Annotated in this window: 52 protein-coding genes; 10 read left to right on the plus strand and 42 right to left on the minus strand. The window is 60.5% G+C overall.

What is annotated here, in order from left to right:
* Positions 1-248 precede the first annotated feature (248 nt).
* Positions 249-473: a hypothetical protein gene (locus IDH44_RS22290; RefSeq protein WP_190921038.1), complete on the plus strand. Its 225-nt coding sequence runs from the start codon at positions 249-251 to the stop codon at positions 471-473.
* Between the two features lie 540 nt (positions 474-1,013).
* On the opposite strand, the gene IDH44_RS22295 is transcribed toward IDH44_RS22290, so the two are convergent.
* Positions 1,014-1,355 (minus strand): four-helix bundle copper-binding protein, encoded by a 342-nt coding sequence (locus IDH44_RS22295; protein ID WP_190921039.1) that lies wholly within the window; start codon positions 1,353-1,355, stop codon positions 1,014-1,016.
* Between the two features lie 159 nt (positions 1,356-1,514).
* Between IDH44_RS22295 and IDH44_RS22300 the strand changes: the two genes are divergently transcribed.
* Positions 1,515-2,270, plus strand: a complete 756-nt coding sequence (locus IDH44_RS22300; RefSeq protein WP_397326829.1) for an HAD family hydrolase — start codon at positions 1,515-1,517, stop codon at positions 2,268-2,270.
* On the opposite strand, the gene IDH44_RS22305 is transcribed toward IDH44_RS22300, so the two are convergent.
* The 11 genes from IDH44_RS22305 to pdhA form a co-directional block, all read right to left on the minus strand.
* On the minus strand, positions 2,255-4,576 hold the full coding sequence (locus tag IDH44_RS22305) for a type IA DNA topoisomerase (RefSeq protein WP_190921041.1): 2,322 nt from the start codon (positions 4,574-4,576) through the stop codon (positions 2,255-2,257). The two genes, IDH44_RS22300 and IDH44_RS22305, sit on opposite strands and share 16 nt — an antisense overlap.
* A 29-nt stretch (positions 4,577-4,605) precedes the next feature.
* Positions 4,606-5,787: a flagellar basal body L-ring protein FlgH gene (locus tag IDH44_RS22310; RefSeq protein ID WP_190921042.1), complete on the minus strand. Its 1,182-nt coding sequence runs from the start codon at positions 5,785-5,787 to the stop codon at positions 4,606-4,608.
* A gap of 38 nt (positions 5,788-5,825) precedes the next feature.
* Positions 5,826-6,134, minus strand: coding sequence for a hypothetical protein (locus tag IDH44_RS22315; RefSeq protein ID WP_190921043.1), 309 nt, complete (start codon positions 6,132-6,134; stop codon positions 5,826-5,828).
* Between the two features lie 112 nt (positions 6,135-6,246).
* On the minus strand, positions 6,247-7,734 hold the full coding sequence (locus tag IDH44_RS22320) for a glutamate synthase subunit beta (RefSeq protein WP_190921044.1): 1,488 nt from the start codon (positions 7,732-7,734) through the stop codon (positions 6,247-6,249).
* Positions 7,735-7,858: 124 nt separating this feature from the next.
* Positions 7,859-8,347, minus strand: coding sequence for a dihydrofolate reductase (locus tag IDH44_RS22325; protein ID WP_190921045.1), 489 nt, complete (start codon positions 8,345-8,347; stop codon positions 7,859-7,861).
* 30 nt (positions 8,348-8,377) lie between these two features.
* Positions 8,378-9,172: a thymidylate synthase gene (locus tag IDH44_RS22330; RefSeq protein WP_190921046.1), complete on the minus strand. Its 795-nt coding sequence runs from the start codon at positions 9,170-9,172 to the stop codon at positions 8,378-8,380.
* A gap of 28 nt (positions 9,173-9,200) precedes the next feature.
* The gene (locus IDH44_RS22335) at positions 9,201-9,704 is read right to left on the minus strand and encodes an acyl-CoA thioesterase (RefSeq protein ID WP_190921047.1); all 504 of its coding nucleotides are present in this window, start codon (positions 9,702-9,704) and stop codon (positions 9,201-9,203) included.
* A gap of 87 nt (positions 9,705-9,791) precedes the next feature.
* Positions 9,792-11,210 carry a dihydrolipoyl dehydrogenase gene (gene lpdA, locus IDH44_RS22340; RefSeq protein WP_190921048.1) on the minus strand — a complete coding sequence of 473 codons (1,419 nt, stop codon included), beginning with the start codon at positions 11,208-11,210 and terminating at the stop codon, positions 9,792-9,794.
* 4 nt (positions 11,211-11,214) lie between these two features.
* Positions 11,215-12,510, minus strand: coding sequence for a dihydrolipoamide acetyltransferase family protein (locus IDH44_RS22345; protein ID WP_190921049.1), 1,296 nt, complete (start codon positions 12,508-12,510; stop codon positions 11,215-11,217).
* A 33-nt stretch (positions 12,511-12,543) separates the two neighbouring features.
* Complete coding sequence (locus IDH44_RS22350) at positions 12,544-13,524, minus strand: alpha-ketoacid dehydrogenase subunit beta (protein ID WP_190921050.1); 981 nt, start codon at positions 13,522-13,524, stop codon at positions 12,544-12,546.
* Positions 13,525-13,539: 15 nt separating this feature from the next.
* Entirely contained in the window at positions 13,540-14,607 is a 1,068-nt protein-coding gene (gene pdhA, locus IDH44_RS22355) for a pyruvate dehydrogenase (acetyl-transferring) E1 component subunit alpha (RefSeq protein WP_190921051.1), read from the minus strand.
* A gap of 277 nt (positions 14,608-14,884) precedes the next feature.
* Between pdhA and IDH44_RS22360 the strand changes: the two genes are divergently transcribed.
* The gene (locus IDH44_RS22360) at positions 14,885-15,631 is read left to right on the plus strand and encodes an alpha/beta hydrolase (protein ID WP_190921052.1); all 747 of its coding nucleotides are present in this window, start codon (positions 14,885-14,887) and stop codon (positions 15,629-15,631) included.
* A gap of 110 nt (positions 15,632-15,741) precedes the next feature.
* Here the strand turns inward: IDH44_RS22360 and IDH44_RS22365 are convergent, their stop codons facing one another.
* Both IDH44_RS22365 and IDH44_RS22370 read right to left on the minus strand, forming a co-directional pair.
* Positions 15,742-16,242: a low molecular weight protein-tyrosine-phosphatase gene (locus tag IDH44_RS22365; protein ID WP_190921053.1), complete on the minus strand. Its 501-nt coding sequence runs from the start codon at positions 16,240-16,242 to the stop codon at positions 15,742-15,744.
* Between the two features lie 21 nt (positions 16,243-16,263).
* Entirely contained in the window at positions 16,264-16,935 is a 672-nt protein-coding gene (locus IDH44_RS22370; RefSeq protein WP_190921054.1) for a trimeric intracellular cation channel family protein, read from the minus strand.
* Between the two features lie 252 nt (positions 16,936-17,187).
* Between IDH44_RS22370 and IDH44_RS22375 the strand changes: the two genes are divergently transcribed.
* Genes IDH44_RS22375 through IDH44_RS22385 form a run of 3 tightly spaced genes read left to right on the plus strand, consistent with a single transcriptional unit; the run spans position 17,188 to position 19,869 of the window.
* On the plus strand, positions 17,188-17,826 hold the full coding sequence (locus IDH44_RS22375) for a thiamine diphosphokinase (protein WP_190921055.1): 639 nt from the start codon (positions 17,188-17,190) through the stop codon (positions 17,824-17,826).
* 52 nt (positions 17,827-17,878) lie between these two features.
* Entirely contained in the window at positions 17,879-18,355 is a 477-nt protein-coding gene (locus IDH44_RS22380; protein ID WP_190921088.1) for a PH domain-containing protein, read from the plus strand.
* Positions 18,355-19,869 (plus strand): PH domain-containing protein, encoded by a 1,515-nt coding sequence (locus tag IDH44_RS22385; RefSeq protein WP_190921056.1) that lies wholly within the window; start codon positions 18,355-18,357, stop codon positions 19,867-19,869. Before IDH44_RS22380 ends, IDH44_RS22385 begins: the two co-directional genes overlap by 1 nt.
* Before the next feature lie 115 nt (positions 19,870-19,984).
* On the opposite strand, the gene IDH44_RS22390 is transcribed toward IDH44_RS22385, so the two are convergent.
* From IDH44_RS22390 to IDH44_RS22405, 4 genes are read right to left on the minus strand one after another with little or no spacing between them, the layout of a single operon-like run.
* On the minus strand, positions 19,985-20,773 hold the full coding sequence (locus IDH44_RS22390) for an MBL fold metallo-hydrolase (protein ID WP_190921057.1): 789 nt from the start codon (positions 20,771-20,773) through the stop codon (positions 19,985-19,987).
* A complete protein-coding gene (locus tag IDH44_RS22395) occupies positions 20,770-21,438 on the minus strand; it encodes a GNAT family N-acetyltransferase (protein ID WP_190921058.1) in 669 nt (222 codons plus the stop codon). Before IDH44_RS22395 ends, IDH44_RS22390 begins: the two co-directional genes overlap by 4 nt.
* A 21-nt stretch (positions 21,439-21,459) precedes the next feature.
* The gene (locus IDH44_RS22400) at positions 21,460-22,122 is read right to left on the minus strand and encodes a GNAT family N-acetyltransferase (protein WP_190921059.1); all 663 of its coding nucleotides are present in this window, start codon (positions 22,120-22,122) and stop codon (positions 21,460-21,462) included.
* A gap of 6 nt (positions 22,123-22,128) precedes the next feature.
* A complete protein-coding gene (locus tag IDH44_RS22405) occupies positions 22,129-23,013 on the minus strand; it encodes a carbon-nitrogen hydrolase family protein (protein WP_190921060.1) in 885 nt (294 codons plus the stop codon).
* A 180-nt stretch (positions 23,014-23,193) separates the two neighbouring features.
* On the opposite strand from IDH44_RS22405, the gene IDH44_RS22410 reads away from it, so the two are divergent.
* On the plus strand, positions 23,194-23,691 hold the full coding sequence (locus IDH44_RS22410) for a C40 family peptidase (protein ID WP_190921061.1): 498 nt from the start codon (positions 23,194-23,196) through the stop codon (positions 23,689-23,691).
* Positions 23,692-23,764: 73 nt separating this feature from the next.
* Here IDH44_RS22410 and IDH44_RS22415 read toward each other — a convergent pair whose 3' ends face one another.
* The 11 genes from IDH44_RS22415 to IDH44_RS22465 form a co-directional block, all read right to left on the minus strand.
* Positions 23,765-25,141: a HAMP domain-containing sensor histidine kinase gene (locus IDH44_RS22415; RefSeq protein ID WP_190921062.1), complete on the minus strand. Its 1,377-nt coding sequence runs from the start codon at positions 25,139-25,141 to the stop codon at positions 23,765-23,767.
* Positions 25,141-25,851: a response regulator transcription factor gene (locus tag IDH44_RS22420; protein WP_190921063.1), complete on the minus strand. Its 711-nt coding sequence runs from the start codon at positions 25,849-25,851 to the stop codon at positions 25,141-25,143. Before IDH44_RS22420 ends, IDH44_RS22415 begins: the two co-directional genes overlap by 1 nt.
* Before the next feature lie 706 nt (positions 25,852-26,557).
* Positions 26,558-28,120 carry an ABC-F family ATP-binding cassette domain-containing protein gene (locus tag IDH44_RS22425; RefSeq protein WP_190921064.1) on the minus strand — a complete coding sequence of 521 codons (1,563 nt, stop codon included), beginning with the start codon at positions 28,118-28,120 and terminating at the stop codon, positions 26,558-26,560.
* Positions 28,121-28,254: 134 nt separating this feature from the next.
* Positions 28,255-29,889: a serine/threonine-protein kinase gene (locus IDH44_RS22430; RefSeq protein ID WP_190921065.1), complete on the minus strand. Its 1,635-nt coding sequence runs from the start codon at positions 29,887-29,889 to the stop codon at positions 28,255-28,257.
* Between the two features lie 216 nt (positions 29,890-30,105).
* Complete coding sequence (locus IDH44_RS22435) at positions 30,106-31,125, minus strand: SAM-dependent methyltransferase (RefSeq protein WP_190921066.1); 1,020 nt, start codon at positions 31,123-31,125, stop codon at positions 30,106-30,108.
* Positions 31,122-31,904 (minus strand): ABC transporter ATP-binding protein, encoded by a 783-nt coding sequence (locus IDH44_RS22440; protein ID WP_190921067.1) that lies wholly within the window; start codon positions 31,902-31,904, stop codon positions 31,122-31,124. Before IDH44_RS22440 ends, IDH44_RS22435 begins: the two co-directional genes overlap by 4 nt.
* Positions 31,905-31,930: 26 nt before the next feature.
* Positions 31,931-32,770 carry a deoxyribonuclease IV gene (locus IDH44_RS22445; RefSeq protein WP_190921068.1) on the minus strand — a complete coding sequence of 280 codons (840 nt, stop codon included), beginning with the start codon at positions 32,768-32,770 and terminating at the stop codon, positions 31,931-31,933.
* The gene (locus IDH44_RS22450; RefSeq protein ID WP_190921069.1) at positions 32,767-33,591 is read right to left on the minus strand and encodes an Fpg/Nei family DNA glycosylase; all 825 of its coding nucleotides are present in this window, start codon (positions 33,589-33,591) and stop codon (positions 32,767-32,769) included. The genes IDH44_RS22445 and IDH44_RS22450 overlap by 4 nt, the downstream gene beginning before the upstream one ends.
* A 40-nt stretch (positions 33,592-33,631) precedes the next feature.
* A complete protein-coding gene (locus tag IDH44_RS22455) occupies positions 33,632-34,447 on the minus strand; it encodes an HAD-IIA family hydrolase (protein WP_190921070.1) in 816 nt (271 codons plus the stop codon).
* On the minus strand, positions 34,398-35,813 hold the full coding sequence (locus IDH44_RS22460) for a ribonuclease H-like domain-containing protein (RefSeq protein WP_190921071.1): 1,416 nt from the start codon (positions 35,811-35,813) through the stop codon (positions 34,398-34,400). Before IDH44_RS22460 ends, IDH44_RS22455 begins: the two co-directional genes overlap by 50 nt.
* The gene (locus tag IDH44_RS22465) at positions 35,810-38,095 is read right to left on the minus strand and encodes a DEAD/DEAH box helicase (RefSeq protein ID WP_190921072.1); all 2,286 of its coding nucleotides are present in this window, start codon (positions 38,093-38,095) and stop codon (positions 35,810-35,812) included. The genes IDH44_RS22460 and IDH44_RS22465 overlap by 4 nt, the downstream gene beginning before the upstream one ends.
* Before the next feature lie 314 nt (positions 38,096-38,409).
* Here IDH44_RS22465 and IDH44_RS22470 point away from each other — a divergent pair, with 314 nt between their 5' ends.
* Positions 38,410-39,018 carry a nitroreductase family protein gene (locus IDH44_RS22470; protein ID WP_190921073.1) on the plus strand — a complete coding sequence of 203 codons (609 nt, stop codon included), beginning with the start codon at positions 38,410-38,412 and terminating at the stop codon, positions 39,016-39,018.
* A 205-nt stretch (positions 39,019-39,223) separates the two neighbouring features.
* Here IDH44_RS22470 and metH read toward each other — a convergent pair whose 3' ends face one another.
* Positions 39,224-42,664: a methionine synthase gene (gene metH / locus IDH44_RS22475; protein WP_190921074.1), complete on the minus strand. Its 3,441-nt coding sequence runs from the start codon at positions 42,662-42,664 to the stop codon at positions 39,224-39,226.
* A gap of 145 nt (positions 42,665-42,809) precedes the next feature.
* On the opposite strand from metH, the gene IDH44_RS22480 reads away from it, so the two are divergent.
* Positions 42,810-43,352 (plus strand): 1,2-dihydroxy-3-keto-5-methylthiopentene dioxygenase, encoded by a 543-nt coding sequence (locus IDH44_RS22480; RefSeq protein ID WP_190921075.1) that lies wholly within the window; start codon positions 42,810-42,812, stop codon positions 43,350-43,352.
* A 100-nt stretch (positions 43,353-43,452) separates the two neighbouring features.
* Here the strand turns inward: IDH44_RS22480 and IDH44_RS22485 are convergent, their stop codons facing one another.
* The 5 genes from IDH44_RS22485 to IDH44_RS22505 form a co-directional block, all read right to left on the minus strand.
* Positions 43,453-44,244, minus strand: a complete 792-nt coding sequence (locus IDH44_RS22485) for an HAD family hydrolase (protein WP_190921076.1) — start codon at positions 44,242-44,244, stop codon at positions 43,453-43,455.
* Between the two features lie 39 nt (positions 44,245-44,283).
* On the minus strand, positions 44,284-44,793 hold the full coding sequence (locus IDH44_RS22490) for a hypothetical protein (protein ID WP_190921077.1): 510 nt from the start codon (positions 44,791-44,793) through the stop codon (positions 44,284-44,286).
* Positions 44,794-44,805: 12 nt separating this feature from the next.
* The gene (locus tag IDH44_RS22495; protein ID WP_190921078.1) at positions 44,806-45,819 is read right to left on the minus strand and encodes an aldo/keto reductase; all 1,014 of its coding nucleotides are present in this window, start codon (positions 45,817-45,819) and stop codon (positions 44,806-44,808) included.
* Positions 45,820-45,848: 29 nt separating this feature from the next.
* A complete protein-coding gene (locus IDH44_RS22500) occupies positions 45,849-46,040 on the minus strand; it encodes a DUF896 domain-containing protein (RefSeq protein WP_190921079.1) in 192 nt (63 codons plus the stop codon).
* A 156-nt stretch (positions 46,041-46,196) separates the two neighbouring features.
* On the minus strand, positions 46,197-46,619 hold the full coding sequence (locus tag IDH44_RS22505; protein WP_190921080.1) for a LysM peptidoglycan-binding domain-containing protein: 423 nt from the start codon (positions 46,617-46,619) through the stop codon (positions 46,197-46,199).
* A gap of 185 nt (positions 46,620-46,804) precedes the next feature.
* Between IDH44_RS22505 and lexA the strand changes: the two genes are divergently transcribed.
* Positions 46,805-47,425, plus strand: a complete 621-nt coding sequence (gene lexA / locus IDH44_RS22510) for a transcriptional repressor LexA (RefSeq protein ID WP_190921081.1) — start codon at positions 46,805-46,807, stop codon at positions 47,423-47,425.
* A gap of 788 nt (positions 47,426-48,213) precedes the next feature.
* Here the strand turns inward: lexA and glnA are convergent.
* The 7 genes from glnA to IDH44_RS22545 form a co-directional block, all read right to left on the minus strand.
* A complete protein-coding gene (gene glnA, locus IDH44_RS22515; RefSeq protein ID WP_190921082.1) occupies positions 48,214-49,542 on the minus strand; it encodes a type I glutamate--ammonia ligase in 1,329 nt (442 codons plus the stop codon).
* 25 nt (positions 49,543-49,567) lie between these two features.
* Positions 49,568-49,981, minus strand: a complete 414-nt coding sequence (locus IDH44_RS22520) for a MerR family transcriptional regulator (protein WP_190921083.1) — start codon at positions 49,979-49,981, stop codon at positions 49,568-49,570.
* A gap of 62 nt (positions 49,982-50,043) precedes the next feature.
* Complete coding sequence (locus IDH44_RS22525; protein ID WP_397326830.1) at positions 50,044-51,276, minus strand: aminotransferase class I/II-fold pyridoxal phosphate-dependent enzyme; 1,233 nt, start codon at positions 51,274-51,276, stop codon at positions 50,044-50,046.
* A 96-nt stretch (positions 51,277-51,372) separates the two neighbouring features.
* The gene (gene hflX, locus IDH44_RS22530) at positions 51,373-52,674 is read right to left on the minus strand and encodes a GTPase HflX (RefSeq protein WP_190921084.1); all 1,302 of its coding nucleotides are present in this window, start codon (positions 52,672-52,674) and stop codon (positions 51,373-51,375) included.
* A 13-nt stretch (positions 52,675-52,687) separates the two neighbouring features.
* Positions 52,688-53,680 (minus strand): AAA family ATPase, encoded by a 993-nt coding sequence (locus IDH44_RS22535; protein WP_190921085.1) that lies wholly within the window; start codon positions 53,678-53,680, stop codon positions 52,688-52,690.
* Between the two features lie 111 nt (positions 53,681-53,791).
* Positions 53,792-54,592: a YdcF family protein gene (locus IDH44_RS22540; RefSeq protein ID WP_190921086.1), complete on the minus strand. Its 801-nt coding sequence runs from the start codon at positions 54,590-54,592 to the stop codon at positions 53,792-53,794.
* Positions 54,589-55,146, minus strand: a complete 558-nt coding sequence (locus IDH44_RS22545) for a DUF402 domain-containing protein (protein ID WP_190921087.1) — start codon at positions 55,144-55,146, stop codon at positions 54,589-54,591. The genes IDH44_RS22540 and IDH44_RS22545 overlap by 4 nt, the downstream gene beginning before the upstream one ends.
* Positions 55,147-55,461 lie beyond the last annotated feature (315 nt).

Genomic DNA, 55,461 nt, shown 5'->3' on the forward strand with positions numbered 1-55,461 from the left:
ATAGGATCAGCTTTATGCATTCTATGATTTCAAGGCGAAACGAGCAAGCCGTCTTTGCGGCGCGTGAAGTTTCATTCCGAGAAATCTAGATATGCATAGGATCAGCTTTATGCATTCTATGATTTCAAGGCGAAACGAGCAAGCCGTCTTTGCGGCTGGGCGAATTTCAAAAAAAAACCTTTTCATGCGAACAATTGTTTGGTATAATCCAAATAAGAACAAATGTTCCTCAAAGGAGGCGGATCATCATGAGCAGCTGCGAAAATTTTCGGTTTATCGAGAACTACCGACCTTGGAGAGATTTAACGTTTAAATTTTATGCCGACGGAAAATTAACGATTATCGACAATCGCACCGGCCTGGTGGTTGCGCCGCGCGATCTCAAGGGCGAGAGTCGCGATTTCTATGTACGCAAGCGCATTGCATTTATAAAAAACGACCTCGTGGCCAAGCGACTGCGGCAGGCCAATTAAAGATACGTAAAGCACAATCCCGCCGCATCCATCTTGTCTGCCACGCACTTAAAACGAAAAAGGGCTGTCCGGCTCGACATCCACGATGTCGCCGGACAGCCCTTGCTGTCATATGTCAAATACCTGTGCTGCCGTCGAAGCCCCTTTTTTTCGCATCGGGTTCAAACGGCAACGGAACAAGTCGCATGCGCGACCTATACGGTTTGCCCGCCTTAGTGTCCATTACAGAATAACTTGGTGCGATTGAAACCGTCATTATCCCTTCACCATCCGCCAACGAACCTAACGGTTGCCACAGCGGCTATTGCGCCCAAAAAAGCGCCGCTTGAATTGTAACGGTTGCCATAGGTCTTATTTTCTTGAAATCCATCGAAAAGACGCGATTGTGACCAAATAAGCGCTGTGGCAACCGCTAGCCTGGAAATCCCCTGAAATCGATCGAAATAAGCGCGCTGGCAACCGTTAGCTGAGGTGAGTCCCTTTGCCCGCGTGATGGATTACGTGATGGATTAGCTGTCTTTGGTTATTTCGTGAAGATCCTTATACGGCTTGCGCGACCATCCGGCGGCACGCCTCCGCGCAGCGGAAGCAAGCTTCCGCGCATCGTTTGCAATGTGCATGCGCGTGCTTCTCGCATTCACGACCGCAGGCCTCGCACGCTTCGGCGCAGATCCGGCAGATGTCCGCCGCATAAGCGCTGTTGGTCGACATGGCTTGCGCCGCAAAGAAGCAGAGATCCGCGCATTCGCGATCAGTGCGAATGCAATCGCGCATCATTGCCACATCCTCTTCGTTCAGACACGCGTCATAGCACTGGTTGCAGGCTTGCGCGCATTTGAGGCATTCCTCGATACATTCCGCGTAGTGCTGCGTATTCCCCATCGGTGACACCCTCCCAATTGGCAAGTTAGGGGCATATTAACCGAAGACGCGAGCATCCATTCAGCATCGTTTCAGATTAAGCCTTTCGTCGCATGCTTGTCCGACTGACGGAGCGTTTGACTCCATGTGAGCTTTCGGTTAGATTGGTAGCAAGGGGGGATGACAGAGATGAAACAGACCCTGTTTTTCGATCTCGACGATACACTGATTCATTGCAATAAATATTTTTATCTGACGATCGACCGCTTCGTCGCGGATATGCTCGTCTGGTTCGGAGCCGACCGGATCGACGAAGAAGAAGTGCGCGCCAAGCATATGGAGCTCGATATCGCGGGCATTCACGCGCTCGGCTTTCAGAGCGACCGCTTTCCGCAATCGTTTATCGAGACGTATCGACACTATGCCGAGCTGACGGGACGGCGCACCTCCGCTCGGGAGGAGGACCGGCTCTGGAGGCTCGGACGCAGCGTCTACGATCACGAAGCCGAGCCGTACCCGCATATGGCCGAGACGCTGGACGCGCTTGCCCGCGCGGGACATGAGCTGCATCTCTATACCGGCGGCGAGCCGCTCATCCAGCATCGCAAAATTGCCAGGCTGGGGCTCGAGCGCTACTTTGAATCGCGCATCTACGTACGCCAGCACAAAAACGTCGACGCCCTCGAGCATATTTTGACGGCCGGCGGGCAAGACCGCGACCACACGTGGATGATCGGCAATTCGATCCGCACCGATGTCGTCCCTGCGCTTACCGCCGGCATTCACGCCATTCATATGAAAACAGACGCCGAATGGATCTACAACCTGATCGACATTGAAATCGAGCCCCGGGGCGCCTTTCTGACGCTGCGACAGCTCGCAGAGGTGCCGGATGCGATCACCGGCTATGTCAGCGGCGCTCAGCGCTCCAGTTGAACGCCGACCTTGCCGTCGTTGCGGCTTTGCAGCACGAGCCTCCCCTTCTGCGACGAGCCGTCGGGCTGCTTGAAGCTGAGGCGGCTCGTCTCGCCCTTTTGCGCGAGTGCCTTGGCCATCGTGGCCGACACCGTCTTGGGACCGGCATTTTTCCAGATGACGAAGCCGCAGCCTTGCTTGTAATGCGTGCAGCCAAAGCCCCGCCTGCCCTCGATCAGCTGCCCGCCGCAGCCCGGACGGGGGCAGGGCGCCAGCGTCTGGCGAACGGAGTCGGAGCGCTGCGGCGCAGCAGTCGCAGGCCGGATCCCCGACTTGCCCGAGCGAGCTGCGACCTTGGCGTCGCCGCCCGCCCTGGCGGCTCGCGTCGCTTCACCGGCGGCACGCTTGCCGCCGGTCAAGGCGCGGGCTTTGCCCTTGCCGCCCTTCCCCGCACGCGCGCCTTCCGATTCGCCAAAAACCGCCGCAGCCGCCGGCCGCTGGGCCGCTGCCTTGTCCACAATAAACGCCGCAAACTGCTTGACCTTCGCGATGAACGGCTCGTCGGACGCCTCGCCCTTGGAAATCTGATGCAGCCGCTGCTCCCACCGTCCCGTCATCTCGGGCGAAGTGAGCAGCTCCACGCCCGCCTCCCGGATGAGCGTGACCGCCGCGCTGCCCTTTGCGGTAATCGCCAACCGCTTGCCGCTCAGCTCGATATAGCCTACCTGCTTGAGCCGCTCGATCGTCGCGGCGCGCGTCGCCGGTGTCCCGAGCCCGGTATCCTTCATCGCTTCCTTCAGCTCGTCGTCCTCGATCGCTTTGCCAGCCGTCTCCATCGCTTTGAGCAGCGTGCCTTCGGTATACGGCTTCGGCGGCTGCGTCTTTTTCTCCAGCAGCTCCGCCTCCCGGCAGGAGACCGGCTCGTCCTTGCGCACCTGGAAGGGCGCCGTCACGAGCTCCTCCTCCGTCTCCTCGGGCTCCGTCTCGCCCGGCTTGGGCTTGCGTTGCGGCTTCGCGGCTTCCATGCCGCTCTGGACGACCTTCCAGCCGGGATCGAGCTGCTGCTTGACCTTTGTTTTGAAGCGTTCGCCCGCCACCTCGGTCAGCACCTCGTGATTGTCGTACAGCGCCGGCGGATAATAATGCGCGAGGAAGCGTCTGACAATCATATCATAGAGTTTTTGCTCTTCGGGCGGCAGCGCGGGCGGCTTTTTCGGCGTCGGCAGGATCGCATGATGATCCTCGACCTTGGCCGGGTTGCAGACCGCTTTGTTGCCCTTGTGCACACGCGCGGGATCGGCTCCATTTGCCAGCTCGGCATAGTCCGTATGCTGCAGCATGCGGAGCGTCTTGGCCATGTCCGGCACATTTTCTTCGGTGACATAGTTTGAATTCGTGCGGGGGTAGCTGATCACCTTGTGCTTTTCGTACAGGCGCTGCGCGAGGTCGAGCGTTTTTTTTGCGGAATAGCCGTATTTGCCGTTGGCCTCGCGCTGCAGCAGCGTCAGATCGTAGAGCCGATACGGGTATTCGCGCGACGGTGCAACCTTGTACGAGACGATCTCTCCCGACTGGCCCTTCACCTTGTCCACGATCGCCTGCGCCTTGTCCGGGTCGGTCAGCCGGTCCCCTTGCCACGTGCCGCCGTAGCCGTCCGTCTCCGCCTGCTCGAATCTGGCCCGCACGACATAATACGTCTCCGATCGGAAGGCCTCGATCTCCCGATGCCGCTCATGGAGCAGCGCCAGCACAGGCGTCTGCACCCGGCCGACCGAGAGCAGCGCCCGATGCTTGATGGTGAACGCGCGCGAGGCATTCATGCCGATCAGCCAATCCGCTTCGCTACGCGCCCGTGCGGCCCGGGTGAGCGGATCGTAGGCGGTATCGCTGCGCAGCGAATCGAAGCCGCGGCGGATCGTCTCCGGCGTCAGATCGGAGATCCAGAGACGATCCGCAGGCTGCTTGAGCTTCAGGTACCGGCAGATCAGATGGAAGATGAGCTGTCCCTCTCTCCCCGCGTCGCACGCATTGACGAGACGGTCGCAGCGCCCGGCCAGCTCGCCGATCGTTTTCAGCTGCTCCTTCGTACGCGGATTGGGCCATAGCTTGAAGCGCTCCGGGATGATCGGCAGATCCTCGGCACGCCATTTTTTGTAGCGAGCGTCATAGCGATCAGGCTCGGCGAGGCCGACCAGGTGGCCGATGGCCCACGTGATGATGTAGCGTTCGCCCTCGAGATAGGCGCGGCTGCCCCGCGCTCCGGGCTCCACCACGGCTGCGATCGTACGTCCCATGTCCGGCTTCTCGGCGATGATCAATGTTTTCATGACGTTCATCCTCCGCTTCTACAGCTTGGTCATTGTGCGATTGCCGCGGCTTCCGCAGGGCCCTGCTGCGGCACGTCGTGCGCGGCTCGGGCCAATAGTGTCTGCAGGATGGCGCTGACCCCGACATGCCAATTCGGGTCTTCGGCGTATTTGCGATTAATCCAGGCAATCGGGTCCGTGCCCTCGGGGCGGTCGGCGCTCCAGCGCAGCACGGTCCGCGCGGCGATCTCGGTCGAATCCGCGATCGACGTGTTGTAATCCTGCCAGCTGTAATGGACGTTGAACGGGTTGTTGGCTATCGCCTCCGCCTGCTCGTGACTGCGTGGCACGAAGCCCTGCTCCTGACCGGCAATCGCGAACATCAGCAGCGGATGAATATTGTAACGGTCGGACACGTCGACGATCGCCTCGAAGTAAGGGGAATCCGCCAGCAACGCGTCGCGCTCGTCCAGATACGCACGCAGCGCACGTTCGTCGAATGACGAATAGCGTAGCTCCGGCGGGAGCGCATTGGCCTGACGGATCGGATCGGCGGCGTCAGCGGACACGGTCTGTCGCACCGGTTCCCCGGCAGGCGCCTCGAGTGGCGCCGCTTTGTCTCCCCCATAGAGCAATGCGCAGCCTGCGACAATGACGCAGCTCGCGAGATAGCGAAGCGTCCGAGGCGCGCCTTGCCGATCAGGAGCTGCGCTCCCGCCTTCGCCGGCAGCAGGCGTCTTCTCTGCCGCGTGTAGCTCTGGTGCCGTGACGAGGTCGGCGGCGCGCCGGTCCGGCTCGGGAGGACGCTCGTTCGCCGGCGCCCGCCACAAGCGGGGATCGCCGACTCGTCCGTTCTTGCGCGCGGCGTCCGCGTCGACGCGCAGCGCCTGCAGCGTCGCGGCGCCCACGCCGCGCGCCCTCGTCCAGGCCAGCAGCGCCGCCGCCTGGCGTTCGTCATCGAGCGCCAGGCGGCGCAAGCATAGGCCATACATATCCGATGCCTGGACAGGTCGGCGTTGCGCCAGCACGACGGTGCGGACGAGCTCGCCCGCCAGTCGCCCGCGCAGGCTCGGCTCCAGCTCCGGCAGTTGACAGAGCAGCATGCGTTGCATGGCATCGGCTACGATCCGGGCGCGCTGCTCGCGGGTCATGGCGGCATGCTTGCGAGCCACGTAGCTGCGCAGCTTGTCCAGTTCGTGCGCGCCCAATACTTGCGTGCCTTCCATCGTCATCGCTGCCCCCTCCGGATCTGATCCATACAAGACGCTGCCTACTGCGCCTCTGCAATTCGAGCCTGCATCGCAGTGGACATGATGTAGGCCTCCAGCTGCGCTTTTTCCCCGGCCGTGAATTGATATTCGCAGTCCAGGCCCCCGTCCTGCGGCACAATCTGGGCGATCTGACCGCCTGTCGTGCAGATGATCAGTGCACTCAGACGTTCCAGCTCCGGATACAGCCGCTCCGCTTCCGAGCGGAATCGCGCCTCCACATCGACCCACTGGGCATCGCGCCGCTCTACGCGCGCCGTCAGTTGTTCGAATCGCAGCTCCGTCACGCGGTCCGATCCATATTGAATCATTTGGACGTCCTCCTTCTTGTACCCTGATATCAAAAAGACCGAAGCGGCCCATCTCGGCTATGGCGCCGGGCGGCTCGCTTCGGTCTATGAGCGGTGATGAGGCAGAAAAAGGTCAAGGCAATACCGAAGCGCCCATCAAATACTTGTCGACCTCGCGCGCCGCTTCACGCCCTTCGTTGATGGCCCATACGACGAGGCTTTGGCCGCGCCGCATGTCGCCGGCTGCAAATACTTTATCGACATTCGTCTTGTACTGGCCGTACGACGCTTTGACATTGGAACGACGGTCCTGCTCCAGCCCGATTTGATCGATCATTGTGCTTTCCGGTCCTTCAAAACCGACGGCAATCAGCACCAGGTCGGCCTTCCACACTTTTTCAGTGCCCGGAATTTCTTTGTAAATTTTGCGGCCCGTCTCGTCGACATAGCGCTCGATCTGCACCGTATGCAACTCCTTGAGGTTGCCCTCCGCGTCGCCGACGAATTTTTTCGTCAGGACGGAGAATGCGCGCGGATCGGAGCCGAACAGCGCCTTGGCTTCTTCCTGCGCATAGTCCAGTGTATAGACGTTCGGGAATTCGGGCCACGGATTTTTGATCGGATCGCGCTCCAGCGGCGCCTTGGCGACCGTACCGAATTGCGTAATCGAGCGGCAGCCGTGCCGCAGCGCCGTGGCGACGCAGTCGGTGCCGGTATCGCCGCCGCCGATGACGATGACGTCCTTGTCCTTGGCGGAGATGTAGTTGCCGTCCTCGAGATTGGATTCGAGATAGCTCTTGATCGTGCCGTTCAGATAGTCCATCGCCAGATGGACGCCCTTGAGCTCGCGGCCCTCCATCTCCAGCTCGCGTGGCTTCGTCGCGCCGCCGCACAGGACGACGGCATCGTAGTCCTCGACGAGTTGCTTCGTCGAGATATCCTTGCCGATTTCGGTGTTGACGACGAATTCGACGCCCTCTTCGGCCAGCAGATCGACGCGGCGCTGCACGACATGCTTCTCCAGCTTCATCGTCGGGATGCCATAGACGAGCAGTCCCCCGATCCGGTCGGCACGCTCGTACACTGTGACGAGGTGGCCCGCTTTGTTCAGCTGGGCGGCTGCGGCCAGGCCGGCCGGTCCGGAGCCGACGACCGCTACTCGCTTGCCGGTGCGGACTTTGGGCGGCTGCGCCACGACCCAGCCTTCCTCGAAGCCTTTCTCGATGATCGCTTCCTCGATCGCCTTGATCGTGACCGGCTCGCCGATCAGACCGACGGTGCACGAACCTTCGCATGGCGCCGGGCAGATCCGTCCGGTGAATTCGGGGAAGTTGTTCGTCTTGTGCAGACGATCCAGCGCCTCCCGCCACAGCCCGCGATAGATCAGATTGTTCCACTCGGGTATGAGATTGTTCACCGGACAACCGGACGTCGAGCCCGCCAGCTCGATGCCGGTATGACAATAGGGCGTGCCGCAATCCATGCAGCGTGCGCCCTGCGTGCGCAGCTGCTCCTCCGACATCACCTTGTGGAATTCTTCCCAATCCTTGAGGCGCTCCAGCGGATCGCGATCGACAGCCAGCTCGCGTTTATATTCCATAAATCCCGTAGGTGTAGACATTTATCGCTCTCCCCTATCTATAATTACTTCCCACGCGCTATTTCTTTCATCTATCATACAATATCCTAGCATTCGCGCGCATCTGCGTCCAATGGATTTTCCGTACACGAATTTGTACTTATCCTCATCTTGGTCGGATGTAGGTGCAAAAGGCGTAGGCGTACGGATTTTTTTCGTTGGTCTCGCCCGGCGTCTTCTCCTGCAGCTCCCATTGATCCGGCGGCAGCTCGGGAAAAAACGCGTCCCCGTCAAACTCCGCCTCGATCTCCGTCAGCAATACCTTGTCCGCATGCGGCAAGAACAGACGGTAAATCTGCTCGCCCCCGATAATCATGACATCCCGGTCCGGGTAAAGATCCAGCGCTTCTTCGGCGGAGTACACAACCCGGCACCCGTCGCACGCATAATCGCGATTCCGGGTAATGACGACGTTCGCTTCGCGATTTTTGAGCGCTCCGCCGAACGACTCCAGCGTACTGCGTCCCATCACCACGATTTGCCCCGTCGTCATACGCTTGAAATAAGCCATGTCCTCGGGCAGCTTCCACGGCAGCTTGTTGTCCTTGCCGATCGTGCGGTTGCGGCCCATGGCGGCGATCATCGTAATCGACACGTCTGCATCACACTCCCCGTATGGCGATCGTCACACCGACACATCCGCCTTAATCGTCGGATGGTGCCGGTAGTTCTCGAATTCGAAATCCTCGTAGCGGTAATCGAAGATGGAAGCAGGCTTGCGCTTGATGACCAGCTTCGGCAGCGGGTAAGGCTCCCGGACGAGCTGCAGCTTGACCTGCTCCACATGATTGCGATAAATGTGGACGTCTCCGCCCGAATAAATGAATGTTCCCGGCTCCAGCTCGCATTGCTGCGCAATCATATGCGTGAGCAGCGCGTACTGGGCAATGTTGAACGGCAGCCCGAGGAATGTGTCCGAGGAACGCATCGTCAGCATGCAAGACAGCCTGCCCTCGGCCACATGAAATTGAAACGCAAAATGGCAGGGCGGCAGTTTCATGTCTTCAATCTGGGCGACATTCCATGCGCTGACCAAATGACGGCGCGAGTCGGGATTGCGGCGAATGCTCTCCACCACCTGCGCGATCTGATCGACAGTCCCGCCCCCCGGCGTCGGCCAGGCTCGCCACTGCGAGCCGTAGACCGGCCCGAGCTCGCCATCCTCGTCCGCCCACTCGTTCCAGATGCGGACGCCGTTCTCCTGCAAATAGCGCACGTTCGTATCGCCGCTCAAAAACCACAGCAGCTCGTGTATGACCGATTTGACATGCATGCGCTTCGTCGTCACAAGCGGAAAGCCCTCGTTCAAATCAAACCGCAGCTGGCGCCCGAATACCGAGCATGTTCCCGTCCCCGTGCGGTCCTGCTTTTGCACGCCGTGCTCCAACACATCGCGCAGCAGCTCCAAGTATTGCTTCACCAGTCAGCCACCTCGCTTTATCTGTCTATCATACCATTTTCGACGGATTTTGTCGCTCCTGTTTTCGCTTGAGCCGGAGCGCATGACGCTCGGCCGCGCTCTCGTGCCAGCGCCGCTCCGTCTCCGTCTGTGGCATGACGGACGGGACGGTGTCGGGCTTGCCGTCCTCGCCGAGCGCGACCAGCGTGAGAAAAGCCGTCGCCGTCAATCGGCGTTCACCCGTATACAGATTCTCTGAATGCACGTTGACGATCACTTCCATCGAGCTGCGGTGTGTCCACGTCACATACGCCTCCAGCTCGATCACCTCGCCGAGCTTGATCGGCGCGAGGAAGTCGAGGCTGTCGCTGGAGGCGGTGACGACCGGCTTTCGGGCATGACGCATGCTGGCGATTGCGGCGATCTTGTCGATATACTCCATCACCTTCCCGCCGAACATCGTCCCGTGGTGATTGGTGTCGGAAGGAAATATAAGCTGCGTCATGACCGAACGGGAGGCCCCGCACGTTTTGGCTTCCTTATTCTGGTTCATCGGTTCGCCTCCTCACACGTTTAACGAAAGCGGCCTGCCGGTCGGATGGACGCGGCAGGCCACTGGTGCAATCAAAGACGCGTGCGATTACTTCTTCAGAAACGTATGAATCGGATGGCCAAGCGCGACTTCGGCCGCTTCCATCGGAATCTCGCCCAGCGTCGGATGCGCATGGATCGTCAACGCGATATCCTCGACGGTCGCGCCCATCTCAATCGCGAGACCCAGCTCGGCGATCATGTTGGACGCTTCGAGACCGGCGATCTGCGCGCCGAGCACGAGGCCGGAATCGGCGTCGGAGACGATCTTCACGAAGCCGTCGGTCGCATTGAGCGACAGCGCGCGGCCGTTGATGTTGAACGGGAAGCGGCCGACGGTGACCTTGTGGCCCTTGTCCTTCGCTTCCTGCTCGCTGTAGCCCACGCTCGCGCATTCCGGATCGGAGAAGACGACGAGCGGGATGCACTTGTAGTCGACCTTGCTTGGCTGGCCGGCGATCGCTTCGGCGGCTACCTTCGCCTCGTAGGTCGCCTTGTGGGCAAGCGCCGGCCCCGGCACGATGTCGCCGATCGCGTAGATGTTCGGAATGCTCGTGCGGCATTGGTCGTCGACCTCGATCAGGCCGCGGTCGGTCATCTTCAGATCGATCAGGTCCAGCCCCAGATCGCCGTCCGTGTTCGGCTTGCGACCGACCGTGACGAGCAGGTAGTCGGCGGTGATTTGCTTCTCTTCGCCGTCCACACTGTACGTGATCGTGACCTCGTCATCCGTCTGCTCGGCGCTCTTCGCTTGCGCCCCGGTGACGATGTCTACGCCTTGGCCGCGCAGCTTTTTGTCGACGAGCTTGGTCAGCTCCGGATCGAAGCCGGCCAGGATGGAATCCAGCCCTTCGATGACCGTCACCTTGGCGCCGAACTTGGCGTACATCTGGCCCAGCTCGATGCCGATGTAGCCGCCGCCGATGACGACCAGGCTCTTCGGCACCTCTTGCAGCGCCAGCGCGCCCGTCGAGGACAGGATGCGTCCGCCGTACGGGAACGGCTTGAGCTCGATCGGACGCGAGCCGGTGGCGATGATGCAATTTTTGAAGCGGTAGCGCGGCGACTCCTGATCGTTGAACACCCGCGCCTCGGTATCGCTGATGAACATCACTTCGCCGTTGAAGTATTCGACCTTGTTCGCCTTGAGCAGCGCGGCTACGCCGCCGGTCAGCTTCTTCACGACGCCGTCCTTGAAGCTCTGCACCTTGCCGAAATCAAGCTTCACGCCTTCGGCCTCGATCCCGATGTCCGCGCCGTGCGACACGGATTCGTATTGATGGGCAGCCGAGATGAGCGCCTTGGAAGGAATGCAGCCGACGTTCAGGCAGACGCCGCCGACGTTGCCTTTGTCCACGCACAGCACCTTCTGGCCGAGCTGCGCGGCGCGGATGGCCGCGGCGTATCCGCCGGGCCCCGCTCCAATCACCAATGTGTCAATATCCAGAGAAGCATCTCCTACGACCATGATGTTACACCTCCATCACGAGCAGCTCGGGATCGGCGAGCAGCCGTTTGATATAGTTCATGAAATTCTGTGCCGTCGCACCGTCGATCAGACGGTGATCAAAGCTGAGCGAGAGCGCCATGACCGGAGCCGCTACGACCTGGCCGTCCTTGACGACCGCCTTCTCGGAGATGCGTCCGGTTCCGAGGATTGCGACTTCGGGGAAGTTGATGACCGGGGTGAAGAACATGCCGCCTGCCGAGCCGATATTGGTAATCGTCATCGTGCCGCCCTTCATCTCGGCGGCGCTCAGCTTGCCGTCGCGCGCTTTCGTCGCCAGATCCTTGATCTCGGCGCCGATCATCCAGATGCTCTTGCGGTCGGCGTCCTGTACGACCGGCACGACCAGCCCGTTGTCCGTATCGGCGGCGATGCCGACGTTGTAGTACTTCTTGTAGACGATCTCTTGCTTCTCCTCGTCCAGCGTCGCATTGAGGATCGGGAATTCGCGCAGACCCGCTACGAGCGCCTTGACGATAAACGGCAGATACGTCAGCTTGACGCCCTTCTGCTCGCCGAGCGGCTTGGACTTCGTGCGCAGCGCTACGAGCTGCGTCACCTCGACTTCGTCCATCAGCGTGACATGCGGCGCCGTATAGACGGACTTGGACATCGCGCTTGCGATCGCCTTGCGAATGCCCTTGAACGGCACGCGCTCTTCGGCGCGGTCGCCTGCAGCGACCGTCTTGGCCGGCGCAGCTGCGTCCGATTTCGCTTCGGCTGCCGGCTCTTCGGCCTTGGAAGGCGTCTCGCCGCTGGCGATGCCGTCGACGTCCTCGCGCGTGACGCGGCCGTTTTTGCCCGTTCCGCTCACACCCGCCAGCTCGACGCCTTTTTCACGCGCATAGCGGCGCACGCTCGGCGTCGCCAGCACGAGGCCGCCCGCCTTGCCGTCCGCTTGCTCCTTGCCGCCGGATTCGGCTGCCGGCTGCTGCTCGCCCGATTCGGCCTTTTCGTCGGCTTTGGCCTCTTCCTTCGCCTCTTCTTCATGCGGCGCGTCCGGCTGCTCCGGAATTTCGCCCTCGGCGTCGATGACCGCGACGACCTCGCCGACGGTGCAGACCTGGCCGTCCTTGACGAGGACCTCCAGCACCTTGCCGTTCACCGGGCAAGGGACCTCCACGATCGCCTTGTCGTTCTGTACTTCCATGATGATATCGTCATCGGTGACCGTATCGCCGGCCTTGATATGCATTTTGACAATTTCGCCTTCATGCAAACCTTCGCCGAGCTCAGGGAAGCGGTAGTCGAATTTTGCCATCTGGTCAACCTCCTGTCTATTTAGAAGTGTAGTTTAAAAGTCCAGTACTTTGTTCAGCGCCGCGACGATGCGCGCCGGCGTAGGCAGCCAGGCGTCCTCGATCTTGGCGAACGGGTACACCGTGTCCGGACCGGCGACGCGCAGGACGGGCGATTCCAGATGCAGGATCGCTTTTTCATTGATTTGGGCAATGATTTCAGCGGCCGCGCCGGACGTTTTTTGCGCTTCCTGCACGACAATCGCCCGGTTCGTCTTCTGAATCGATGCCACGATCGTATCGATATCCAGCGGCATCAGGGTGCGCAGGTCGATGACCTCGGCCTTGACACCGCGCGTTTTTTCAATTTCGTCGGCGGCCTTCTGCGCCGTATGCACCATCATGCCGTAGGCGAGGATCGTCACGTCCGCGCCTTCGCGCACGACCTTCGCCTTGCCGATCGGCACCGTGTAGTCATCCTCCGGCACCTCGTCGCGGAAGGCATGGTACAGATTGAGATGCTCCATGAAGAACACCGGGTCGTTGTCGCGAATCGCCGAGATCATCAGGCCTTTCGCGTCGTATGGATTGGACGGAATGACAACCTTCATGCCCGGCGTCTGCAGCGCCAGCCCTTCGAGCGAATCGGTGTGCAGCTCGGCCGCCTTGACGCCGCCGCCGAACGGCGTGCGGAACACGACCGGCGCGTTGTAGCGTCCGCCCGAGCGGAACCGCATGCGCGCCGCCTGCACGAACATCTGGTCGAGCGCTTCATAGATGAAGCCGACGAATTGAATTTCCGCTACGGAGCGGAAGCCCTGAGTGCCCATGCCGACAGCGAGGCCGGCGATGGCGGATTCGGCGAGCGGCGTATCGAAGACGCGCTCCTCGCCGAATTCGGCCTGCAAGCCTTCGGTGGCGCGGAATACGCCGCCGACCTTGCCCACGTCTTCCCCGAACACGAGCACGCTCGGGTCGTTCTTCAATTCCACGCGCATTGCGTCGCGGATTGCTTCTTTCATATTCATCTGAGCCATGATGGACGCTCCTCCTTATTCGAAATCGGCTTTTTGCTCTTCCAGATGCTGCGGCGTCGTCTCGAACATCGTGTCGATCAGGCCGGGAATCGTCATTTTTTCGGTCGCTTCCGCCTTTTTGATCTCCTCGTTCACCTTCGCCTTGGCCTCGTCCTTCACACGAGCCGTATCTTCCTCCGACCACAGCCCCTTTTTCTCCAAAAACTTGCCGAATCGAACGAGCGGATCCTTCTCGGCCCATTCTTGCTCCTCGTCCTTCGTGCGGTACTTGGATGTATCGTCCGACATCGAGTGCGGACGGAAACGGTACGTCAAAATCTCGATCAGCGTCGCGCCCTCGCCGTTGCGGCCGCGCTCAGCTGCGTCGGACACGGCTTTGTACACTGCCAGCACGTCCATGCCGTCGACCTGCACGCCCTTGATGCCCGCCGCCAAGGCCTTGTGCGCGATCGACTCGGCAGCCGTCTGCTTGGCGAACGGCGTCGTGATGGCGTAGCCGTTGTTTTGCACCGCGTAGATGACCGGCAGCTTGAACGCTCCGGCAAAGTTCATTCCTTCGTAAAAATCGCCTTCTGAGGAACCGCCGTCGCCGGTGTACGTAATGACGACGCGTTTTTCATCTTTTTTCTTGAAGGCCATGCCGATCCCGGTCGCATGCAAAATCTGCGCGCCGATAATAATCTGCGGCATCAACACGTTCACGTCCTCTGGAATCTCGCCGCCGTGCTGATGGCCGCGCGAATACAGGAAAGCCTGATAGAGCGGCAGTCCATGCCAGACGATCTGCGGCATGTCGCGATAGCCCGGGCAGATGAAGTCTTCCTTGTTCAGCGCGTACTCGCTGCCGACCATCGACCCTTCTTGTCCGGAGACCGGCGCGTAGAAGCCGAGACGGCCTTGACGGCCGAGATTGACGGCACGCTCGTCCCATGTGCGCGTGAACACCATGCGGTACATGATTTCTTTCAATTGATCGTCGCTCAGATCGGGCATGGCCTCTTCGTTGACGATCTCGCCTTCTGGAGACAGAATCGAGAGCGGCGTGACCGGCTCGGTCTGGACCTCGTAAGGAAGCTTGCTCATGAACGTTCACCTCGAGTAAGATATTTGAAATTCCAATTCCACTGTTATAGAATTATTATAAACCTGTTTACCGATTTTGGTCAAAACAAAAATCGTGAAAAGCTTTGTTTTTCCTTACATTTTCAGATCTTTTTCACATCGATTGTAGTTGATACAGGGAATCAAATTATGTATAACAGGATGGTACAAACAGCGCGAAAACGTTGCCACGCCAGCCTTTTCCTCCCTATTGTTTACCCACAGTTCGTCCAATCCATGCAGACGAAAGGAGAAAACGATGAGCGACGCCAATTATACGAGACGCACAATCAACAAGGAGGTCGTCCCTTCCGAGCATCTGCCCGAGGGCGAGCGCGCGCTGCGCGTCTATTTGCCGCCGGGCTACAATCAGGTCGTCAGCTATCCCGTCATCTATTGCCAGGATGGCGAAGATTTCTTCAACTTTGGGCGGATCGCCACGCAAGTGCAAAAAATGATTCTCGACGATGAGATGGAGCCGGTGCTGGTCGTCGGCGTCGACGTCGACAAATCCAAGCGCACTGCCGAATACACGCCGGACGGGGATCGTCATGAAGCGTACGTGCGCTTTTTTGTCGAGGAAATGATGCCCTACGTCGCTTCCCGCTACACGGTGCGCGGCGAAGCCGATCAGATCCTGCTGGCCGGCGACTCGCTCGGCGGCACCGTCAGCCTTCATATCGCGCTCGCCTATCCGCGCCGCTTCCGCTATGTATTGTCGATGTCGGGCGCCTATTACCCCGCATCCCGCCGGCTCGCCGCCGCTTCGGACGAGCGGCTGGACTGGCTCAAGGCCTATATGATCGTCGGCTTGCAGGAGACCGCCTTCGAGACCGATACCGGGACCTTCGACTTCGTCGCCCTCAACCGCGACATGAAGGCCGTGCTGGAGAAGCGCGGCGCGCAGCTCCACTACGAGGAGAAGGACGGCAAGCACCAGTGGGGCTTTTGGCAGCGGGAGCTGCCCGCGGCGCTGGCCTGGTTCGCCCGCGAGGCGCTGGGCTGACGCGCGCTTCCGCGATCGGTCGCGAGCCCGCCTTGCTCCGACGTCGACCAGAGCTCCATCCGCGGCGGCACCGGGGCATGAAGATTGCCGATCGAGATTTGCCTGCCGCTCTAGCGCTGCGCTTGCTCCGTGTCGCCCAGTTCGTGGCGCAGTCGATCCAGCAGGCGGCGGCAGCCCGCCTCCACCAGCTCGTACACCTCTCCGAAGTCGCCGGTGAAGTAGGGATCGGGCACATCGGCGAAGCCCCGCTCCGGCAGCAGCTCCATGAATTGCAGCACGCGCGCCTTGCCGGGACCTTCCTTCGGCAGCCACTGGCGGATGTCGCGTGCGTTGCTGCTGTCCATGCACACGATATAATCGAATTCGGCGTAATCCTCGCTGCGCATGCGGCGGGCCTTCATGCCGGCGCAGCCGATGCCGCTGCCGGCGAGAATTTTTTGCGTCCCCTCATGCGGCGGCTTGCCGATATGCCAGTCGCCGGTGCCCGCCGAATCGACGGCAATCCGCTCCTCCAGCCCTTCCTGCGCGATCCGGGCCCGCAGCACCGCCTCCGCCATCGGCGAACGGCAGATATTGCCCAGGCATACAAACAGCACCTTCAGCTTTTCCATAATTGCACACTTCCTTTCTTATCATTTGCCGCGTCGCTTGCCGCGCCACCTGGCGCGCCGCTCGCGGGGAGCGGCCGCAGCGCTCCCCGTCAAGGAACGGCGCGGCAGCTTCCACTTATAGTGCACCGACATCATGCGGAAAATAATGACCAGTGTAAACAAAACGAGCAGCTGCAGCGTCGTCGACGCCCAGCCGAGGCCGATCGCTGCCCCGGCCGCCATCGCCCATACGGCGTAGATCTCGTCGCGCAGCACGAGCGGCTTGCGCCCGGCCAGCAGATCGCGGATCATGCCCCCGCCGATCCCCGTCAATACCGCGGCGACGATCACCGCGCTCAGCGGCACGCCCATGCTCGTCGCGGCCAGCGCGCCCTGGATGGCAAAGGCGGACAAGCCGATCGCATCGAACAGCGCTTCGCCGCGCCGCCAGCGCTGAATCCAGCCGACGGGCAGCAAAAACGCAATCAAAACGGCGATAATTGCCGTTTTGAGGAAAAGCCCCTGACTCCATAGCGTCGTAATGGGCATGCCGATCAGCGCGTTGCGCACGACCCCGCCGCCAAAGGCGGTCACCAGGCCGAGAATAAACACGCCCAAAATGTCATACTCTTCCTCCATCGCCACAATCGCGCCGCTCACCGCAAAGGCGACCGTGCCGATGATGCTGAACCAACTGAAAATATCCAGATCCATTGCTACCCTTTCCTCCGTCATTCGGAGCAGCGCCGTCCGGACCGGTCCGGCGTGCCCGCGGCAGATGTCCTCGCTTGTCGAAGCCAATATTCACAATAGCATAACACAGGAGACAACACCACAGGGATTCGGGCCGCCGGACAGGCGTCATTCAGGCGGCCCGTTGTCGCCCCTATTCATTGACGCCGCTTCGCGCTATAATGGACTATTGGCGCAAGCCTTCGATTCTTGTAAGCGAGGAAGGATTCGAATATGAACCCACGCACACTCATTTTCAGCGGCGGCGCGCTCGGCGACTGGGCGCGCGCGCTGATTCGTCCGGGCGACCGCCTGATCGGCGCCGACCGCGGCGCGCGCTACCTCGTCGAGCACGGCTACGCGCCGGACCTCGCGATCGGCGACTTCGATTCGGTCAGCGCCGCCGAGCTGGCAGCCATCCGCGCCGCAGCGCGCGAGACAGCCGACTGCGATCCGGTGGACAAGGACTATACCGACACCGAGCTCGCCGTTCGACGCGCGCTGCAGGAGCGCCCGCGCGAGCTCGTGCTCGTCGGGGCGCTCGGCACCCGGCTCGACCATTCGCTCGCCAATCTTCACCTGCTGGAGCTGGCCCGCCGCAGCGGCGTCGAAGCCTCGATCGTCGACGCCCACAATCGCGTGCGACTGGTGACGCAGCAGCTGCAGCTCGAGCGCAGCGCCTATACCCATGTGTCGCTGCTCCCCTTGAGCGAGCGTGTCGCGGGCATCACGCTCGAGGGCTTCCGCTACCCGCTGCGCGAGGCGGAGCTCGCACTTGGCCAGTCGCTGGGCATCAGCAATGTGCTGGAGGGCGAGCGCGGCTCGATTGCCGTACGCGCGGGTCTACTGCTCGTCATTGAGACGCACGATTGAGGCCCGCAGCGGACGCGACAACCCTAGTCTGAGGAGGATGCAACCCGTGGATATGGATAAGCCCAGTCAAAAAATCGACCCTGGCGCGCTCAAGGCCTGGCGCGTATCCGGTATGCTCTCGGCCGTCTGCTACAGCATTGCTGTCGCCGTGCTGATCTGGCTGACGGTACGTCTGGATTGGCCGATCTGGGTCTGGATTACGGCCGTCCTGCTCGCCGGCGCGGGCGCCACTCTCGAGATTGCCGTCCTCCCCGCCGTCAAATACCGCCAATGGCGCTATGCCGTAGACGACGAGCAAATCGAGCTGCGCCATGGCATCATCGTCTTGAAGCGCACGACCATCCCGATGGTGCGCGTGCAACATGTCGACACGAAGCAAGGTCCGATTCTCAAGCGTTACGGCCTGGCGACCGTAACCTTCTCGACCGCGGCCGGCAGTCACGAGATACCCGCGCTGACCGAGCGCACAGCCGACGAGATCCGCAGCCGCATTGCACGACTGGCCATCCTGTCCGAGGAGGAGCTGTGATGGATAAGACGTCGCATGCGCGCCGGATGCATCCGCTGTCCGTCGTTTTCTTTATCGGCAAGGCAATCAAGGACTTGCTGTATCCGCTGCTCGTGTTCGTCGTATCGACCCTGCTGCGCGGCGAGGTCAGTCTGAAGTGGATCATCGGCGGCGGCGGCGGACTGGCCGCGCTGCTGCTCGTCGTCGCCTGGCTGCAGTGGTACCGATTCGTCTATGTGCCGACGACCGGCGGGTTGCGCGTGGAGCAAGGCGTATTCGTCCGCAAAAAGCTGTGGCTTACCATGGACCGCGTCCAGTCGGTCGACGATTCGGCCGGCGTGCTGCATCGCCTGTTCGGGCTGGTGAAGCTGCAGGTAGAGACCGCCGGCGGAAAGAAACCCGAGATCGAGCTGAGCGGCATCACGCTCGCGGCAGCAGCCGAAATACGCGATGCCCTGGGACTGACGGCCTCGTCCAACGAAGCGGATTCCGCTCCGGCAGCCGACGAACAGCCTGAGCTTGACGCCGCGGCCCGGTCTGACACAGACGCCTCGCCGGACCGGGCCGCGGCATCGCTCCGGCTGTCCCTGCCACAGCTGCTGCTCTACAGCGCAACCTCAGGTCGGATCGGCGTCGTGCTGGCGCTGCTGGGCGCCGCCTATTCGCAGCTCGACGATTGGCTGGAGCAGACCTTCGATGTCTGGGACACGATCCTCTTGCTCGGCAGCGCGGCCGGATGGACTTGGCTCGGACTGATGCTGCTGGCCGCCGCCTGGCTGCTGGCCGCGGCCGGCACGATCATCCGGGACTACGGCTTCACGATCGAGCTGAGAGACGAGCGTCTCACCATTCGGCGCGGCTTGCTCGAGCGCAAGCAGGTGACTGTACCGCTGCAGCGCATTCAGGCGGTCCACCTCGTCGACAATCTGCTGCGCCGGCCGCTGGGACTCGTCACCGTCCAAGTCGTCACTGCCGGCTATTCCGGCAAGGAGGGCCAGGCCGCCATGCTTTTTCCGTTGGTCAAAGAAAGCGAGCTGGCCCGATTTTTGCAGCAATTCGCCCCGGCTTATCGACTGCCGCAGCAATGGAATCCGTTGCCGCGCCGAGCGCTGCGCAGCTACGTCGCCGTGCCGACCGCCGCTGCCTCGCTTGCCGCAGCAGCCATTATCATTTGGGCGCCCGCTCCTTACAGCTGGCTTAGCGCAATCCTGCCGCTCTTGACGCTGCTGGAGGGCTGGATGCGCTACCGCCTCGGCGCGTGGACCGTCGTGGACGACGCCCAGCAGTTGGCGCTGCGCTACGGCAGCTTGAGCCGTCATCGTGTGCTTGTCCCTCGCAGACGCGTGCAGTGGCATCGCCTGTCGCAGACACCGCTTCAGGAAGGGCGCTCGCTAGCGACCGTCCATGTAGCCGTCGCATCCGGCATGTTGCCCGCCGTGTTTCACATCCGTCACCTGGGCGTCGATCATGGCGCACAGGTGCGCGGCTGGCTCGCCTATCGCTCCGGCGGCGCCGACAGCGACGGCAACGCCTGACGCCTAGATCGATCACCAAAAAGACGCTGGCAGGCCGCGATTCGCCTGCAAGCGTCTTTTTTTGCTTCGCCTTCAGCGGTCGACGCGAGCCGTCTCGCCTTCGCTCATCTCGACCCTACACCTCGATGCACAGGCCGCTCTCGCCGAACGACGCGTGCGCCGGCAGGCCGTAGTCGCGGCACAAGTCCAGATCATGCGAAAGGTGCGTAAAGACTGTGCGCTTGGGCACTAGCTCCTTCAGCAGCTCCAGCGCTTCGCACACATCGTAGACCGACCGCGTCGCGAGCGGGAACGGTTCCTTGTAAAAGCTCGTGCCGAGAACCAGCAAATCGAGCCCGCGCAGCGGCTCCAGCTGGCCAGGCGTCAATCCGATCGCATCCGAGCAGTAGGCCCAGCTGAATCCGTCCTGGCGATCGAACCGAAACGCATGCGAAATCCCGTTTTTGCCGTGATTGACGAGCCAGCACCGCACGTCCCAGTCGCCGAGCACGAGCCCGTCGTCGCAAGGGACCAGCTCCAAGTGACGGTCCAGCCAGGGGAACTGGCCGCGAATCTGAGCGATTGTGCGCGCAGGCGCGTAGCATTGCCCCGCGCGGCCTAACCAGCGGCACGCATCCGCCCACTCCACCAGCCCCCCGATATGATCAAAATGCGCATGCGTCACCAGAATGCGGTCCACCGTCCGCAGTCCGGCCGCGGCCATCTGCCGCCCCCAGTCCGGACCGCAATCAATCAATGTATGCCCGCTCCCAGGATCATCGATGTGAAGCGAGGCGCGCAGCCTCCGGTTGCGGCCGCTCGCACGCGCCTCCGTACAGACCTCGCAGTCGCAATAGACCCGCGGCACGCCCATGGCGTCTCCCGTGCCGAGCAGGGTGAGATGCGTCGTGGCGCGCTCGCTCATAGCGGCAGCAGACCTACAGCCTCCTGGCCTTGGAGACCGGCCATCATGTCGTCCCACGCACGCGGCTTGTTCGGCAGCGCCGTATAGTACGTCTGCAGGAAGTGATGGACGAGCCCGGCCGGTATTTGATCGAGCCCGTCGTCGGACGGCAGGAAGCACAGATCCAGCCCTTCGACCGCCAGGCCCTGATGATCCCAGGACGGGTGCACATAGGTCAGATCGAGCCGCTTGTACCCGATATGCGACAGTACCTCGCGCCGCACGTACGGATTCATCGGCGTCACGCCGCCGAAGCCATGGTCGGTGGCGTACGGATTGTACACCTCCGCGAACATGCCGATCGGCTCGCTGCCCGACGCCTTCGCCAGCTCGCGAATCGCGCGTTCGCGATACTTCAGCAGGAACCGTCCGATCCCCAGACCGGGCCGACCGACGATCGTGAAGTCAGTCATCGCGACGCGCAGCGCGGCATAATAACGGTACTCGGTCGCACCGACCACCTCGTCATCATGGATCGCCACGACGACGTGAATGCCCGGGTCCTGGAGCGGCGCTTCCCACAAGCCGGCTTCCAGCACCTCCTCGGGAGGGAATACCTCCTGCATCAGCCGATGCAGCTCTTCAAAACGCGGATCTTGAATCGATACGATACGATGGGCTTTCATGCTCAGGACTTCCTCTCTTTGTCAAATGAAAAATGGATTGCGCCATTCCATCAGCGCGGCACAGTCGCAGGACTCCTCGTCCTCCAAATAGCCGCGCACCGTGCCGGCCGGCATGCGGCCGCAGCGCAGCAAAAAAGACAACACCGGATCGCGCAGCTCGCCTCGGATGACGCGCTCCACGTAGGCGTCCGGAGAGAGCGTTGCCGCATGCCGATGATAATTGGGCATGCGCCCGCCGCCCACGAGACGCGAAAGGCCCAGATGGACGACCACCTCGTACATCGACTGCATCAGCCATTTGCCGATCCCGGTCGCGCGATAGGCCGGGGCGACACAGATATCGACAACGTACAGCACTTGGCCCTGCGGATCATGATTGCGAATGTAGCCGTCGTCAGTGATGGCCGCCCAGGTGTGCCCGCCCGCCAGTTGATTCTCGCCGACCCGGAGCGCCGTCATCGAGCCCGCCAGCCTCCCGTCGATCTCCGCACAGAGCGCGCCCTCCTGGAAGCGGCCGACATGCTCGCGCAGCTGCGCTTCGTTCCACCACAGCTCGGGCGGGAAAGGCGGCGGGAAGCTCTGGCGCTGAATATCGATCAGCCCCTCGAAATCGTCCGGGCCGTAACGGCGAATGGCGGCGCGCTGCGCGGTCTGCTCGCCAAGGATGATGAACGACTTGTGCATGAGCCCTCAGTCCCCCTGCTTGGCGCCGGGCCGCCAGTCGGGATACAGGTCGATCCGCCGGTCGCGCCACGTCGTCACCGCGCCGCTCTGCCGCACCCGCTCCAACAGGCCTACGTCGAGATCAGCCGCGACCAGCATCGGCTGATTGATTACGCCCTCGGCCAGCAGTCCTGCCGGCGGGAAGGGGATGTCATTGGGCGAGATGATGGCCGCCTGTCCGTAGTTGGCGCGCATAAAATCGACGCTGCGCAGCGAGCCCACCGTGCCGGTCGTCACGATGTACACCTGATTCTCGACCGCGCGCGCATGGCAGCAATAGCGCACGCGGTGATAGCCATGCCGATCGTCGGTGCAGGAGGGACAGAAGATGACATCCGCCCCCCTGGCCCTCGCCATCCGCACAATCTCCGGAAATTCAATGTCGTAGCAGGTAAGCAGCGCAATCGTGCCATACGGAGTCTGGAATACCTCCAGTCCTTCGCCCGGCGACATCCCCCACTCGCTGACCTCCGTCGGCGTCAGATGCAGCTTGGCCTGACGAGCGATCGTGCCGTCCGGATAGAACAGATACGCCGTATTGCGAAGCTTGCCCGCCTCGCGGCGCACATGGGTTCCGGCTACGATATGGACGCCATACTCGGAGGCAAGCGCACGGAACAGCGCCTCGTACGCATCTGTGAATTCGGGCAGCCGCTCGATCGGAAGGCCTTCTCCTGCGCCGCCTCGCGTCCCGATCGACAACAGCTGCGTCGTCAAAAATTCCGGGAACAGCACAAACTGCACCTCGTATTCACTAGCGTTGCGCACGTAATGCCGGACCTGTGATTCAAAGTCGGAAAACGCCTCGATATCGGTCAGATCGTACTGTACGGCTGCTACGCGATAGGTCATCGTCATCCCCCCCCCCCGCTTATGATGAGAAATTTCTCATTAAATTTTAATAAATAAAGTGCAACCTTTGGCGAACCCAGTTATTAATTCTTTTTGTCAATTTAAGGAAATCAATAAAGTGTTATACTGTTTTCGCAGCCAGAAAAGAACAAACAATTTATTTTATGGAGGTAAGTGCCATTGTTTATGACCAGACTCATTCGTAAAGTCATCATTGCCGGTCTAGTCGCAGTCGTCAGCATGTCTGCGGCCAGCGCTGTCGAACAAGCCCCCGTCGCAAGCGCGGCATCCGCATCCGTTACCAAAGCCAACAACATTATTAATACAGGGGAAAAATATTTGGGCGTACGCTATAAATTCGGCGCGCCGTCGGGCGTAACCTATGCCTTTGACTGCTCGTCCTTCACCCAATATGTATATAAGCGCAACGGCATCTCATTGCCGCGCACATCCAAAGCGCAATCCAAAAAAGGCGCGTACGTATCCAAGTCCAATCTGAAAAAAGGCGATCTTGTCTTTTTCTCCGTTCCGTCCCGGGGAAGTGGCGTAGGACATGTCGCCATTTATGCAGGGAACGGACGCCTTCTGCACACTTACGGAACAGGCGGCGTCCGCTATTCCAGTCTCAACGCCTCTTATTGGAAGAAAAATTACGTCACCGCACGCCGCGTCATTTAAGACGCGGTACATACACTGGCTGTCTGTACAACCATTGATCCGGCCTAGCCGCCGATCAATGGTTGTTTTGGTTCTAATCCAGCGAAGATTCCAGCCGGCGCTGCTTCGGGAACTGCAGCGCGATGGTCGTGCCCTGCTGGAGCTTGCTGAACACCTCGATCTTGCCCTCGTGCAGCTCGACGATCCGCTTGGCGATCGACAGCCCCAGCCCGACGCCTCCCGTCGAACGGGTCCGCGCGCCGTCAACCCGATAGAAACGCTCGAACAAATACGGAATTTCCTTCTCCGGAATGCCCATGCCTTTATCCGCTACCTCGATTCGAATGGCATTCTTGCCGGACTGCACCGTAATATCAATCGGCTCCTTGCTGTACTTGATCGCGTTATCCACGAGAATGACCAGCAGCTGCCGGACCTTGTCCTTGTCCGCAGTCATGCTCGCTCCGCCCGACTCGGAGCGTACACGCACGACCCGCCCGAACGTATTGTGCATCATCGCGGCCAACTCGTCGATCATCTTGACGACATCGAACGTGCCCAGCCGCAGCCAGTCCTCCTGTTCGGCTTCGGCCAGTGTCAGCATCGACTTGGTCAGATTTTGCAAGCGCTGCGCTTCGTTGGAGATCGCCTCCACCGCCTCGTCCCGCACCTTGGCGTCGTCTCGTCCCCAGCGCCTGAGCATGCCCGCGTAGCTGCTGATGACCGTCAGCGGCGTCTTCAGTTCATGCGAGGCGTCGGCGACGAACTGCTTCTGTCGCTCAAAGGTGCGATCGAGCCTGGCAATCATCTGGTTGAAGGCGCGAATCAGCTGTTGCAGCTCCGCCGACTCCTCCTTGCCGTCCAGCTCGATCTGCCTCAGCTTACCGCTGCGGTCGATCTCCCGCATGGTCTGGACCATGTGCTGGATCGGCGCGGTCAGCCGTGAGGTGAACCAGTACGTCCCGAAGATCGCGAACAGAATCGCGCCGACGCTCGTGACCGCCAGCGCACCCACGAGCACCTGAAGGTAGCTGTCCAGCAGATTCAGCTTGCGGGTAATCTCCAGCATTCCAATGACATTCATGTCATCGTAGATGGGCACCCGCAAATAAATAACCCGCTTGCCCGCGTAATTGATAATGTCGGTGTCGCGGCTCCAGCTGAATTCGACCGGTATCTCCAGCAGCTCGGGATCTGAGCCGACCTGGTTGAGCACGACCCCTGTCGTCCCGACGATGCGAATGACCTCGTTGATGTTGTAAAATTCGCTTAGCAGCTTGGGGTCATCAAGCGATCGCGCCTCCTGCACCTTCTTGTTCTCGAGCAGCAGGTCCACTTTGTTTTCCAGCAGCTGCTGCTCGCTGCGCGTCGTAATCTTAATGACGAAGAAATAGACAAAAATGTTGAATAAAATAAGGATGAAAATTAACCAAAAAATTGTAAATAAAGTAAACCGCTTGCGGAGTGTCATCATTCCGGCTCCTTGAGCATATAGCCGACCCCCCGCACAGTATGAATCAGCTTGTGGCGGAAGCCTTTATCGATTTTTTGACGCAAATAACGAATGTACACATCGACTAGATTCGTTTCTCCAATAAAGTCGTAGCCCCACACCTCGGAGAGGATTTCCTCGCGGGATTTCTCCTGATTTTTGTGCTCCGCCAAATAAACCAGCAACTCGAATTCGCGCGGCGTCAATTCGATCGACACCTCTTTGCGCGTCACCTTGCGGGTGCGCAGCTCGATAGTCAGATCTGCAACGCGCAGCAGATCGGCTCCGTCTGCGTTCTTCTTCTTCTGCTGAAAAATACGCAGCAGATTGCGGACGCGCGCAAGCAATTCTTCCATCGCAAACGGCTTGGTAATATAATCGTTGGCCCCGTGCTCAAAGCCGCTTACCTTATCCGGCACGGTATCGCGCGCAGTCAGCAAAATAATCGGCACCGGGTTGCCGGCGTTGCGCAGCCTGCGCAGCACCTCAATACCGTTAAGCTCGGGAAGCATCACGTCCAGCAACAACAGATCCCATTCGCCGGTCATGGCCATTTCCAGTCCCATGCGCCCGCTCTCGGCACGACCGACCTCATAGCCCTCGTGCTCGAGCTCCAGTTGCAGAATACGTGCAATACTATCTTCATCCTCAACGACGAGCAGTCGTTCTTGCTGTTCTTTTTGTTCCATGTCGCTCACCTTTTTCGGCAGACCGTCCGCAGACAGCCGTAAAATTAGACACTGCACGGTGACGCCAATTGCGCTCCGTATCGCAGATGCAGCCAACGCATTATGCAACGCCGGCAGACGAGATCATCGATCGTCGCCCTGAGCTAATCATAATGGAACGCGCGGCCCAAAAGCAAGCAAGCGCGGCTTGGCCATGCCGGCCCAAAGCAAGTATGCCGTCTTTGGCAGCCATGTCGGTGCGGCGCGCGTTTGCTCTCTCGGGCAGCTGTGTCGATGCGGCGCGCAAGTATCAACACACAGCGAAGGCAGAGCGCTGAGCGCTCTGCCTGGCAAGGCATGATTTACCAACTGCCGCTAGCGGACACAGGAGGCGCTTAGCGCTTAATTTGCATCGCTTGTCCGTTCTAACGGACAAGCGCGACGCTTAGAAGCGGCTGCGCGCCAATATCCGCTCTGTTTGAGGCACTAAGCGTCTCTGGTGACCGTTACAATTCCAGATCGTCCGTTTGGGTACGCTAAGCGTCGCTGATGAGCGTTGGCGGGATTCGTACTGAATACCGATAGCCTCATAATGAGCGGGGTGAGCGCGATACGGACTGTTGACCGTCAGCGCGCGCGCATGTCGATCGGTTGAAGCCTTTGCTCTGATCGAGCAGAACGCTTCGCTTTCTTCCAATCGCGCACGCAGCTCCTTGCCCGATGCGTCCTATTGCGCCGCGCTTCGCTGCGCGGACCACGCTTCGACGTCCCACACCTTTGTCACCCAGTCAGTGTAGAATTCCGGTTCGTGCGAGACCAGCACAATCGTGCCCTTATAGGCCATCAGCGCCCGCTTCAGCTCGGCCTTGGCCACCACATCGAGATGATTCGTCGGCTCATCGAACAGAATCCAGTTGCTCTCGCGAAGCATCAGCTTGCAAAGGCGCACCTTCGCCTGCTCGCCCCCGCTGAGTTGATTGAGACTCCGCGTAATATGCTCGTTTTTGAGACCGGTCCTGGCCAGCGCCGCTCTGACCTGATGCTGATCCATATACGAGAATTCGCCCCAGACATCGTCCAGCGGCGTGCGCGCCTGCGCCTTCGACTCCTGCTCGAAGTAGGCCGGATGCAAATAATCCCCCAGATACGTCTTGCCCCCAAGCGGCGACAAGGTGCCCATGATCGTTTTGAGCAGCGTCGATTTGCCGACGCCGTTGCAGCCGACAATCGCGATCTTGTCGCCGCGTTCGATCAGCATATCGAGCGGCGGCAGCAGCGCCCGGGAGTAGCCAATCTCCATCTGCTCGCCCTGGAAGATCGTTTTGCCGCTGGTGCGCGCTTCCTTGAATTGAAAGGTGGGCTTGCCCGCCTCCTCCGGCTTGTCGATCCGCTCGAGCCGCCCGAGCTGCTTCTCGCGGCTCTTTGCGCGGCCCGAGGTAGAGGCCCGGGCTTTGTTGCGCTGGATGAAGTCCTCCTGCTTTTTGATATAGTCCTTTTGCTTCTCATAGGCGTCCAAATGCTGTGACTTGCTCTGCGCCGCCATCTCCAGGAAGGTCTCGTAATTGGCCGTGTAACGCGTGAGCTTGGCGAATTCGAGATGATAGATGACGTCGACCACCTGATTCATGAAGCTCGTGTCATGCGAGATGAGCACGAAGGCATGCGGGTACGACTTGAGATAAGTGGTCAGCCAAGCGATGTGCTCGTCGTCCAAATAGTTGGTCGGCTCGTCGAGAAGCAGCACCGTCGGCTTCTCCAGCAGCAGCTTGGCCAGCAGCACCTTCGTGCGCTGTCCGCCGCTGAGCGCGGCGACGTCGCGTTCGAGACCGATTGCCGCCAGGCCGAGCCCGTTGCCCATCTCCTCCACCTTGGCATCGACCAGGTAAAAGTCGCCGATCTCCAGCTCCTCCTGAATCTCGCCCATCCGTTCCAGCAGCCGCTCGAGCCGGTCGGAATCGGCCTCGGCCATTTGCTCCGCAATGTCATTCATTTCGCGCTCCAGCTCCAGCAAGGGCAAAAAAGCATCCTTGAGAACGTCGCGGATCGTCTTGCCGGTCTCCAGCTTCGTGTGCTGATCGAGATAGCCGTATTTAATCTTCGGGGTCCACTCCACCCGGCCTTCGTCCTTCAATTGCTGACCGGTCAAAATATTCATCAGCGTCGACTTGCCCGTGCCGTTCGCGCCGACCAGACCGACATGCTCGCCGGCCAGCAAGCGGAACGACACATCCTTGAACAAAATCCGATCGCCGAAACCATGTGTTAATTGATCTACCGTTAACAAGCTCATACCTGCATACGACTCCATTTCCTGTCAAATTAAATGCAATGCGAAACGAGCATGCCGTGCTTTGGCGGCCCAGCGAGTTTCGTTGAAAATGCTATGTCCCTCATTGTATCACAGGAGGGGGCCGCTTGCCGAGATCAAGTCTGAATCTGTGCCCACAGCGGCTCCAATCGGCGCATGTACAGCTTGCGCCAACGCGCGGAATCGGTGAGCCAGCGCCCGCGCCACAGGCAGTCCGCCCATTGCGCCGACGGCAGCTCCGGCAAAGCGCACAGCAGCTCGGCCGGCACCATGCGCAGCCACTCCTCCCTGCCGGCGAACGCCAGATCCTTGTTGGCCGCCCAGAAGGTGCGCAGTCCCCGAGAGGCGCGCGCCTCCGACAGCTCGCGCAGTCTGCCGACGGCGCGCGGCCTCCATCTCGCCGGCCAGGGGTCGGCGACGAACAGGCAGTGCTCGGCCTGCTCCAGCAGCGCCGCTACCGCCGGATCGGTCCAGCGGCCGGACAAATCGATGACGGCCAGCGGCGCCGCCGACTCGCTCGCCAGCCGCTCGAACGCGGCGGAGTCCGCCTCCTCCATGCGGGCATGCGAAGGCTCCAGGGCGTACCATGACCCGCCGTCGCGCCAACCGCGATAAGGGTACTCGCTCTGCGGGCCTTGCCGGTCGCGGCCCGCAGAGCGCTGGGATTCGGGCAGCAGGGCATGCCACTGCGCAGCGCCAAGCGGATGCTCGAGCGCCACGAACGGCTGTCGGCGATGCGCGAGCAGCTTGGCGATCGTGAGCGCGACGAATGTCGCGCCCGAGCCAGGCGCCAGCGACGCGATCACGAGCCGCTTCGGCGCACCCGGCAGCGTGCGCGTCGCGAGCGGCTCCGCCGCCTGGAACGACGCGAGCGCGCCGCCGCCGACGAGGTCGGCGGACAGGACATGGAGCGTCTCGCGTACCTCCTGCATCGAGGCGGGGCGCCGCGCCGGATCGAGCTCCAGCATCCGCTCCAGCAGCGCCGTCAGCGCACGCGGCAGCCGGCTGAAGCGCATGCCCCGCAGCGCTTCGCCCGCGCGTGGATGACGCCCCCCGCTGACCAGCCAGTATAAGAGCGCGCCCAGACCATAGATGTCGGCGCGCGCGTCGCTCTGCGCCGCGCCGCCCTGCTCCGGCGCGGCAAAGCCCGGCGTGCCGAGCAGCTGCGTATCGGTCAGCGCTTCCTCGCTGTAGTAGCGGGCGATGCCAAAGTCGATCAGCTTGAGATGTCCGCCGGGCTCGAGCATGACGTTGCCCGGCTTGAGATCGCGGTGAATCACCGCCGGAGACTGGCGATGCAAATACGCCAGCACCTCGCTGAGCTGCCGCGCGATCGGCACCAGCTCCGCCGCCTTTAGCGGTCGTCCGAGACGCGCGGCGTACGCATGCAAAGTCTCGCCTTCGACATAGGCGGTCACCATCGCGATCCGCCCGTCGGCATCGGGCCCGCAGCAATCCGCGAGGACGGGCAAGTAGGGATGGCTCAGGCGCATCAGCATCTGCGCTTCGCGCAGCGCCTCGCGCGCCGCAGCTTCCGCGCGGGCGCGCCCCTGTGCCGCATGGTCCGGGGCGGGGCTCTCCGTCAGCTTGACCGCCCAGCGCCGCCCCGGCAGGCGCAAATCTTCGGCCGCATACACCGCTCCCATGCCGCCCCGTCCGACGATGCCGGTAATGCGGTAGCGCCGGGCGATGACCGTGCCGGGCTGCAATTCCGTGCCCCACTGTTCCTCTCCGAGCCGGATTTCGTTCATGAATGATGTCCCCCTTCGATTTTTTGAACTTGCCGATATGGTCGCCGTCCGACAATGCTCGCCGGATCGGTTAACTGAAAAAGCATCCCGAAAGAAATGTCGCGGCTGCGACAGCTTCCTTCGGGATGCTTTCCCGTTTGTTTGCGTTATGGTGGGAGAAATCGGAGAGCAGGAGGTCGGACGCTTCGCTTCTCCAACGCCTCTCCGGCTGCTTGGTCAACCGCGCTTGCACAAATGCAGCGTAATCTCGTCGCGATTGTGGAACAACTGCTTGGCCTTGCGCAGCTCGAAGCCTTGCTCGAGCCGCCCGATCACGTCGCGAATCGTCTGCAGCGGCTTGCGATGCATCAGCTTGACGGTGACGATCGCATGCGCGCCGCTGCGCAGCGCCTCCCGCAGATCGAGCACCAGCTTGCACATGAGCGTCGGACTCCAGCTCATATCGCATACGAGCAGATCGAAGGCGTACGGCTGCAGCTTCGCCTCCGAGGCATTCTGCCGCAGCACGGTCAAGCCCGGGTGCCCGTGCAGCGACGGATGCAGCTCGGCCGGATCGATCGCCGTGACGCGCAGGCCCCGCTCCAGCAGCAGCGATGTCCAGCCGCCCGGCGCCGCGCCCACATCCAGCGCCTGCTCGAACTGCTGCAGCGACAGGTCAAAGCTCCGCTCGGCCTCCAGCAGCTTGAACTTGGCCCGCGAGATCTGGCCGTCCTCGCGCTGGAAGCGCACGGCCCCGCCCGGCCAATCGGACAGCATGCCCTCCGGCGAGCCCCAGCCGACCAAGAGGCGGTCCGTCGTCGCATACAGCGACAGGATCAGCTCCGGGTCCTGTAGCGCGTGCCGGCCGCCCAGTTCGGTCAATACGGCATCGAGCAGCGCCTTGGTGTCGGCGGCCGAATACGGGAACGGACTGGCTTGCATTTTGCGCAAATGAACCGCGATTCCGCGCCCCTCGAACACGTGGCGGGCATGCCGAATCAAGCCGGTCAGCTCCTCCAGATCGTCTGCGTCTCCGCTGAGCGGCAGCTCGCGGTCGACCGGCTGCACATGACGCAGGAAGATCGGCTCGTTGGCCAGTATCGTCTCCCATACCGTGTCGCGCTCCCCCTGCGCCTCAAAAAGAAACGTCTCGCCGGGCTCCAGCTGGCGGCAGGAAATTGCCCCGAGCGTGCGACGCAGCTCTTCCATTGCATAGGAAGCGTAGCCCTTGTTAGCCGTCCCGATCCATATGCTCACCGGGACGGGTCCCCCAGAGCGACGCGAATCCAAGGCCGGTCGTGCGCCCATTCGACCTCGATCGGCAGCTCGTAAGCGCGGCTCAGGATCTGCGGCGTCAGCACCTCGCGTTTCGGACCTGCGGCGGCTACCCGCCCCTCGTGGATGAGGGCGACGTGTGTGAACATCGGGACGATTTCCTCGATATGATGCGTGACGTACACCGCCATCAGATGATGCCGGGTCAGTCGATTGAGCTCGACCAGGAATTTCTCGCGCTCGTACAAGTCGAGTCCGGCGCACGGCTCGTCCATGATCAAGATGCGCGGATCGGCCATCAGCGCACGTGCAAGCAGCGCTTTTTTGCGCTCGCCCTGCGACAGCGTCCCCAGCGGCTGATCGGCGAGATGGCCGATTCCCATATCGGCCAGCATGGCGCGGGATTTGTCCTGCACCTCCTGCGGGATGTCCTGATAAAAGCGCAAAAACGCGTAAGCGCCCGTCGCGACAACCTCCCAGACCGGATCGCCCAGCGTCAGCTTTTCCATCAGCGACTGGCTAATGTAGCCGAGCTGCTTGCGCACCTCGCGGACGTCGCAAGCGCCGAAGCGGTTGCCCAGCACGTCGACCGTACCGGAGCTCGGGAACAGGTACCCCGTCATCATTTCCAGCAGCGTCGTTTTGCCCGAGCCGTTGCGCCCCAGAATGACCCAGTGCTCGCCCTCGTTCATGCGCAGCGTGACCCCGTCAAGGATCGTCCGGGCATCGCGGCGCAACTGCAAGTTTTGCAATTCGATCATGATTTCCAGCTCTCCCACTTTCTCATTTATGAATCGCCCGCCAGCCAGCCTTGCAGCCGATTGAGCTGGGCCGCGTGCGTGTGGACGCCGGGCTGCGGCGTCTCCAGCACGAGCGGCGCCGCCGCAATCTCGGGCACGGCGAGGATCGCCCTCAATCCTTCCGCGCCGATCTGTCCCTCGCCCAGCGCCGCATGCCGATCGCGTCGCGCGCCGCTCTCGAATATCGAATCGTTGAAGTGCACGGCGCTCAGCTCCGTCAGCACGCCGCTGTCGCGGGCCCGGCGCAGCCATTCGCCTCCCGGCGAGCCGTCCCATACTCCGCTGGCGAACAAGTGGCATGTATCCAGGCAGTACCCGATTTGGTCCGGGTAGCGGGCCAACTGGCGAATCTGCGCCAGCTCCTCGAAGGTCGTGCCCATGCGCGCGTGATCCCCGGCCTGATTCTCGACGAGCAAGCGCGCCTTGCCGTCCCAGCCCTCCAGGACGAGATCGAGCATCCGGATGATGCTGCGATAGCCCGCCAGCAGATCGTCTCCCTTGTATACGCCGAAATGAACGACGGTGCCCAAGGAGCCGCAGGCCTCGACAATCTCGAGATCGTTGCGCAGCGAGGCTGCGGTGCGGACGATCTGCTCCTCGTCTTGCGCGGCCAGATTCGCCGGGTACGGCGAGTGGCCGATCGACACGATTCCCCGCTCCCGGCAATACGCAGCGCAGCGGGCGGCATCGGCGCGGTCATACCGTTTGATCGCCAGCCCGCGCGGATTTTTGGGGAAGTATTGGAAGGCAGTTCCCCCGAGCGCCGCCGCTCGCTGAGCCGCGCCCAGATAGCCCTTCACCGTGCTGACGTGACAGCCGATCTTCACTGTCCGTGCTCGCCTTGACAGACCGGACAGTAAAAAGCCTTGCGCGACGACACCTGCGTCCGCACGATCGGGCTGCCGCAGGTCAGGCACGGCTCGCCCTCGCGGTCGTACACCTTGCAGTGCGCATTGTAGGTGCCGGTCAGCTTGTCGTCGTGCGTGAACGGCTGCTCCATGTAGCCCCCCAGCGCCGCCGCCTCGGGCAGCACCGCCATCATGCCCGCGTACAGCCGCTCCCAATCCGCCTCTGCCAGCTCGGGTATGCGCGCGCTCGGCCGCACGCCCGCGGCAAACGCGATCTCGTCGGCATAGCAGTTGCCGATTCCCGCTATGACATGCTGATCGGTGAGCGCCGACTTGACAGTGCCGCGCTTGCCCTTGAAGCACGCCCGAAAGCGCTCGGCGGTCATGCGCTTGTCAAACGGCTCCGGCCCAAGTCCTTCGAGCTGTGCCTCCACCTCGCGCACACTGAGCAGGTGGAGATAGCCTAGACGCAGGCCGATGAAGTACAAGCTGCCTCGCGTCAGCCGCAGCGTTACCTGAACGGTGCGGCTTGGCCGGTCTTCCTCTTCCTGTCCGTAATACATTGAGCCGCCGAGCATCAGATGCAGCAGCAGCCGGCGTCCGTTGTCCAGATGCAGCAGCAGATTTTTGCCGCGCCGCTCCACGTACCAGACGACGCGCCCGGTCAGCTCCTTGTCGAATTGCTCGGCCGGCACATTGATCGACTTGGCGCGGGTCACCTCCGTGCCGACGATCGTATCCCCCACGAGCTTCTCGGAGAGCAGCGTGCGATACGTCTCCATCTCCGGCCATTCCGGCATGGTTCATCTTCCTTCCTGCGTAAAGCACTTGTTGTCCTCTTTATGTCCGGAGCATCGCGTTCATATACCGCTCCAATTGCATGAGGTCCTCAAAGATCAGATCCGGCGAAATGCCCGCCCTCTCGGTGTCGCTTCGCAGCGAGGCGGCTGTGGTCACGCCGGTCAGCACGAGTACCGCTCCGCAGCCGGCGCGCCGTGCCGCGGCAATGTCGGTCGCCATGTTGTCCCCGACCATCCAGACGCTCCCGGGCGTCATGCCCAGTCTGGCCAGCGCATAGCTGACCAGGATCGGCGAAGGCTTGCCGATGATCGTCGGTTCGCGCTGCCCGGCGGCCTGCAGCATCGCCCCGAGCGCGCCCGCGCCCGGCTCCAGGCCGTCTTCGGTCGGCAGCAGCAGATCGGGATTCGTCAATATGTAGGCCGCACCCGCGCGGATCAGCCGCGCGGCATGCGACAGCTTCGGATAATCGAAGCCGCGGTCGATCCCCTGCAGCACATAGTCCGCAGACTCCTCGACCAGCGCCAGACCGGCCTGCTCGGCGGCAGTCCGCAGGCCGACCTCGCCGACGATGTGCACCGGCGCGCCCGGACTGCGTCCGGCGATATAAGCGGCCGCCGCCTGAGCGGACGTGCAGACCTGCTCGGCCGCGGCCGGTATCCCCATCGTCTGCAGCCGCTCGGCCACCGCTTCCGGCGCAAGCGAGGAATTGTTCGTCACGAACAAATAAGGCAGCTCGGCCGCTTGCAGCGAAGCCACCCAACGATCGGCTCCCGGAATCATTCGCCGACCGTGATAAAGCGTGCCGTCAAGGTCGATCAACAGCCCTTGCGGAACGTCTGTGCGCTTGCCCTCCATAGCTCCCATTCCCCTTGTTGGTTTTTCGCTGCAGCCGCTCCAGGCGGCTGCGAATCGCGGTCAGATGCGCCCGCGCGCTTCCCCCTGCACGCTCCAGCCCGGCGCGCCTGAGCGCCAGCCGCTCGGCCGCCTCGGCGTAGCGGATCGCGGCCTTCAGGTCGCGCACCCGATGCTCGTAGTACATGGCCAGCTCAATATGCGCGTCCAGACAGGGCGCAGCCGCCTCCTCCGCTTGCAATGCGATCTTCTGCCACAATACCACAGCCCGCCGCCAATTACCAACTTTCTTGTCGCGCGCGGCGAGCGGCAGCGCCCATGGCCCGGCGCCGGACATTTCCGCCGTCAGCCGCTCATAGCGGCGTTCGGCTTCGTCGGACGCGCCCATTTTTTCGAGCCAGAGCGCGGTGCGCATCCGCTCCTCGCCATGCTCGGGCTCGGGCAGCTGCAGCTCGCCGCCCAGCAGCCGGCCGAAGCGAATGGCCAGCGCCGCCAGCGACAGCATGTCCAGCTCATTGTGGCGAAAGACGCCCGCCAGCGGAGCGGGATCGCCGTCCGCGAGATAGCGGAAGTAGATCGCCGGCGCCTCCGAGCCCGGCACATCGTGCTCGCGCCGAATGCCGAGCCGCTCCTCCTCGACATGGCTCAGTCTGCAGGAGGTCAGCGTATTGCGCCAGATGCTGCGCGACGGGTGCAAAAAATCGAGATGCCGCAGCGCCTCCCGCCGCCGGCCGAAGCCGTTCATAATATAACGGCCGGCCAGCACCGGCCAATCGAAGGTTTTGCCGTTGTAGGTCACGAGGTAGGACCGGCCTTGCATGCGCTGCTCGAGATAGGCCAGCATCGCCCGTTCCTCGGCCGGATGGCGAATGAAGAGCTGCTCGACGACGAAGCGCTCGCCCGCCGCATAAGCGATGCCGACCATGAACGGCACGTTGCCCGTGCCGACGCCCAGCCCCGTCGTCTCCAGGTCCAGGAACAGCAGATTGTCTGCGCTCGGGAGCGGCGCCTCCGGATCGGCGCGATGAAAGGCCGCCAGCGCCCCTGCAGCCGGCGCCAGCTCGCCCAGCACATGCAGGCCGTGACGCGCGTCGAGCGCGTGCTCGACGCGGCGCAGCAGGAAGCTGCCCTGCTCGCCGACATGCTCGTCCACCTGCAGCCGCGCCCACGCCGCAGCCTCGCTGTGGTCCGTCGAATCGAACGCGGCCATCGAAGCCGCGGCCGCCGCAGTCTCGCGCGCCGACGAACCCGGTCCGTCCTCGGCCGTCTTGCGCTCGTCGACGTCCGGCTCCGTCTGCGGCCGTGGATCCTGCTCCGGCGCAGGCGTCCCGCCGCGCAGCCGCAGCATGCGTTCGCGCAGACCGCTCATCGGCTTGCCTCCGCTTCCGCCAGCAGCTCGAGCGCATGCGACTTGCCGAGCAATCCGACCTCCTCGATCGGCCCGACGCAGGCCGGACAGCCGCTCAGACAGGTGCAGGAGGCGATCAGCTCGCGCGCGCGGCGCAGCAGCTCGCCATGGACGTCGTAGAGCCGCTCGGACAGGCCGATGCCGCCGGGATAACGGTCGTAGAAGTAGATCGTCGGACGCTTCGTATGGACGGCCTTGACCTGCGGCACGACGCGAATATCGAGTGGGTCGCACATCAGGTAGAGCGGAGCGATATGGATGAGCACATTGGCCAGGCCGAGCAGCGCATGCTGCATCTCGCTCGTGCCCTTGCGCGCCGCAGCCGCCTCGCTGAAGGCGAACCAGTAGCCGCTCGTATGCAGCTCCTCCTCCGGCAGGTGAATCGGTCCGGAGCCGATGTTCTCATGCGTGCGCAGCCGAATTTTTTTGAAGATCGTGGCCTTGGCGTTGACCGTGACCTCGCCGTACTGGCGCTCCAGCTCGCCCGCCTCAACCGACTTGTCCACATGCAGTACCTTGAGCTCGACCGCCAGATTGGCGTCGGTGAAATAATCGACGTCGACCTCGCGGACATACGCTTTTTTCTCCGGGTAATCCAGCTTCTCCACCTGATATTGCACGCCCTCGTGCAGATAGATTGCTTCCTCGTGGATCAGCGTCGGCGCGCTGAAGCGATCGACCTCGCCGAGCACGCGGCTGCCGCTGGTCAGATCGATGATGATGAAATTCTCCTGCGCCGCCGAACGCAGCGAGATGTTGTGCGCGGGAAAGGACTGCTCCATCCAGTACCAGCGCCCGGCGCTGTGATGCAGCACCTTCTCCTCGGCGAGAAATTCCAGCATATCACGAAGCGGCTCTCCGCCGAACGTATCCCCTTCTTCGAACGGCAGCTCGTAAGCCGCGCACTTGATGTGATCGATCAGAATGAGCAGGTTGTCCGGATGGATCAGCGCGCGCTCGGGCGGACGATTGAAAAAAAATTCCGGATGCTCGGTGATGTACTGATCCAGCGGATTGCTGCTCGCCACCATAAACGTGACCGAGCTGCCCTGACGGCGACCGGCGCGGCCCGATTGCTGCCAGGTGCTGGCGATCGTGCCCGGATAGCCGTTGAGTACGCAGGCCTGCAGTTGACCGATGTCGATGCCCAGCTCCAGCGCATTGGTGCTGACTACGCCGCGGATCTCCCCGCTGCGCAGACCGCGCTCGATCTCGCGTCTGAGCTTCGGCAGGTAGCCGCCTCGATAGCCGCGGATCGTCTTCGGCCCGAGCTCTCCCTTCACTTGCTCCTGCAGGTAGGTCAGCAGCAGCTCCACCCGCACGCGGCTGCGGGCGAAGACGATCGTCTGCACGCCCTGACGCAGCAGCATGCCCGCCAGGCGGCGCGTCTCCAGCACGCTGCTGCGGCGGATGCCGAGCTGCTTGTTGACGACGGGCGGGTTATAGAAGACAAAATGTTTCTCCCCCGCCGGCGCGCCGTTGTTGTCCACGAGCGTCACCGGCACGCCGAGCAGCCGCTCGGCATGCTCACGCGGATTGTCGATCGTCGCCGAAGCGCAGATGAACTGCGGCGACGAGCCGTAGAACCGACAAATGCGCTTCAGGCGGCGGATCACGTTGGCCACATGGCTGCCAAAGACGCCCCGGTAGGCATGCAGCTCGTCAATGACGATATATTTGACATTCTCAAACAGCTTGACCCACTTCGTATGGTGAGGCAAAATTGCGGCATGCAGCATGTCCGGATTGGTCACGACGATGTGGCCCGCGTTGCGAATCGCCGTACGCACCGTCGGCGGCGTATCGCCGTCGTAGGTATGCGTTTTGAGATCGACCTCCATCGCAGTCGCCAGCTCCTGCAGCTCGGCCACCTGATCCTGGGCCAGCGCCTTGGTCGGAAACAGGTACAAGGCCCGTCCCTCGTCATCGTGCAGCAGCGACTGCAAGACCGGCAAGTTGTAGCATAGCGTCTTGCCCGAAGCCGTCGGCGTCACGGCAACGACATTCGCGCCGCCTTGCACCGCTTCGAACGCCTCGTGCTGATGCGTATAGAGCTCGCCGACGCCGCGGCCGCGAAGCGCAGCCGCCAGCTTGGGATGGAGAGCGGACGGCAGCGCGCGCGTCACCGCCGCCCGTGCGGGCAGGGTGTGCCAATGCGTCACCTGATTCATAATCTGGGGGTCACGACGCACCTCATCCAGCCACTCCTCCAGGCTGTCGGCCACGCCCGTCCATCGATTCATTCCGCTTCGCTCCTTCAATTTCCCGTTTGATTTCCTGTTGTCTTCTATTCTACAGAATATACGTTCCCCCGGCAATCCCCATTCGATTGTCGAATATTCAGAATTTTTAGATCCTTTCGCTCGACAGGCGCAGACTTCCGGGCAGATAAGCGGGCTTCTTGTCGCTTCCTGCGCTTTCCCGGGAAAAGTTCCATTTCCCGCAGACGGCCGATCCTAATCCATGCCGAGGGGATTCGTCGGCGCTTTCGCACTGGAAGTGTGCGAGGAATTGGGATACAATGGGTCCATGAACCAAGAAAGGTGGAGTTATACATATGCTACCCTCAGACAAGGATGAGCCGCTTAGTAGCGAGGCGGTCAAGCACCGCCCTACGGATTACGACATCAACCCGTTGATTCTGAACCGCTGGTCCCCGCGCGCCTTCGCCGACCGCGCGGTTGCGGAGCGGGACCTGCACGCCATTCTCGAGGCGGCCCGCTGGGCGCCCTCCTCATCGAATCTCCAGCCCTGGCGCTTTATCGTCGCTGCGAGCGAGGAGCAGAAGGCCCGCTTCCACAGCTTCATCAACGACGGCAACCTGATCTGGTGCAAGCATGCGCCCGTGCTGCTGCTCGTCGTCTCCAAGACGACCAACAACAAGGGCGGCATGAACCGCTCGCATGCCTTCGACGCCGGCGCAGCGTGGGGCTATCTCGCGCTTGAGGCGTGCCGCCGCGGCATGATTGCCCACGCAATGGGCGGCTTCAATGCCGACCAGGCGCAGCACGAGCTCTCCATCCCGAATCAATATGCCGCACTGGCGGTTGTTGCCGTCGGCTACCAGGGCGATCCTGCGATGCTTCAAGGCCAGCTGCGCGAACGCGAGCACCCTTCCTCCCGTATGCCGCTGAACGATATTATCATTGAAGGGTCATTTGCCTGAGCGGACGAGAGCGCCTGTCAGCATTTAATTAATCTCATTAATCATTAATGTCACTAATGAATAATGAAAATAGACGCGCCACGATTGCAAAAGACGCCATGCCGGGGAGGAAGGCGTCTTTTGCGTTCGTGGCGCGTCGACCGTGCATTTGCCGTTGCGGCGCGGCAAGTTACGAGATATCCACTCTTGCTACGGCAAGCGGGCCTCAGCTTTTCTCGACGTTGAAGTACTGCGCCTCGGGATGGGCAAATACCATCGCCGACACCGAAGCCTCCGGCTCCATCATGAAGCCCTCGGTCAGCTCGACGCCGATATCCTGGGGCTGCATCAGCTCGAACAGCGGGCCCTGATCCTCCAGGTTCGGACAGGCGGGATAGCCGAATGATACCCGAATGCCCTGATAGCGCGCGCCATGCCGCTGCTTCATCGTCATCTCCTGCGGATCGGGGTAGCCCCAGATGTCGCGCATAATGTGATGCACACGCTCTGCGAGCCCTTCCGCCACCTCCAGTGCCACTGCTTGAATCGCATGGGAGCGCAGATAATCCCCATTGTCCTTGAGCACCTCGGCCCGCTCGCGAATGCCGGACCCGGCCGTGACCACGAGGAAGCCGACATAATCCATCTCCCCGCTGTCGACCGGCCTCAGGTAGTCGGAGAGGCACAGGAACGGCTCCACCTGCTGGCGCGGGAACGTGAACCGCTTGATCTCCTTCGCATGGTCCTCCGGATCGTAGATGATGACATCGTTGCCCGACGATTGGGCAGGAAAAAACCGATACATCGCATGCGCGCGCAGCAGCCGTTCCGACGCCGCCTCCTGCAGCAGCTCGTCCACCGTCTCCTTGAGCTGGCGCGTCTTCGCGTCTCCGGCCGCGAGCAATTGCTCGACGCTGCCCTTGACGCCGAGATGGTGGCCGAGCAGCATCTGCATATTGACGTAAGGCACGATGTGCGGAATCGGCACATCTCGCAGCACGTGGCGCTGCAGATCCGGCGGCACGAATACCGACACAGTTTGCGAAATGGCCGAACGCTTCGTGCGCGTCAGCTTGGGCAGCGCGGGCTTCTCTTCGACCTGCGCCCCGCCCGAAGCTTTGTATTCCGCATGCTCCTGCTCCATGCGGCCGCGATGCGCTTTGTCCATCAGCTTGTTGGCGATGTCCAGCCCGTCCATCGCGTCCTTGGCATACAGCACGAGTCCTTCGTATTCGGGGCCGATCCGGTTTTTGGTGAATTTACGGGTCAGGGCCGCTCCGCCTACGAGAATTGGCACCGCGATCTCCGCGTTGCGCAGATCCTGCGCCGTCACCACCATTTGCTGCGCCGACTTGACGAGCAAGCCCGACAAGCCGATCGCATCGGCCGGCTCGTTGCGGTAGGCTTCGATCAATTGTTCGGGCGCCACCTTGATGCCGAGATTGATGATCCGGTACCCGTTGTTGGAGAGAATGATCTCCACCAGATTTTTGCCGATATCGTGCACATCGCCCTTGACCGTGGCGAGGATGATCTTGCCCTTCACCGAGGTATCGGATTTTTCCATATACGGCTCCAGATGCGCGACCGAGGCCTTCATGACCTCCGCGCTCTGCAGCACCTCGGCGACAATCAGCTCGTTGTTGTTGAACAGCCGGCCGACCTCGTCCATCCCCTTCATGAGCGGACCGTTGATAATTTCGAGCGGTCTTTTCGTCTTCAGCGCTTCATCCAGATCGGCCAACAGTCCGTCCTTGGAGCCTTCGACGACATACGCCGACAGCCGCTCCTCAAGCGTCAGGTTACTGACCTTCTCCTTCTTGACGACCTTCTTCTCCCGGAAAGCCGCTACGAACGTCGCCAGCGTCTCGTCTGACGTGCGATAGATCAGGTCCTCGGCCAGCCGACGCTCTTCCTCAGGGATCGAGGCATAGCGCTCGAGCTTCTCCGTATTGACGATGGCATAGTCGAGCCCCGCCTTTGTCGCCTCATACAGGTACACCGAATTGAGCACCTCGCGACCGGCGTCCGGCAGACCGAAGGAGATGTTGCTTAGTCCGAGTATTGTCTTCGTCTCGGGGAACGTTTGTTTGATCAGCCGGATGCCTTCGAGCGTCTCCACTGCGGAGCCGATATACTGCGGATCGCCCGAGCCGACCGGGAACATATTGGGATCGAAAATAATATCGCATGGCTGCATGCCGTACTTGTCCACGAGCAAGCGGTACGCGCGCTCCGCCACCTCGAGCTTGGCTTGCCGCGACACGGCTTGGCCCCGTTCGTCGATCAGGATGCACACAACTGCAGCGCCGTATTGATGGATAAGCGGCAATATCTGCTCGAACTTGGACTCGCCGTCCTCCAGATTAATGGAGTTAATGATCGCCTTGCCTTGCGAATACTTCAAGCCGAGCTCGATGATATGATCGTAGGTCGAGTCAAGCATAAGCGGCGCTTTGATTTTTTTGGCCACCATCGGCAGGAATTGATTGACGGCATATGCCTCGTCAATATCGGTATCCTGCAGGTTGATGTCGATGATTTGGGCGCCGCCCTTGACCTGCGCCCGCGCAATATCGGAGGCCTCGTCGAACTTCTCCTCCTTGATCAATCGCTTGAACTTGCGCGAGCCGGAAATATTGGTGCGTTCGCCGATCATGATCGGCCGGTTGTCTTCTTCGATATAGACTGTCTCAATCCCGGAGACGGCCGGCGGATGGCTCCCGTTCGCCTGGCGCGGGGCATACCCGGCCATCTGCTCGGCGAGCGCGCGAATATGCGCGGGCGTCGTGCCGCAGCAGCCGCCAGCTATGTTCAGCCAGCCCTGCTCGGCAAAGGCACCCAGCTTGGTCGCCAGCGATTGCGGCGATTCGTGATACTGCCCGTTCTCATCGGGCAGTCCCGCGTTGGGATAGCAACTGACCGCGCTGCCGGCAATCTCGCTCAACGAACGAATATGATCGCGCATGAACTCCGGGCCGGTGGCGCAATTCAGTCCGACCGAGATCGGCTTCAGATGCTCGAGCGAAATGTAAAACGCTTCAATGCTCTGACCGGCGAGGGTCGTGCCCATCGGCTCGATTGTGCCCGAGATCATAATTGGCAGCTCTCGCCCCGTCTGCTCGAAGGCGCGCCGGATTGCGATGCTGCCAGCCTTGACGTTCAGCGTGTCCTGCGACGTCTCCAGCAGGATCGCATCGACGCCGCCTTCGATGAGCGCCACCGTCTGCTCGAGATAGCTCTCCACTAATCCGTCAAAGGTGACGCCGCCGGTCACCGACAACGTCTTCGTCGTCGGGCCGAGCGCCCCGGCAACATAACGCGGGCGCTCCGGCGTTGCGTATTTGTCCGCGGCTTCGCGCGCGAGCGCCGCCGCCGCCAAATTAAGCTCGCGCGCTTTTTCCGGGATATCGTATTCCATCAGGACGACGCTCGTCGCGCCGAAGGTGTTCGTCTCTATAATATCAGCGCCTGCTTCCAGGTAGTCCTCGTGGATGTCCCGAATCAAGTCGGGCCGCGTCAGCACGAGTATTTCGTTGCAGCCGTCGAGATCCTCGCCGCCAAAAGCGTCGGCCTGCAGATCCGCCTGCTGAATCATCGTGCCCATCGCGCCGTCCATGATCAGAATTCGCTGCTTAAGCGCGTCGTACAAAGTCGATTTGGTCATCTTGAACAACTTCCTCCCGCAAAATCATATCCCCTAGTCTAACAGAATCCACTACATGTGAAAAGCACGAGGCATCGACAGAAAGCCACCCTTACGTTATAATGACCGTAAATCTGGATAAAGCTATAGGAAATGAGGGATTGGAATGGCTGAAATCGTCATTCGCGACTCCGGCGAACGCATACGCGGAGAAGAACAGGTACGTGCATTTTTAGATCGTCAAGAGGTGCTCTACGAGCATTGGGACGCAGCCAAGCTGCCCGCGGAACTGCAAGAAAAATTTACGCTTTCGGACGATGACAAAGCGCAGATTCTTTCGACCTTTGACAGCGAAATCCGTGACCTCGCCGGCCGCCGCGGCTACCGGACATGGGACATCATTGCCCTTTCCGACGCGACGCCGAACCTGGACGAGCTGCTCAAAAAATTTGAGCAGGTGCACACGCACACCGAGGACGAGGTGCGGGCAATCACTGCAGGCAAAGGCATTTTTATTATCAAAGGCTCGGAAGAAGTCGGTTATTTCAATGTCGAGTTGGAGGCCGGCGATGTCATTTCCGTACCGGAAAACAAGCCGCATTTCTTCACCTTAATGGATAATCGGCAAATTGTAGCCGTACGGCTGTTTATCGAGACCGAGGGCTGGATCGCGCATCCGTTTGCAGACCCTGCTTTTTCAAAGGCATAATAAACGAAGGCGCAGCAAATCAGACATCAAAAAAACCTTATCTCCAAGCCGGAGGTAAGGTTTTTGGTTTGCGATAATGCCCCCGTTTTGAGGGCGGGTCTTACAGTTGCTCCAGCAGTTCCGGCAATTCGTCCAAGTTTGAAATTTCATGGGTCGGCAGTATTTCGTCCGTTCGCGTGGCGCCATGCCGGTTGAGCCACACGGCGGTCATGCCGACGCCGAGCGAGCCGATAATATCGGTCGTCAGCTTGTCCCCGACCATCACGGCTTCCTCGGGCTTGACCTCGAGCCGTTCCAGGCAATGACGAAATATGGAGGAGTCGGGCTTTCCTTTACCAAAGTTCCCGGAAATGACCACACATTCAAAATACGGGACGAGCTCCGGGACGCCGTCCAGCTTCTCCTGCTGCAGATCCGGTGAACCGTTCGTCAGCAAAAGAAGACGATACCGGCCCTTCAACCGGTCCAGCACGCGAAACGTATCGTCGTAGACGAAGGCCCTTTTACGGCGTTCGGCCGGAAAAAGCTCCGCCAAGCGTTCGCCGAGCTCCGGCTTTTTTACGCCGAGCGCTTTCAGGCCGCGCGTCCAGGCATTTTTGCGATAGACCGGCGCCAGCGCGCGAAGCGTCTGGAATTGTTCCTGCTTGCCCTCGCGAAAATCCGCCCACAGCGCCTCAAACGGGTTGATGCCGATCATTTTGGTAAACGGGAAGGTTTCATACGATTCGTACAAGGTTCGCGCCTCCGTACGGACCGATTGCTCAAGCTCCTCCGGGTCGACGCCCGTCTCGTCCGCAGCGGCGCGGCATGTCGCTTCGAACGCCTCCTTTACACTGCGCTCGTCCCACAGCAGTGTGTCATCGAGATCAAAAAGTACTGCCTTTTTCCCCATCCTCCAAGTCTCTCTCCTTCATCGATCATGCTGCGATAGTTATTTTTTTTGAATGTCAATGTGATGCTCGCGGGCAAATTGCTGCAATCGCTCGGCCATGTCATCGGTCGGGAAACGATTAAGCAATTTGGAAAAGCTCCATGCCGGACCCTTGGTCTGTTCAATCGCGATAAAACCGGGTTGCACCGTAATGCGCTTGATTGCACCCGGTTCAAGCCGCTTGTCCCCCGTAAGGCGCCGGGATTGCACGTAATTTTTGCCGACGTTCAGATAAGGCCGCCGGAAAAAAAAGAGCATAGCGAGCAGTATGTAGCAACCTGCCGTCACCCAGAGCAACGTATCGTTTTGCCCGAGTTCCGGAGTCAGCGAATTCATATACATGTAGAAGCCAATGAATATGACGATGACAATCGGCAAAATGTAATTGCGGCCTTTGAATCGGTCGATCCGGCTGGCCTCCGGCACGTATCCGGAAGTGCCGCGTTTTTTTTGCTGTTGGCTAAGATGACTCATGTTTTTGCGCACCTTGCGCTCCCAGGAACGGGACATCGGAACAGCCTCCTAAATCATCGATTGATCCGGCTCGCTCAGGCCGGGACGGCGAAATTTCTCTAAAAAGCGATGCGGATATTCGGACGGGAGTCTGCTGACCTCGTCCAGTCGGAGCCACTGCTCGTCGGGCATCCTCCAGCCTGCGGCCCCCATGTTGTCTTCGAATTGCTCGAGCGTGCTTGCTCCAAAAATCGGAGCGGTGATGCCGTTTCGGCGCAACAGCCAATTGAGAGCGACCTGGGATGGCGACTTGTCCAACTGGTCGGCAATCTCGCGGACCGCATCGAGAATGGCAAAATTTTTGTCGGTCGCACGAAGCGCCCACGAGCTTTCCCCTGCGACAGCCGTCAATCGTCCGGAGGTCGGCGGCTCCTTTCCATACCTTCCGGTCAAAAAGCCGCCGCCGATCGGGGCCCAGGGGATGATCCCGACATTCTCCTCCAAGCAGAGCGACAGCATCTCCCGATCCATTTCACGGCTCACGAGACTATATTGCGGCTGGATTGAGATAAATTTGACATAACGGTTCAACTCGCTTACCGCCAGTGCTTTCATCAGTTGCCAGGCCAGAAAATTGGAGCATCCGATATACCGTACCTTGCCGGAAGCGACAAGGTCATCGAGCGCTCGCATCGTTTCTTCGATTGGCGTGGCGTGATCCCACACATGCACCTGGTAAAGATCGATGTAATCGGTGTTGAGACGACGCAAGCTGTCGTCGACCCCGTCCATAATATGCTTTCTGGATACGCCTGCCCCGTTGACATGCTCCGCCGTTTTCATCCGCACCTTTGTTGCCAGCACGATTTCAGAACGCTTATCCTTGATCGCCTTGCCGACAATTTCCTCGGAGCGTCCGTTGACATAGACATTGGCCGTGTCCAAAAAATTGCCGCCTCGCTCGACAAAACGATTAATCATGTCAATCGAATCGGGTTCGGACGTCGTGTTGCCAAAAGTCATCGTGCCGAGGCAAAGCTCGGAGACGGCCAGACCGCTTCGACCCAATCGCTTCATTTTCATGCGCATTCATCCCCTTGTCAGGCTGAGATCTATTGTTTTGAGCCCTTGTCGGGCTCCTCGTCCGTCCATTCAATCGCTTCGAGCTGGTTGCGGAAGTTCCGCTTGAATACCTCCAGGTATTGCTTGCGAAGCTGATCGCGTTCCGCCGTTTCTTCTACAGTCAATCCGACCGTCTTATGCTTTCTGGCGAGTTCGTTGATCCGTTCCACCAGCTTGTCCATCTTTGCCACCTCCGCTTCCAAAGCACGTGTCCCATTATACTTTGACATTACTGTTCTAATATTGTCAAGGCAAAAAAGGCCCTGCAGATAAATGCGGGCCTCGGTGGATACAAACGGCAAACGCAGATAAAGCAATCGAACCTATGCTCAAGGCAGCTAATGCTCGACGGACGTCGGAATAATCAGTCGCTGACCGACCTGAAGCGAAGAGCTGGACAAGCCGTTCCGGTGCCGAAGCTGAAACACAATCTCGCGAATGTCAGCCTCGGCGGGCTTGACTCGCGCCGCGATGTCCCAAAGCGTGTCCCCCGCGGAAACGGTGATCCATTGTTCGTCCGCACCGGCAGGCTCCGGATGCTCCATCCCTGCCGTAGACTGAATTACGAAAAAGCCTGCAAAGAGCAAGACAAAAACGGCGAAAGCAGCAACGATACGAAAGAACGTTCGAAAATTGTTTTTGAAACCGGGAGAGCTTGCGAAACGCGGGGATGAGGCTCGCCTAGCGCCTGACTCAGCCAACAATCCTGCCGATCTCGCTTGATTCGAATGCATGCTGGTATACGAATAAGTATTCATCATGTCGACCACACTCCAAACGTTTGTTCTGTTGTTCTTACTTTATCACGAACAAGTGTTTGTAGTCAACAATTTTCGGAACATTTGTTCGATAAGCATCTGCGCAAATCTTCGAACTTATGTTTGTACGAACTCCGGTTCTGTGCTATAATTTTACACATCTACTATTCACAGATGGAGTGATCCCGGTGACGAAATTATCCAATCGACAGCAGACCATTTTAGACTTTATCAAAACAGAAGTACGCGAAAAGGGATATCCGCCGTCCGTCCGTGAAATCGGAGAAGCGGTCGGCTTGGCCTCCAGCTCCACCGTTCACGGTCATCTGGACAGGCTTGAAAAAAAAGGGCTGATTCGACGTGATCCCACCAAACCGCGGGCGATTGAAATTTTAGGCATGGAAGACGTAGACGCGCAATTCTCATTGTCCGTATCCAAGATACCGGTTATCGGCAAGGTAACGGCTGGCGAACCGATCACCGCAACCGAGAACATTGAAGAATACTTCCCCCTCCCTACTCATTTTGTCGGCGATAACGAAGTCTTCATGCTCCGCGTCGTAGGCGACAGTATGATCGAAGCCGGCATTCACAACGGCGATTTCGTCATCGTCCGTCAGCAGCAGACGGCCAACAACGGCGAGATTGTCGTCGCCATGACCGAAAACGACGAAGCTACCGTTAAAACCTTTTATCGCGAACGCGATCACGTCCGACTCCAACCGGAGAATCCGACCATGGCGCCGATTCTGCTCAAGCAGGTGACCATTCTCGGCCGCGTCGTCGGCATTTTCCGCGACATTCATTAAGACTGGTAAACGACCAGTAAATAACGAATGAGGACACAAGCGCCCCAACGTTAAAAGCCTCGCGCGCAATCTTGAATCTTTATGCGCGGGGCTTTTCGCCATTCATCGCAGGACGTTATTTTGTTCCAATTAGCCTCCCTAACGGACACAAGAGGCCCTTGGTCAGCGAGCGCCGAACTTGTCTGGATTAGGAACTCAATTGAGGAATGACCGCACATTTTTGACTGCAAGTCCAAGGACATGACCTTGACACGAGCCGGCATCCCGTCAGTCGGTTCATGCGTGTGCGCACGCCGCAGACGCCACAGTCTGGCTGAACCAAATTGGCCGCACCGGTATCGCAGACCGGCCCCGATAGCCTAGTAGACTGTCGAGGCTTGGCTGTAATGGACATGAGAGACGCTTAGGGCCAATTTTCGGCTCGCTTCAACGTGCCAACGGTCAAAGAGCGACGCTTAGCAGGCATCTTGGTCCTTCTAACGGGCCCAAACACCTCCTAAGCGTAGCTGATGACCGTTAGAATCGTGCAAGCGCCGATTTGGGCGCTAAGCGCCGCTAGTGTCCGTTAGAGCTTCAGGTTGCACGCTACGCGAGTCCTTCCGCTCAAGACAATCATGCGCACGTCTGCTCTCTCCCCTAGCTTGTGCCAGGCTTACCTTGTGTCCGATCGCATGCCTGTCTGCGAATTCATACAAACGCTGGGTTGAAATCATATACTTTCTATAATGGAACAAAAAACAGCCGGCCAGGATGAAGATCCTGGACGGCTGGTGTTTGAAGCGTTAATGTTAGTACAGCGTCAAATACTGATCGCGCTCCCACTGGTGAACCTGGGTGCGGTACATGTCCCACTCAATTTCCTTGAGCTCGTAGAAATGCGCCAGCGCGTGATCGCCGAGGGCCTCGCAGATGACCTCGTCGCGGAGCGTTTCCTCGAGCGCTTCCTTCAGATCCATCGGCAAGCTCGGGATGCCGTCCTCGACCCGTTCTTCTTCGGTCATGACGTAGATGTTGCGATCGGTCGGCGTCGGCAACGACAATTTGTTGCGAATGCCGTCCAGACCGGCCTTGAGCATGACGCTAAGCGCCAAGTAAGGGTTCGCAGCCGGGTCGGGGTTGCGCACCTCGATGCGGGTGCTGAGTCCGCGTGAGGCCGGAATGCGAATCATCGGGCTGCGGTTGCTAGCCGACCAAGCGACATAACACGGCGCTTCGTAGCCTGGCACGAGCCGCTTGTACGAATTGACAGTCGGGTTCGTGATCGATGCGAGCGCGCGCGCGTGACGAAGCACGCCGGCCATATAGTAGCGCGCGTTTTCACTCAGTCCCAGCTTGTCCTTTTCATCGTAAAAGGCGTTTTTGCCGTCTTCGAACAGCGATTGATGGCAATGCATGCCCGAGCCGTTCATTCCGACGAGCGGCTTCGGCATGAAGGATGCATGAAGTCCGTGCTGGCGGGCAATGGTCTTGACGACCAGTTTGAACGTTTGGATCTGATCGGCCGCTTTGACTGCATTGGCGTACTTGAAGTCAATCTCGTGCTGACCCGGCGCAACCTCGTGATGCGAGGCTTCAATTTCAAAGCCCATTTCCTCGAGCGTCAATACGATTTCGCGACGGCAGTTTTCGCCAAGATCGGTCGGCGCGAGATCGAAGTATCCGCCCTGGTCGTTCAGCTCGGTCGTCGGCTCGCCTTTCTCATCCGTCTTGAAGAGGAAGAATTCCGGTTCAGGTCCCACGTTCATGGCGCTGAAGCCCAAATCCTCCGCTTCCTTGAGATTGCGCTTCAGGATACCGCGCGGATCGCCGGCGAACGGCGTGCCGTCCGGCATATAAATGTCGCAGATCAGCCGCGCAACCCGGTTCTCGGTTACCCACGGGAAGATGACCCACGTATCCAGATCAGGGTACAAATACATATCCGATTCTTCAATCCGAACATAGCCTTCGATGGAAGACCCGTCGAACATCATTTTGTTATCCAGCGCTTTTTCCAGCTGACTTACAGGAATCTCAACATTTTTAATCGTACCGAGCAGGTCGGTGAATTGCAATCGGATAAAGCGGACGTTCTTTTCTTTGGCCTGTTGTAAGATGTCTTCTCTGTTGAAACTCACAGAATCCTCTCCTTTTAGCCTTTAATTAGGATTTGTTGCTATAGAAACGGGACAATTGGCCTTGAATAATCGAGGCTTTGCCCGGTCTCTTCTCGAGTAGCTGCTGCTTCAATAGGCGGTGGAGCTGCGTTTCGGACATTTCCCGTCGCTTCGTTTCCGTCTGCTCGGTAATGACCGTGGCTTCCTCGGACTCCTTGGTCACGGGATTCATGACCTGCTTGATGCCGGCAATGTTGACGCCTTTCTCGATCAGCGACTTGATCTCCAAGAGACGCTCCACGTCGTTAAACGAAAAGAGCCGTTGATTGCCGTTCGTCCGAGCCGGCACAATAAGTTCGTGCTGTTCGTAATAACGGATCTGCCGAGCCGTCAAGTCGGTCAGCTTCATGACGATCCCGATCGGGAACAACGCCATATTTCTGCGAATTTCGTCAGCCATGCGCATCAACCATCCAATCCCTAAATGATATGCTTCCATTGTAACGTTGTGTCAGAAACATGTCAAGTTGTGTGAGGTTTAATCACAATTAATCCGCTTTCATGCAGACGGGAAAAGGCGGTAAGAAGGCCAAATTTGACGTGCGCATAGGTTAGTCCGCCTTGCATATACGCAATATACGGCTCGCGAATCGGAGCGTCCGCCGATAACTCGAGACTGCCCCCCTGAATAAACGTCCCGGCCGCCATAATGACCGGATGGGCATACCCCGGCATCGCCCACGGCTCCGGCACGACATGCGCATCGACCGCGGCCGCGCGCTGGATGCCTTGGACGAAGGCAATGAGCTGAGCTTCGTTGTCCATGCGCACTGCCTGAATCAGATCGGTGCGGGGCGCATCCCAGGCCGGACGGCTCTCAAACCCCGCAGCGCTGAACATGGCAGCCGCCAGGACCGCTCCCTTGAGTGCCTGGCCGACGAAATGCGGCGCCAGAAAAAGGCCCTGAAACGTGGCGCGCAGCGTATCGAGCATGGCGCCGACCTCGCCGCCGATGCCCGGGGCGGTCAGCCGGTAAGCCGCTTGCTCGACCAGATCGGCCCGACCGCAAATGTAACCGCCTGAAGGGGCTAGGCCGCCGCCGGGATTTTTGATCAGCGAGCCGGCCATCAGGTCGACGCCGCAGGCGGTCGGCTCACGCTCCTCCGTGAATTCACCGTAGCAATTGTCCACGAATACGAGCACGTCCGGCTTGATCCGCTTGACGCGAGCGGTCATCTCGGCAATTGCCGCCACGTCAAAAGAACTCCGCCAATCGTAGCCGCGCGAACGCTGAATCCCGATGACGCGGGTGCGTGGCCCGATTGCGGCCTCAACCCCTTCCCAGTCGATGCCGCCGTCCGGCAGCAGCTCGACCTCGCGGTAGCCGATCGAAAAGTCGCGCAGCGAGCCGGCCCCGTCTCCCTCCTGTCCCACCACCTTGCGCAGCGTATCGTAGGGCTGGCCCGTAATATACAGCAGCTCGTCGCCGGGCCGCAGCGAGCCGAACAGCGCGCATGCGATCGTATGCGTGCCGGAGGCAAAATGCGGCCGAACGAGCGCAGCCTCAGCCTCAAAAACGTCCGCATAGACCAGATCCAGCACCTCGCGGCCGCGATCATTGTAGCCGTAGCCGGTCGATCCGGCGAAATGAAAGTCGCTGACGTGATGCTTTTGAAATGCGCGGATGACCTTGCGCTGGTTACGCTCCGCGAGCTTGTCCAATTCGGTCATGCGGCCGGCCAGACGTCCCTCCAGCTCGTCAGTCCATGCTTCCAGATCGAATGGCCCCTCCGGGCGGCTGTCTCTTGCTCCCACCAGTTCTTCTCTCCCTTGTACGTATAAAGATTGCGTCTATTGATACGGCGCATCGGCTTCTTTGTAAACCCGGAGCGGCCCGCCGTGCTGCTCATACTCGCTCGGGTCCAGCTCGACCGTAAACCGCAGAGTCTCGCCATCGGCCGTCTGCTCGATCACCTCGCCCATTCGATGCGCCAGCGCGATCAGATCCCCCCGCGCTGCCGGAAGCGCGAACCGCTCGCGCCGTCCGGAGAGACGTTCTTGAATATGCCGACGCAGCGTCTCCAGATCAACCGCATCGTACGCGCTGATCCATAGCGCATCCTTTCCGGTCGGCACACGCTCGGCCTGCTCGCCGGAGCACAGATCCTTTTTGTTGTACACCGTAAGCTGAGGCTTGTCCCCTGCGCCGAGCTCGGTCAGAATCTGCTGTACGACGGCAGCCTGCTCCTCGCGCGCCGCAGAAGAGCTGTCGACGACATGCAGCACCAGGTCGGCCTCGCATACCTCCTCCAGCGTCGCGCGGAAAGCCGCCACGAGATCATGCGGCAGGTTTTGAATAAAGCCAACCGTATCCGTAAGCACAATTTCCTTGCCGCCTGCGAGCTTCAATGCCCGCGTCGTCGGATCCAGCGTCGCAAACAGTTGATTCTCCACATAGACATCGGCCTCGGTGAACTGCCTTAGCAGCGTGGATTTGCCGGCATTGGTGTAGCCGACGAGCGCGACCTGCCGCACGCCCGTCTTGTGGCGGCGCTCCCGCAGCAGCTGCCGGTGCCGCGCCACCTCGGACAGCTGCCGTTTCAGCTCGGAGATGCGGCCCCGGATATGGCGGCGATCGGTCTCCAGCTTGGTCTCTCCGGGTCCGCGGGTGCCGATGCCGCCGCCGAGGCGCGACAGATGTTTGCCATGGCCAGACAAGCGCGGCAGCAGGTAGCTCAGTTGAGCGAGCTCGACCTGAATGATGCCCTCGCGCGTCCGTGCGCGCTGGGCGAATATATCGAGAATGAGCTGGGTGCGGTCGATGATCTTCAGATCGAGCGCCTGCTCGAGATTGCGCACCTGAGCCACGGACAGCTCCTGATCAAAAATGGCGGTTGTCGAGTCTGTGGCCGCAGCCAGCTGACGCAGCTCATCGACCTTGCCCTTGCCGATCAGCCAACGCGTGTCCGGCGCTTCCCGCTGCTGCACGAGCGTGCCGGCGACCGTCACGCCGGCGGTCTCCGCAAGCCGCATCAGCTCCTGCAGCGAATGCTCCGGGTTGATGCCGCCGCGCGTCTGCTCCGGCGTCACGACACTGACCAGCATAGCCGTCTCCTGTTGTTCGGTTTCTATCCGGTAAGTGGTTGGGCGCATCGGGCGTCTCTCCTTACGTTGCTTTGTTGGTCCAGCGCAGATCCTCCGGACGAATGGTCATGAGCTCTTGCTTGCCTGGCGAACCGCTCGGATAATGCTCCAGCAGGCGCACAGCTTGGAACCGGATTGCCCGCTCGATGACGTTGCGTACGTACCTGGCATTGCTGAACGAGAACATCGATTCGCCGCGCTCTTGCATCAGATGCTGGCGCAGCTTGAATAGCGATTGCGGCATCAGCGCATACTCCCGATCGCGCGCCATCAGCTCGGAAATTTGAATGAGCTGGTCGACGGTGTAGTCCGGAAATTCAATTTGAATCGGGAACCGGGAGGGAAGCCCGGGATTGGTCATCAAAAAATGATCGATTTCCAGCGGGTAGCCCGCCAAAATCAAAACAAATTGGTTTTTGTGATCCTCCATCGCTTTGACGAGTGTGTCGATGGCTTCCTTCCCGAAATCTTTTTCCCCGCCGCGCGCCAGGCTGTAGGCTTCGTCGACGAACAGCACGCCGCCGAGCGCCTTTTTGACGAGATCGCGTGTTTTTTGCGCCGTATGACCGATGTATTCGCCGACCAGATCGGCTCGTTCCACCTCGATCAAGTGGCCTTTGGCGAGTACGCCCATCTTTTGAAACAAACGGGCTACAATTCGGGCGATGGTCGTCTTCCCGGTCCCCGGGTTGCCTTTGAAAATCATATGATAGACATGCGAGCCCCCGGCCAGACCCGCGTCAAGGCGCAGCTTGGAGACATGCAGCAGCGCGTAAATTTCATAGACCAGCGACTTGACATTCTCCATCCCGACCATCGGTTCCAGCTCTTTTTGGATCTCCAAATACGGATCGCCGGGCGCGTGGGCTTTGGCCGCGCCGCCGGAGGCGGGCTCGCTGTCCTCCAGCGTCTGCATTGCGGGCGCTGCTGCATCCTGACTTCGCAGGACGACATTGATTTGCCGGGACGGCCGTTTTTGAACGGACGGGCCGGCGCTGGCGGCATTGGAATTCATGAGGCATCCCACCCTTTGGAGCGCGTCGGCAGGCGTGTCTCGCGCAGTAGGCGAGCCGCATGCCGCTTTATCAATGTATGCCGCGCCCCGCTCGTCCTAGTCTCGCGCCGGTCATAGGCCCAGCGGAAGCTCGGGGAGCCGCCAGCCGACCTTGAGCAGTAGTCGGTCAAGCGTCCACTTCGTATAGGCCAGCACCTCCCGCAGCTCGCTGCGCGCATGGGAGAGCGCCCGCGATTTGACGCCAGTCGCCTGCACCTCCTCGATCCCGACAACCTGCGCAATCTCCAGCGCGCGGGCCGCATGGAAGTCGTGCGTAATGACGATGACGCTCGTCCACCCGCGCTCGATCATGAGCGCGCGGCTATAGAGCAGATTCTCATATGTGCTGCGCGCCTGCGGCTCAACCAGCACCGCTTCGTCCGGTACGCCGCGCGCTACCAAATGGCGTCGCATTCCTTCGGCCTCCGTAATGGTCGCGCCATTGCTGTCGAGACCGCCGCTTACGATCAGGCGCCGGACCTTGCCTGCTTCGTACAGCGCTAGCGCCCGATCGAGCCGCTCGCGCAAGCCGGGGCTCGGCTCGTCGTTGCGAAGCGAAGCCCCGAGCACGATTCCGACATCGGCAGGCTCCAGCAGGCGCGGCTCGCGAAAGTCGTTGATCTGCCACAGCGCATAGGCCATCCAAAAGATGCCGGCCGCCCCTGCCCAAAGCGCCAGACGCAGCAGGAACGGAAGCAGGCGGGAGCGGGCCAGTCCCGTCGAACGGCTTTTTTTCGTAGTCCGCTTGCGGCGGCCCGGCACCTTGCGCGCGCGGGGAGGCGCGGGTTTTCGATCGTTCCGCGACGGCCCCGCTTTGCGATTGTGAGCCGGCGTCCCGGATTGGCGGCTGCGGGGCGGCGGAGCCGGTCTCACGATTGCTGCGCGCCGCCCATGCGCGGCGCAAGCGAACGACGATGCTTCAGACTAAGCGTGAAATAACGAAAGCGTCCGTTTTTGATCAGGTCGAGCAGACGGCGTGCCGTCTTGCGCGCCATCGTCGCATCCTTGGCGGTGATATCGCCGCTGCGCAGCGCATCCTCCAGCTCATCCTCGTCGAGCAAAAACACCTCGCCGCTCGGCAGCACGACGACATCGAGAAAGAGGTCGTCGAACCACGGCACCTGTTGATCGGTAAGCCCTTGCGTTTTGCAGACATCGATGTACCACTGCACGACGCTACCTTTATCGTCGAACATCGTCGTTACGACGAACTGCTCGCCGCGCGGAAAGTGCTGCATCCACAGGTAGCCGCGGTCGGCGAGACAGAGCCTGCGTCCGTTGTATTCTTTCCACAGCGGCTCCCGCAATTCATGAATGCGATAGAACGTAACCAGCCCTTTGAACTCCTCGTTGTCCAGCGTGAGACACGAGTAGCTCTTGCGAACGATGCGCCGCCAGTTGGCGCGGTCTGAAAATTTTCTTTTCATACGGGTAACGTACCTTTCCGTTCAAAATGTAATGCACCGCGTCCCAAGCGACAAGTCGTTGTGGAAGCATCCAACACCTATGCCAAAAAGCTTACCATATCTTCGCAGCTATCTCCAGCCGCACACCGAAACTACTGCCCTGAGGCCAAAATTCTAAAACGCAAGGGGCTGTTGCGAGTACGCAATGCGGGCAATCAGCGGGGCGCTATGCGGCAGTCAGTTGTGTAGAGTAAAGGACTGGTAGCACCAGCCCCTCCTCATCAAACCGTACGTGCGGTTTTCCCGCATACGGCTTTCCGACGTTCTTCACCTTGC

Origin of the sequence: Paenibacillus sabuli (assembly GCF_014705605.1) — a bacterium.
In the GTDB taxonomy this organism is placed as follows: Bacteria; Bacillota; Bacilli; order Paenibacillales; family Paenibacillaceae; genus Paenibacillus_D; species Paenibacillus_D sabuli.

What these genes read in the sequence shown, in the direction of transcription:
- IDH44_RS22350 (WP_190921050.1), bottom strand. Translation starts at nt 13,524, where the DNA reads ATGGCTCAGATGAATATGAAAGAAGCAATCCGCGACGCAATGCGCGTG.
- IDH44_RS22440 (WP_190921067.1), bottom strand. Translation starts at nt 31,904, where the DNA reads ATGATCGAATTGCAAAACTTGCAGTTGCGCCGCGATGCCCGGACGATC.
- IDH44_RS22405 (WP_190921060.1), bottom strand. Translation starts at nt 23,013, where the DNA reads ATGACCTATCGCGTAGCAGCCGTACAGTACGATCTGACCGATATCGAG.
- metH (WP_190921074.1), bottom strand. Translation starts at nt 42,664, where the DNA reads ATGACCAAATCGACTTTGTACGACGCGCTTAAGCAGCGAATTCTGATC.
- IDH44_RS22460 (WP_190921071.1), bottom strand. Translation starts at nt 35,813, where the DNA reads ATGAGCGGTCTGCGCGAACGCATGCTGCGGCTGCGCGGCGGGACGCCT.
- IDH44_RS22465 (WP_190921072.1), bottom strand. Translation starts at nt 38,095, where the DNA reads ATGAATCGATGGACGGGCGTGGCCGACAGCCTGGAGGAGTGGCTGGAT.
- IDH44_RS22380 (WP_190921088.1), top strand. Translation starts at nt 17,879, where the DNA reads ATGGATAAGCCCAGTCAAAAAATCGACCCTGGCGCGCTCAAGGCCTGG.
- IDH44_RS22545 (WP_190921087.1), bottom strand. Translation starts at nt 55,146, where the DNA reads ATGAAAAGAAAATTTTCAGACCGCGCCAACTGGCGGCGCATCGTTCGC.
- IDH44_RS22335 (WP_190921047.1), bottom strand. Translation starts at nt 9,704, where the DNA reads ATGAACCAGAATAAGGAAGCCAAAACGTGCGGGGCCTCCCGTTCGGTC.
- IDH44_RS22345 (WP_190921049.1), bottom strand. Translation starts at nt 12,510, where the DNA reads ATGGCAAAATTCGACTACCGCTTCCCTGAGCTCGGCGAAGGTTTGCAT.
- hflX (WP_190921084.1), bottom strand. Translation starts at nt 52,674, where the DNA reads ATGCGCCCAACCACTTACCGGATAGAAACCGAACAACAGGAGACGGCT.
- IDH44_RS22450 (WP_190921069.1), bottom strand. Translation starts at nt 33,591, where the DNA reads ATGCCGGAATGGCCGGAGATGGAGACGTATCGCACGCTGCTCTCCGAG.
- IDH44_RS22420 (WP_190921063.1), bottom strand. Translation starts at nt 25,851, where the DNA reads ATGGAACAAAAAGAACAGCAAGAACGACTGCTCGTCGTTGAGGATGAA.
- IDH44_RS22485 (WP_190921076.1), bottom strand. Translation starts at nt 44,244, where the DNA reads ATGGGGAAAAAGGCAGTACTTTTTGATCTCGATGACACACTGCTGTGG.
- IDH44_RS22320 (WP_190921044.1), bottom strand. Translation starts at nt 7,734, where the DNA reads ATGTCTACACCTACGGGATTTATGGAATATAAACGCGAGCTGGCTGTC.
- IDH44_RS22305 (WP_190921041.1), bottom strand. Translation starts at nt 4,576, where the DNA reads ATGAAAACATTGATCATCGCCGAGAAGCCGGACATGGGACGTACGATC.
- IDH44_RS22315 (WP_190921043.1), bottom strand. Translation starts at nt 6,134, where the DNA reads ATGATTCAATATGGATCGGACCGCGTGACGGAGCTGCGATTCGAACAA.
- IDH44_RS22430 (WP_190921065.1), bottom strand. Translation starts at nt 29,889, where the DNA reads ATGAACGAAATCCGGCTCGGAGAGGAACAGTGGGGCACGGAATTGCAG.
- IDH44_RS22300 (WP_397326829.1), top strand. Translation starts at nt 1,515, where the DNA reads ATGACAGAGATGAAACAGACCCTGTTTTTCGATCTCGACGATACACTG.
- IDH44_RS22365 (WP_190921053.1), bottom strand. Translation starts at nt 16,242, where the DNA reads ATGGAAAAGCTGAAGGTGCTGTTTGTATGCCTGGGCAATATCTGCCGT.
- IDH44_RS22425 (WP_190921064.1), bottom strand. Translation starts at nt 28,120, where the DNA reads ATGAGCTTGTTAACGGTAGATCAATTAACACATGGTTTCGGCGATCGG.
- IDH44_RS22290 (WP_190921038.1), top strand. Translation starts at nt 249, where the DNA reads ATGAGCAGCTGCGAAAATTTTCGGTTTATCGAGAACTACCGACCTTGG.
- IDH44_RS22375 (WP_190921055.1), top strand. Translation starts at nt 17,188, where the DNA reads ATGAACCCACGCACACTCATTTTCAGCGGCGGCGCGCTCGGCGACTGG.
- IDH44_RS22500 (WP_190921079.1), bottom strand. Translation starts at nt 46,040, where the DNA reads ATGGACAAGCTGGTGGAACGGATCAACGAACTCGCCAGAAAGCATAAG.
- IDH44_RS22535 (WP_190921085.1), bottom strand. Translation starts at nt 53,680, where the DNA reads ATGAATTCCAATGCCGCCAGCGCCGGCCCGTCCGTTCAAAAACGGCCG.
- IDH44_RS22520 (WP_190921083.1), bottom strand. Translation starts at nt 49,981, where the DNA reads ATGGCTGACGAAATTCGCAGAAATATGGCGTTGTTCCCGATCGGGATC.
- pdhA (WP_190921051.1), bottom strand. Translation starts at nt 14,607, where the DNA reads ATGAGCAAGCTTCCTTACGAGGTCCAGACCGAGCCGGTCACGCCGCTC.
- IDH44_RS22385 (WP_190921056.1), top strand. Translation starts at nt 18,355, where the DNA reads ATGGATAAGACGTCGCATGCGCGCCGGATGCATCCGCTGTCCGTCGTT.
- IDH44_RS22370 (WP_190921054.1), bottom strand. Translation starts at nt 16,935, where the DNA reads ATGGATCTGGATATTTTCAGTTGGTTCAGCATCATCGGCACGGTCGCC.
- IDH44_RS22470 (WP_190921073.1), top strand. Translation starts at nt 38,410, where the DNA reads ATGCTACCCTCAGACAAGGATGAGCCGCTTAGTAGCGAGGCGGTCAAG.
- IDH44_RS22415 (WP_190921062.1), bottom strand. Translation starts at nt 25,141, where the DNA reads ATGACACTCCGCAAGCGGTTTACTTTATTTACAATTTTTTGGTTAATT.
- lpdA (WP_190921048.1), bottom strand. Translation starts at nt 11,210, where the DNA reads ATGGTCGTAGGAGATGCTTCTCTGGATATTGACACATTGGTGATTGGA.
- IDH44_RS22295 (WP_190921039.1), bottom strand. Translation starts at nt 1,355, where the DNA reads ATGGGGAATACGCAGCACTACGCGGAATGTATCGAGGAATGCCTCAAA.
- IDH44_RS22310 (WP_190921042.1), bottom strand. Translation starts at nt 5,787, where the DNA reads ATGACGATGGAAGGCACGCAAGTATTGGGCGCGCACGAACTGGACAAG.
- IDH44_RS22490 (WP_190921077.1), bottom strand. Translation starts at nt 44,793, where the DNA reads ATGTCCCGTTCCTGGGAGCGCAAGGTGCGCAAAAACATGAGTCATCTT.
- IDH44_RS22395 (WP_190921058.1), bottom strand. Translation starts at nt 21,438, where the DNA reads ATGAAAGCCCATCGTATCGTATCGATTCAAGATCCGCGTTTTGAAGAG.
- IDH44_RS22495 (WP_190921078.1), bottom strand. Translation starts at nt 45,819, where the DNA reads ATGAAAATGAAGCGATTGGGTCGAAGCGGTCTGGCCGTCTCCGAGCTT.
- IDH44_RS22360 (WP_190921052.1), top strand. Translation starts at nt 14,885, where the DNA reads ATGAGCGACGCCAATTATACGAGACGCACAATCAACAAGGAGGTCGTC.
- IDH44_RS22505 (WP_190921080.1), bottom strand. Translation starts at nt 46,619, where the DNA reads ATGATGAATACTTATTCGTATACCAGCATGCATTCGAATCAAGCGAGA.
- IDH44_RS22390 (WP_190921057.1), bottom strand. Translation starts at nt 20,773, where the DNA reads ATGAGCGAGCGCGCCACGACGCATCTCACCCTGCTCGGCACGGGAGAC.
- IDH44_RS22455 (WP_190921070.1), bottom strand. Translation starts at nt 34,447, where the DNA reads ATGGAGGGCAAGCGCACAGACGTTCCGCAAGGGCTGTTGATCGACCTT.
- IDH44_RS22480 (WP_190921075.1), top strand. Translation starts at nt 42,810, where the DNA reads ATGGCTGAAATCGTCATTCGCGACTCCGGCGAACGCATACGCGGAGAA.
- IDH44_RS22400 (WP_190921059.1), bottom strand. Translation starts at nt 22,122, where the DNA reads ATGCACAAGTCGTTCATCATCCTTGGCGAGCAGACCGCGCAGCGCGCC.